Consider the following 52121-nt stretch of genomic DNA (forward strand, 5'->3'; position numbering starts at 1 on the left):
CCGCAGAACCTGCTGCGTCTGCTCCAGTAATCTGGAAACGCTTACAATCTTTCAAAAAAGGGCGACCTTCGGGTCGCCCTTTTTTTCGTATCTTCGATAAGCGCACTTGGCTGCTTGCCGATTTCCTCCTCGGCCAACACCTTACTAAAATTTTTGGATTTATACATCTGGATAGTTGCCTTACCTGCAACCCATCTCCTTGAAGGAGTCGGATTCGTTTACAAAATATTAAGGGCATCGGCAAAACTGGGCACTTCCGCCATAAATAACCATTTGTTTTTAATGGATAAATCCCAAAATCTTTTTTCTCTAGACATAAATCTAACCTAAAAGTATATTACACCATACCTGTATTACACTTTTCACCCCTAGGTTATGGGATGAAAAAACTCTGGCAAGTGTGCCGGGTCACGGATAACAAGATGTTGTCCAGAGCTATCCATGTAGGAGATGCGTCATGGCTCTTAATATTATTTCGAATTATGCTGCGAACGTCGCGCACCGTAACTTGTCTGCTTCTGACGAAATGGCGACCCGGTCGCTGTCGAAGCTGTCTTCGGGTACGCGCGTGGTTTCTGCACGTGATGACGCAGCTTCCATGGCAATCGGTGCACGCCTGAACGCGACCACCGAGGCCCTCAAGACAGCTTCCGTGAACGTTGGTCAGGCCAACTCGATGCTCCAGATCGCTGATGGCGGTATGGCAACGATAGACAACATACTTGTCCGTATGAAAACACTGTCGGTTCAGGCATCGTCGGGCAACCTTTCAGACACCGAACGCGGCTTCCTCAATGATGAGTTCGTGCAGCTGCGCGATGAAATTGACCGCATTGCATCCTCCACCAACTTCAACGGCATTCAACTGCTTGGTGATGGCGGTGATGTCGCACTGCAATTTGGTGACTTGGCTGCTGGCCAGCAGGGCGAAGCACTTGTCCCGGTGAACGGCTTTGATACTTTCGGCATCACCGACAACAACTATTGGGCGACCGATACCGATACGGATCTCACCGATAACAGTTTTGAAGTAAACATCAACTATGGCGTGGGCGATCAGGTCATCATGACCGTCACCAGCACCATTGATGGCACTGTTGACCGCACCCAGTCGATCGACGTTTCCGACTACGCAACCGATGGCACCACCGCAATCAGTGCGGGCGAAAACGCGACCCTGAACTTCGATGAACTTGGGCTGACCTTTACGGTCAACTCCAACTTCTCGGCATCGGTCTCGGCAATTGAAGCCGACAACACCGGCGCTTCTGACTTCGGTACCGACACAACCTTCGGCACGAGCGGCCTTGACTCTGCTGCTGGTAACGTTGTCACCATGGCGGCTGACAACGGGCAGGCTTTACAGAACTCCATTGAATTCCAGGTTGGCGCCGGAAACACGTCGAATGACCGCCTTGCAATCTCATTGAACTCTGTTGACTCTGATACACTTGGCGCAGGTGCCTTGGGCACTCAGGACTCTTTGCAGAGTCTGGGCGCCAATGCGATCAGCACGTCTGCTAACGCCCAAAGTGCTGTCGAGGTTGTCACTCGTGCGATTGATGACCTGCAGCGGGCACGCGCGACAGTTGGCACCTACCAGAACCGACTGGACTTTGCTGGTCAGAACCTTGCTTCCACGCAAGAAAACACTGAATCAGCTCGTTCTACCCTGCTTGACCTTGACGTCGCGGCCGAAATGACCGCCTTCACCTCCAAGCAGATCCTGGTTCAGTCTGGTGTCGCGATGCTTGCGCAGGCAAACCAGATGCCGCAGAACCTGCTGCGCTTGCTGCAGTAATCTATCTTTTGTCCCTGGGCACCGATGATAGGTACCCGTCTTTTTCAAGTTTCATCCTGCTGTTACAGGATGGCGGCTTTAAGGAGCTGAAAAATGGAAGTCGTAAACAACTATAGTGCGCCAAGCAGTTCGGGTGGCAACACCCAGTCTGCGCCGGCTGCACCAGCAGCCCCGGCAGCAAGAGCTGAAGCGGGCTTCGCAGCAGCGAAACCGGAAACCAAGGCATCCGCAGTACCGCAGAAAATGCAGGATGCTCTGGCCAGTATTGATCTGCCGGACCTTGCAAACGGCACGGCACGCGTTGAATTGAACTTCAATCAGGATACTGGTCGCGTTGTTGCAAAAGTTACCGACCGCGTAAGCGGTGATGTCTTGCGCGAACTGCCGTCAAAGGAACTTCAGCAGCTGTTCTCACAGATGCGCGAATATCTCGGCAGTTTCGTCGACGAAGAAATTTAACCCAGCGAGTGGGCGCGCATAGGCATGGTTCTTGCTGATCGGTTTGACAAGAGATACCGGTAGCAGGCAAAATCAGCCGGGAGCACCCAAGGAGCTAACCAATGAGCAGTCTGAATTTAAATAATATCTATGTTGGGGATAACGGTCGCGTCCAGCTATCTGGCGGTTCGTCCAACATCGATTTCGTCGACACCGTCGACCAGATGATTGCTGCCCGTCGTATTCCTGCTGACAACCTTGAAAGACGGGTTGAGGCCAACGACGAGAAAATTGCTGCGCTGAAAGAGCTGCAGACACTTGTTGGTACGCTCAAAGACTCGATGTCCAACCTTTATGGCGCAACGAGCTTCGACAACTCGCGAAATATCTTTGAAGCCAAACAGATTTTTGCATCCTCTGACGGATCCGAGGCAGGTACTTTGATGGGTGTCACTGCGTCAAACGCAGCTGAGACCGGAAGCTACGCCTTCGAGATCAACCAGGTCGCAAGCCGACACAAACTTTCAAGTGATACCCAGGCTGTCGCGGCAAGCGCCGACATTACAGGGATCACCGGAACAGGCACCTTTACCGTGGCTGGCGGGGCAGGCAGTTCGACGGTTACTGTGGCAGCAGGCGATACGCTTCAGGATATTCGTGACAAGATCAACAATATCAAAGACGCGACCGGCGTTCAGGCATCGGTCGTCAAGGTTTCGGATACTGAAAGTACGCTGATCCTGACCTCGACAGACGAAGGCGAAGACAACCGTATGTCGTTCAGTGACGATAGCGGCAACGTTCTGCAAAGCCTTGGCGTCCTGACAGATGCGACGACAATCAATGCAACCAATGTCATTGACGTTGGCAACAATGCAAGCATTGAACTTGACGGGATCACCGTGACCCGTGGGTCAAACGAGTTTTCTGATCTGATTGATGGTCTCAATATCAGTTTGTATGACGCCGAACCGGGAACACAAATCACGATTGATATCGAACAGGACCTCAATCAGGCGAAGACAGCCATTCTTGATTTCGTCGATGCCTACAACGCGGTCCAGACCTTCATCAACGAGAAGACTTTCGTTGACCCGACCACCGGTGAAGCATCCGAAGACGCCATTTTGCTCGGAAACACGTCCGTCAAAAGCATTGAGTCCGCTCTGCAACAGATTGCCGGTTCGTTTGCAAACGGGGTCACTGACCGGGCTGATCAGACTGACTATTCGGTTTTGGCAGAAATCGGCCTGGACTTTGTTGCCTATGGGGCGAACGAAGATCCGTTGCTAAGCAAAACCATTGATCTTGACGAAGCTGCGCTCAATGAAGCTTTGCTTAACGAGCCGGAAGAAGTCATGGAACTGTTCCTGTTCCGCGGCAAATCGGACAACTCCGATATAACGATGACCGGCTTTGACAGCAAAACCAACGCAGCGACCTATGAGTTCAACATTGATGCGTCTGGTGGCACAATCAATAGTGTAACATATGACATCACGGTTGATGGCGTGACCACCACCGGAAAAAACGCGGTTGTTTCTGGCAACAGCATCAAAACCGCTGACGGTTTGCGACTGTTTTATAGTGGTGATGGTAATGCTGCCGACACCGCAACAGTAACAACCAGCGTCGGCATTGGCGCACAGTTCTACTTCGAACTGGATACAATTCTGGACGAAGAAGAAGGGACTTTGACCCAGGCGATCTCTGAACTGGAGACCCAAAGCACGTCTTACGAAGAAAAAGTTGACCGTATTGACGAACGTCTCGCACGGCAGCGAGAAGTCCTTATGGATCAGTTCATTGCAATGGAATCAGCCCTTGCACGCATGAAGAACATCCAGAGTTCTCTCGACGAATTGATGGCTGCAGGAAAAGATAAAGGTTAACTTTTGTCTGCCATACATGCACACTGAACACACGCGTAGTATACCAAGGAGTGTCGCATGAACGAACACGCCGCCCATACATACAAGCAACAACAGGTCAACACAGCCACACCTGCAAAAATGGTGTTTATGCTGTTTGAAAAGACTTTGTCGCGCTTGCAGGAGGCGCAAAACGCGATTGAGCGGAATGACATTCAGGGTCGCTGCAATGCCAATTGCAGTGCGCAAGAATTGATTGCCCATTTGGCCAACACCCTGGACATGGAGCAAGGTGGCGAGATCGCTGCGAACCTCGAACGGCTCTATACGCACTGCATGATCCGCTTGATGGATGTGGATCGCAAAAACGATCCCAATGCCGCAGCAGAGGTTATCAAACTTCTCACACCACTTCGGGATTCTTGGGCTGAGCTTTCTGAAAAAAGCGAAGGCGAATTGCGTCAGGCAGTGATGACGGCCCAAAAGGATCGTCCTGCCCTTCCCAATGAAGCGGCACAAACATCTGCAAGCGCAACGGATGAAGCTGAAAAACCGGCACCGGCAAAATCCGGGCTGTCAATTTCGGCCTAAGCCAAGACGCCTTACTTATTCGACTGACAGAATTAGGCCTCCGGCATCGCCGGGGGCCTTTTTGCATTTCCCCTGTTTCCTTCCCACCAGAATGCCACCGGATCAATTTTTCCCTGCTACACACCTGTTTTTGACCGCGGCAAAATATGCCTCCAGAACCGAAGCACCCTAACCTACTGAAAATATGTAGAAAACGTTAATCTCAAAACTGGCCCGTCACTTGCAACTGTTCTGACACTGCTTCCATAAGGACCAAGGTCATGAACAGCTCTGCGATTACAAACAGCGTGATGCCAACAGTCTCCGTACCCGGCGCAAACCCGAGCGAACGCAAGGGGTCCGGCTTTAGTGACATCATGGCATCGGTCACAGACAACTGGTCTGAGCAAAGCCATCTGGTCAAATACGACGCGGCAAAATCTGCCCAGAACGATATCGACGACCATCGCGCTGAAATGAGTGCGCGCAGATCCGCACGTGAAGATCAGGATCTTGACGATGCGCCAACCGCCGACCGTCGGGAAGACGATCCGGTCCGTGCTTCGCGTGATGATCATGAAGACCACGCCAGAATTGACGACCCCAAATCCGATGAACCGCATGATGCCGACGCGGATCATCCTGACGACGATGCATCTGATAATATGCAAAGCGCGGACACCGCTGATCGCGGCAATGACGAAGGTGACGCTTCGGATCAAGGCGATACTCGTTCGTCAGATGAAACCAAGTCGGCCACCTCCGAAGAGGAAGCCGGAACCAATGCGGATAAAACCGACAACGCAGCCGTCACCCCTGGCATGGTTGATCCAAACCAGCCTGCACAGGCAGCTCCACTCCCTGGCTCGCCCGAGGCACTTGAGTTAGCCAAGGCAAAGGCAGCTGATGTGAAGACGAATGCCGCGAGCGGTGTAACATCTGGCCAGAACCCGGCACAGGCTGGTGGTCAGAATGTTGCTGCCAATGGCACCACTACAGCAGACAAGACAACTGACGGGCTATTGAACTCAACAGCCCTGTCGCAGCCCGCAGCAGCAGGATCGGCCAAGATTGCCCTTAATGGCGCAGATACCGGCACCGGTGATGAACTAACATCTGACAAATTCCTGTCGCGTGTCGTTGATGCGATGAGCGGCGAGGGAAAAGGTAAAAGCGATGCCAACGGCACCGTAAATGCCACGACCTCTGCTCAAACCAACAATGGCGGTCAACAGGCCGCGACAACCAACCCGGCACAAACTGCCCAGGCAGCACAGCAGGCAATGGCAGCTGCGTCAAATGCCCAGAACCCGCAAAACAGTGCAACCGCACAGCAGAATGCAGTGACAAACGGTGCGGTCACCGCGACCGGCGGCACTGAAGCCACCGCCACGGCAAATGGACAGCCCGGCAGCACAAATACCCTGCATCAGACCAACACCGGCGGCCAAACCGCACAAACCGCGCGTCAGGCTCCGTCACAGCAGGTACAGCAACAGGTTGCCGTTTCAATCCGAAACGCTGCCAGCGAGGGCGTTGACAAGATCTCGGTCCAACTTCGCCCCGAGCATCTGGGCCGCGTGGATGTCAAAATGGAAATCGGTCAGGACGGCCGCATCCAGGGCGTCATTCAAGCCGACACACGCGAGACCCTCGACATGTTGCGTCAAGACTCCCGTGCTCTTCAACAAGCATTGAAAGACGCTGGACTGAACGCAGACAGTCAAAGCTTCACCTTCGAGCACAGAAATGAAGGTGGCCAGAGTCAGGACGGCAACGGCCAATCTCGTATGACCGCCGATCAGGGCAGCAGCCCCGATGATGGCGATGTCATGAGTGGAACCGAACTCGCCGAACATGTCGCCATTGGCTATGGGATCAATCCCAACGGCCTTGTCGATATCCGGATCTAGGAAAGGTAGAGGGACAATCCCATGACCATTTCATCCCTGACAAATGTTGGTCTGGCGCAGTCAAACAACAATGCCGCGTCAAGTAGCTCTGCCAATCAGCTGGCCCAGAACTTTGATACGTTTCTGACCCTTCTGACAACACAGCTCAAAAACCAGGACCCGACCTCGCCCATGGAAAGTGACAAGTTCACCGACCAGCTGAGCCAGTTCGCCCAGGTTGAGCAAGGCATTCAGAGCAACAAGAACCTCGAAGACCTGCTCGCCATGCAGGGCCAGCAACGCCAGCTTTCTGCACTGTCCTATGTCGGTGCCGAGATCGAAGCAGTTGGTGACACCAACTGGCGCGAAGAGGGCGAAGAGCTCACTTACAAATACAACGTTTCACCGGAAGTTCCGCGTCTGCAATTGCAGATTCAGGATCAGAGCGGTGCGACCATCTACTCTGAAGAACTTACCGATGTTTCCGGCCTTCAGACCTTTACCTGGGATGGCAAGAACAACAACGGGGTCGAACAGGATCCTGGTGCCTATACCCTGGTGGTCAGCCCGATGGCAGCCAACGGAGACAGCTTCCTTGATGAAGACGGTGATCCGGCATCTGTGGCAATCGGTATCGTCGGCACAGTTGACAGTGTCGATATTGATGACAGCGACATTTACCTCCGCATGGGCGATGTCTCTGTACCGTTCTCGACCCTGACCAACGTGAAGTTGGGCGCGAACAGCACAGATACCACCAACGATAACACAGGTACCGGAGATAATTCCGGGACTGAAGAGCAGGAAGAAGCCGCCTAGGGCATTCATCCGGATTTGATTAACAGCCTGTCGAAACAGGAGAAGAAAAATGAGCCTTTTTGGTGCAATGATTTCCGGTGTTTCCGGCCTGAATGCGCAGTCTCAGAACCTGGGCGTCATCTCGGACAACATCTCGAACCTTAATACGATCGGTTACAAGGGAACTATTGGTCGTTTCTCGACCCTGGTGACCGAGGCCGCAACCGACACCCGCTATACACCGGGTGGCGTACGCTTCCACCCGACCGCCCTGATCAGCAAGCAGGGCTTGCTGCAGGCAACCTCGTCGACCACGGCGGCGGCAATTTCGGGCGATGGCTTCTTCATCGTGCGTAACAATGCCAGCCCGGGCACCAATGACGAATTGTTCTTTACCCGCGCTGGTGATTTCAAGCCTGATGATGACGGGTACCTGCGCAACACGGCGGGATACTACGTTCAAGGTTGGGCAACCGACCGCGAGGGTGGCCTGCTTGACGGGGACGGCAACGCCACGACATCAAACAGCTCAGCAGTTACCGACCTTCAGGTTCTTGACATCAACTCGATCCTGACGGCTGCCGCGTCGACCACCAATATCGAATTTGGTGCCAACCTCAACTCGGATGAAACAGCTGTAACGGGCGGAACGGCGACGTCGACCACCACAGGTATCGACTATGATACGACCGACCTGACAACACTTGCCGGCATCAACAACGGTGACCAGTTCTCGATCACCCATGATGGCACGACCACCAACATCACGATTAACACTGGTGATACGCTCGAAGATCTGGCTGCTGCGATCAGTGCAGTAACCGGCATTGACGCAACCACCACCACAACGGGCACCAATGATACCCTGACCTTGACTGGTGCGTTTGCCGATCAGGATGTCGTTATTGCCAACGTCACGGGCACGCCATTAAGTGCGACGGGCATCAACTTTGCCGGTGTCCCGGGTACGCTGTCAGCGACCTACACCGCTGGTAACCTTGCGAGCGGTACGGTTGCCGAAGACAACACCATGCCGGTAACCATTTACGACTCCCTTGGTTCCGCACATACGGTCAACCTGCAGGTTGTCAAACTCGGTCAGAACCGTTGGGGCTTTGAACTTACCGGCAACACAACGACTGGTGAGCTTGATGCCGCAGATCACCCGAATGGTCTGATACAGGCTGGCACGGTCACCTTTGACGGTTCAGGCAACCTTCAAAGCTTTACCGGTGTTGCGGCAACGATCGGGGCAGTTACCGTCGGTACGGCAGGTGATCTGACAGATGCAGATATCTCCGCAGAGTGGACGAATGGTGCGGACGACAGTGAAATCAATCTTGACTTTGGTACCATCGGCCTCGGCAATGGCATTACCCAGTTTGCCGCTGGTTCGGATGCAAACGGTAACCTTGTCGAATACACCACCCACTTCATCAACCAAAACGGCGCACAGGCTGGCACCATGGTGAACTATGCCCTCACCGAAGAAGGTTTCCTGCAGGTGGAATTCGCCAACGGTGTCAAACGTCCAGTTTACAAGCTGGCAATTGCGACATTCGAGGCACCTGATGAAATGGAAAACCACACAGGTAACGTGTACCGCCAGACGCGTGAGTCGGGTGACTATCTGCTCCGTGAGCCTGGCCTGAATGGTGCCGGTAACGTCGTGGCATCCGCTTTGGAAGGCTCGAACGTCGATCTCGGTGAGGAATTCACCAACATGATCGTCACCCAGCGCGCTTACTCGGCGAACACCAAAACCATCACCACGACCGATGAAATGCTCGACGAGCTGATTCGGATCAAACGGTAATTGACATCTGTTTCAGGGCGTTAGCCCGCCTTGAAACACATTGCACCAAAACAGACTCGCCCGGCCACTGTGCCGGGCTTCTTTTTACCCGACTGACTCACTACATTAAGGGCAGAGAAAAGCGGATATTAAATATCCAAATGATTCAAATCACTGGTGAATTTGAATCCATCAACTGGGCAAAAATTGCCGGTTGTTAACCTGTTCTTCAGCATGGAGAACTATTCGTTGTTGATGCTGGTCGCATTCCGCATGGATCGATCCGCACAGGGACAGTGGTAAATTTTCGTTTCGGAGCAGTCGAACGTGGGCGGCTTGTTGCAAACACTAAAAAGTCTTGGACCAACGCGCCTGATGGCTATCAGCGGCGTGGGCGTGTTGCTGCTTGTCTTCTTTGTATTCTTGATCATGCGCGTTTCCGCCCCGAACATGGAACTGCTCTATCGCGATCTGGACCCGGGCGATGCCAGCCAGATTGTCAATCGCCTGGAAGATCAACAAGTCCAGTACCAGCTGCTCAATAACGGCACTGAAATCCTTGTCCCGGCCGACCAGGTCAACCGCATGCGCCTGAGCATGGCGGAAAGCGGCCTGCCGACTGGCGGCTCTGTCGGTTACGAAGTATTTGATAACTCCGATGGTTTCGGCGCGACGAGTTTTGAGCAGAACATTAACCACGTCCGCGCCCTTGAAGGCGAACTGGCCAGAACGATTGCCGCGATCCAGTCGATCCAGCAGGCACGTGTTCATCTGGTTCTGCCCAAACGTCAAATGTTCTCGCGCGAAACGCAGGACGCCAGTGCCTCAATTGCCGTAAAAATGGCGGGCGGTGAACTGAAACCTGAACAAGTCGTTGCAATTCAGCACCTTGTCGCTGCCGCTGTGCCACAACTTGACCCCGGCAAGGTATCGATCATTGATGAACGTGGACGTTTGCTTGCCCGCGGTGACGGCGAACAGCAGTCTTCGACCTTCCTGACGCAGACCGCTGACGAAATGCGCATTCGCACGGAAAGCCGCCTGCGCAATACCATCGAAGATTTGCTGTCACGTTCCCTTGGCTATGGCGAGGTTCGCGCCGAAGTCTCGGTCGAAATGGACTTCAACAAGGTTACGACGGCTGACGAGCGCTTTAACCCTGACGAGCGCGTGATCCGTTCAAGCCAAACGATCGAAGAAAATGCCACCAATTCCGAGACCGAGGGCACCGATCCGGTAACGCTGCAAAACAACCTGCCAGATGCAAACTTTGACGCTGCCAACGGAGCTGGCACCCAAAGTCAGGAAAACCGCACCGAAGAAACCGTCAACTACGAGATTTCCAAAACCACCACCACACAGGTCAAGGAAATCGGCGAAATTTCGCGTGTGACGGTGGCGGTGCTCGTTGATGGCACCTACACCACCGACGAAAATGGCGAGCGCCTGTATCAGGAACGCTCCCCGGAAGACCTCGAGAAGATCGCAGCACTTGTTCGTAGCGCCATCGGCTATGATCCCCAGCGCAGCGATCAGGTCGAAGTCATCAACATGCAGTTCGCCGATACCGACGATCTGTTCCCGGATGAAGAAATCGAGACATTCCTTGGCCTCGACAAGGCTGAAATCTTCCGCATCGCCGAGATGCTGGTCTTGGCAATTGTCGCCATCCTTGTCATCCTGCTGGTGGTCCGCCCTCTGCTGACCCGTGCGTTCGAAACCCTGCCCAGTGCGGCAGACATGGCACAGCGGCAGCTTCTTGCCGAGGACATGAGCGCAGAGGGCACACCGGCCCTTGAAGGTCCGGCGCCGGTTCCGATGGCACCTGGTGGTGCCGACGACGGCGAGGAACTGATCAACCTGTCGCAGGTTGAAGGCCGCGTGAAAGCATCCTCGGTCAAGAAGATCGGCGAGATCGTGGAGAAACATCCGGAAGAAGCTCTCTCGATTATTCGCAACTGGCTGTACCAGGAAAGCTGATGCTCCTGACAGTGATCGGCTCACTGACAGCCGCAGGGCTTCCTCCCTTTTGTTGCACAAGGCGTTTTAGCAGTTTGATATGACGGCCATTGAAAAGTTCACATTCTCATTAAGCTTCGACGATGCCGACAACGTAATCCGTTCGGCAGGCGGCGAGGATGAGCATTACGAACTGGGCAAGAAAAAGAAGAAAAAGAAAGAAGACGAAGCCCCGCCGCCCCCGCCCCCGGTCTATACCGAGGAACAGGGTACCCAAATGGTGGCAGATGCTGAAAAGCGTGGCCACGAACAGGGTTTTGCCGAGGGTCACAAACAGGGATTTGACGAAGCCCACCAGCAAATCATGGCCTCGCTTGAAAAGGCCGTTGGCGATGTGGAATCTGAAATTGCTGAAAAGCTGGCCCAGATTGACGAGCAGCAAAAGCGCGCCAATGCCAAGATCAACGAAGATGCCATTCACGTTGCCCTTGGTATCATTCGCAAACTCGCCCCTGCCTGGTCGAAGCAGTATCAGTTGACCGAGATCGAAGACATTGTCCGGCAATGTCTGGCCAATCTGTTTGATGTTCCGAAAGTCATGATCAAGGTTCATCCTGAACTTGAAAAAGATGTCGGGGCGGCGACAGAACGCATCGCCGTTTCGCGTGGTTTTTCCGGCAAGATCGTCGTTGTTGGGGAACCCGATGTCGCGATGGGCGATTGTCAGGTTTCGTGGGGCGATGGCACAGCAGTGCGCAACAGTTCACGTATCTGGTCCGAGATCAACGAGATCATCGACAATGCGCTGGCCCTACATGCCAGTGACCATGGTCTGGCAGAAAGCGATATGGGCGATCCCGAAGTTCAGGAAAGCCGTATGCCAAAAGACGATCTGGCATCTTCCACACCGGCAGATGAAGGGGCAGATGCAGGCAACGTACCCACCGACCCAACAGAGATGCCAAACAAGTCGGACATGAACCGGGAAGCGACGCCAAATTACCCGCAGCCGACAGAAGCCCCCGAGCCTGCCAACCACCAGACATCTGGTTCGGAGTCACCGGAAAGCTTGCGTAGTCCAGATGCCAATCCCGCTGAACCGACCCAAGGCAATCCGACAGAGGCGGTGAAACACGTCACACCGGACATGCCATCCCCTGCCGGACCAGCCGCACACGGGGCTGCACCCCAAGAAGGCGATGGCACCGACGCGCGGAATATGCAAACATCGCAAGAAGATACAATGGCAAATCCGGCAACCGCAGGTGACACGGCACAAAGACCGGAAACAATCACCGAAGGTCAGGCCGACGACAAGCCTGACACACAAAATAACCATACGACGGCAACCGCGCAAAATCCTGCGAAGCCCGTCAACGCTGGCCCCGAGAATGGGCAGCCGCGCACGCAGGAAAACCCGACGACCACAGCCGGCGAGACGGCTGCTGTGAAGCAACCGACCAAAGACGCAGGAGACGAAAATGGCTGATGATGACGATCTCGAACTCTCGGAACTCGATGACGATCAAATTGAACTTGAGGGCGAAGGAACCGAACTTCTCGCCGCGGCCGAAGCTGGCAGCGAGCAGATGAAGACTTCCAAGGATCTTGAAGCCGTGTACGATATTCCCGTTCAGGTTTCAGCAGTCCTCGGAAAAGCAACCATGCAGGTCAGTCAATTGCTGAAACTTGGTCGTGGTGCTGTCGTAGAGCTTGACCGCAAAGTTGGTGAAGCTATTGATATCTATGTTAACAACCGTCTCGTCGCGCGTGGCGAGGTCGTGGTGGTGGAAGACCGGCTTGGTGTTACCATGACGGAAATCATCAAATCCGAGAAAAGCTAACGTAAGAGAGGATATCCGACTATGGCCGAAGGGGGGACTAAAACGTCGTTTGACATTGCGACAGTCGGGGGACTGGCCATTGGCTTTTCGTTGGTGATTGCAGCAATCATCTTTGGTGGATCGCCGGGTGCCTTTATCGATATCCCCTCTGTGCTGATTGTTATCGGCGGTACGGCAGCTATTACGGCTGTTAGCTTTGCGTTGGGCGAGTTTCTTGGATCGGGCAAGATCCTTATGCGCACGATTTTCCATAAATCGCGCAATCCGGCGGATGCGGCCCTCCAGATCCTTCAGCTGGCTGAAATTGCCCGTAAGGGTGGCGTACTGTCACTGCAGGGACATCTCGATAGCCTGCAAAGCGAGGAATACCTCTGGAAAGGTTTGTCGCTGGTCGTTGACGGCACCCCGCCCGAGGAAGTCGAAGCCATCATGCGCAAAGACATGAATGCCACCATCGGCCGCCACCAAAAAGGTGCGAACATCATGAAAAAGGCCGGTGACGTTGCACCGGCGATGGGCCTGATCGGGACGTTGATCGGTCTGGTGCAGATGCTTGGCAACCTTGACGACCCGTCCTCGATTGGTCCGTCGATGGCTGTTGCGCTTTTGACAACCTTCTATGGCGCGGTTCTGGCCAACATGGTCTTCATGCCACTTGCGGGTAAACTTGAACGTAATTCCAACGACGAAGAGCTTTTGAATTCGGTCTATATGGTTGGTGCGGTTTCCATTGGCCGGCAGGAAAACCCTCGCCGTCTGGAAATGCTGATCAACTCGATCCTGCCGCCGTCAAAACGCGTCAGCTACTTCGATTGATCGAATGTGTGAATACCGGCCCTTTTGCCCAGACACACCGGGTGCAAAGGGTCCCCAAACTGATCGGAAAGAGATGAGACGATGCAGGTACTGATCGTTGGTGGACTGGGCGGACAGATAGGCGCAGCCAGCAAGATCGCAATGGCGCGCGGCGCTTCGGTCCAGTTGGCCGAAAGCGTGACGACCGCGCTTAACATCCTGCGAACGGGCAACCGGATTGATCTGGTCATGGCTGACATCACGCTTGATGTCGCCGCTCTGATTGACGCCATGGGAGCCGAGCGCATCACCGTGCCGGTCGTGGCATGTGGCATCGGTAATGATGTCAACGGTGCGGTTAACGCCATCAAAGCGGGCGCACAGGAATTCATTCCCCTGCCGCCCGAAGCGGATCTGATTGCCGCGATCTTCGAAGCAGTGACCGAGGAAAGCCACGCCCTGATCCATCGCGATGCCCGCATGGCGGAAACCCTGCGACTGGCAAATCAGGTCGCCAACAGCTCGGCCTCTATCCTGATCACGGGTGAAAGCGGTACCGGTAAGGAAATCATTTCGCGTTACGTGCACCGCAAGTCCAATCGCGCGGACAAGCCGTTTGTCGCCGTGAACTGCGCGGCAATCCCCGATAATCTTCTTGAATCCGAACTGTTCGGCCACGAAAAAGGGGCCTTCACCGGGGCACAGGCGCGCCGCATCGGTAAATTTGAAGAAGCCAATGGCGGGACCCTTTTGCTTGATGAAATCAGCGAAATGGATGTCCGTCTTCAGGCCAAGCTCCTGCGTGCCATTCAGGAAAAGGAAATTGACCGGCTGGGCGGCAAAAGCCCCGTGAAGGTCGATGTCCGCATTCTGGCGACCTCGAACCGAAATCTTGAGGCCGAAGTCAATGCCGGCAACTTCCGCGAGGATTTGTATTTCCGCCTGAATGTCGTCAATCTTGACATCCCATCCCTGCGCGAACGTCCCGATGATATTCCGGTACTGGCCGAGTTCTTTGTCAAAAAGTATTCCGAGGCCAATGATGTTCCCGTCCGGCCGATCAGCCCGCTGGCGATCCAGCGTCTGCTATCCCATCACTGGCGGGGCAATGTGCGCGAGCTGGAAAACACCATGCACCGCGCCGTGCTGATTGCTGGTCCCGACGAGATAGGGCCAGAGGCCATCATGCTTTCGGGATCAGGCAGTAGCGAACCGGCACCTGCCGCGCCCGCGCCACAGGCCCCTTCACCCGCCCCTACGGCACCTGCCGCACCAGCACGGGCAAGCTCGGCCTATGCAAACGCCAATGCAGCCTATGGCGCCGCATCATCCGCTTACCAACCCAGCGCACCAACACCACCGCCTGCTCCCAATGCCCCGGCAGAAAATGCACCTGCTTCGGATCAGGACACCGGCAGTTCTGAAAGCACATCAGATGAAGTTGCAGGGAACGGGTCCGTCACGTCGGCCCTTGTTGGGCGCACAGTGGCTGATGTCGAACGTGATCTGATTATTGATACGCTCAAGCATTGCTTTGGGAACCGAACCCACGCGGCCAACATTCTTGGCATTTCCATTCGGACCCTGCGCAACAAGTTGCGCCAGTATAGCGACGAAGGACTTGCTGTACCGGCCCCGGGTGACGGTCACGACTGAACATGAAATTTCGGCGCGCTGTCCCCATCTTCAAGGCAGGTAAAGGCGCAATGAACATCGAGCAAGCAACAGGATAACAAGCAAAGAAAATGGCCGAAGGTCAAGACATCACACCGACTGGTTCCGGCGGCTCTGACGGCCCCGGCGGCGGTGCGCCGGGCGGGTTAAATCTCGGCGCCTTGCAGTCACGTGTCGCTTCGGCCATGAAACGTGGCGATATCGCCATGGCACTGGGCTTTATCATGATCCTTGTGGTCATGATGTTCCCGATGCCGCCGTGGCTGCTTGATTTCATGCTGGCCCTTTCGATCAGCTTCTCTGTGCTGATCCTGATGACATCGCTGTTCATCCAGAAACCGCTTGAATTCAACTCTTTCCCGACGATCCTGCTGGTGGCGACGTCGCTCAGGCTTGCGCTGAACATTGCGACAACCCGCCTGATCCTTGGCTATGGGCACGAAGGCACGCATGCCGCCGGCGCGGTGATCGAAGCGTTTGGCAGCTTCCTGATTTCGGGCAATTTCGTCATCGGGATTATTGTCTTTGCCATCCTTGTGATCATCAACTTTGTCGTCATCACCAAGGGTTCCGGCCGTATCGCCGAGGTCGCGGCACGCTTTACCCTTGATGCCATGCCCGGCAAACAGATGGCCATTGACGCCGATTTGTCATCGGGCCTGATCAATGAAGAACAGGCCAAGGCCCGCCGTAAGGAACTTGAAGATGAAAGTTCCTTCTTCGGGTCGATGGATGGTGCATCCAAGTTTGTTCGTGGCGATGCTGTTGCCGGCATTCTGATTACGTTTATCAACGTGATCGGTGGCATCATCATCGGCACAGCCCAGATGGGTCTTTCCCTTGCCGAGGCAACCGAGACTTACACGATCCTGACCGTTGGCGACGGTCTGGTTTCGCAGATCCCTGCCCTGATCGTTTCGACCGCCGCGGGTCTTCTGGTCACCAAGGGGGGCCTTGACGGCGCAACGGAAAAGGCCGTTTTCGGACAGGTCAGTAACTATCCGGCCGCCCTTGGCGTTGCCGCCGCCCTGATGGGTGGCATGTCGCTTTTGCCGGGCATTCCGATGCTGTGGTTCCTGATGATCGCGGCTGGACTGGGTTATTTGGCCTATTACATGGGCAACCGCCAGAAGGCCGCCGTCGCGCAGGAACAGATGAAGGAATCCCAGGCCGCAGCAGAAGCCGCAGGCCCGCCCCCTGAAGAACCCATCGCCAATGCGTTGCGCATGGATTATGTGCGCCTTGAACTGGGCTATGGGCTGCTGTCACTCATCAGTACGGAACGCGGCCAGAAACTGACCGATCAGATCAAGGCACTGCGTCGCCAGCTTGCAGGCGACATGGGCTTTGTCATGCCGTCGGTGCGTATTCAGGACAACATGCAGTTGCCAGCAAATACATACGTCCTGCGCGTCAAGGAGATCGAGGCAGGGCGTGGGGACCTGCGCCCGAACATGTTGCTGGTAATGGACCCGCGCGGCGAGGAGATCACCCTGTCTGGCGAAAAAACCATGGAGCCAACCTTTAACCTGCCGGCCATGTGGATCGAACAGGGCATGAAGGAAGAGGCGATGTTCCGTGGCTATACGGTGGTGGATCCGCAAACGGTAATCACGACGCACATCACCGAAGTGATCAAGGATCACATGCCAGAACTGCTGTCCTATGCCGAAACGCAGAAGCTGCTGGATGAACTTGATGAAGACCAGAAAAAGCTGGTCGAGGATATCGTCCCCGGTCAGGTTTCGGTTGGCGGTGTTCAGCGGGTGCTTCAGAACCTTCTGACGGAGCGTGTATCCATCCGAGATCTGCCCACAATCCTTGAAGGCATCGCAGAATCCACGGCATTTACCCGTAACCCGACCTTCATGACCGAACATGTGCGTTCACGTCTTGCGCGCCAACTGTCGGATGTGAACACCAATCAGGACGGCGTCATTCCGCTTGTGACCATGTCCCCGCAATGGGAACAGGTCTTTGCCGAAAGCCTTGTCGGTTCGGGCGAGGAAAAACAGCTTTCCATTCCGCCAAGCCAACTACAGGAATTCATCAACAAGGTCAGAACGACGTTTGAGCGCCTCGGCATGATGGGTGAAAGCCCGGTCCTTTTGACCAGCCCTGGCATTCGCCCCTATGTGCGGTCGATCGTTGAGCGCTTCCGCCCCAGCACCGTTGTGATGTCGCAAAACGAAATCCACCCCAAGGCACAGCTTAAAACGCTGGGGCAGGTCTGATGCGTGAGGTTTTCTTCACCGCCCTGATTGCGGACAAAGCCAGGCAGGGGGACCGTAATGCGTCTTAAGACCTTCACCGCCCCCACCATGACCGAGGCGATGGCGCTCGTTAAAGAGCATATGGGCACTGATGCCATCATTGTTTCGACACAGGATATCCCGGGCAGTGGCGTGCGCCTGACGGCAGCCCTTGATCGCGATCCCGACTTTGACGATGACGGCGGACCGGCCCCCGCGCTTCAGGAACAGCTTGATACGGTCGAGGCCGCACTGACGCGGCACAATTTGCCGGAACGGTTGCGCATTCGGCTATGTGACCTGATGGCACGCGAAACAGCCGCCGCATCCGAGCAACAATTGCTGGCAGGTGCGCTTGATGAAATTTTTGATTTCTCACCACTGCCCGAAAAGAACACGCCGCGTGCCTTGGCCTTTGTCGGACCGCCCGGATCGGGCAAAACACTGGCCGTTGCCAAAACCGCTGCCCGCGCGGTGATGAAGAAACGCAAAGTCGCTGTTCTTTCAACCGATTACAAACGTGCCGGCGGAATTGCCCAGCTTGAAGCCTTCACCAGAATTCTCAAGATCGACCTGCTGCAGGCCAAATCACCAGATGAGCTCAAGGCGCGCTTTGGCGAAATACGCGATGCGGACGTCATCCTGATCGATACGGCAAGCTGCAACCCCTACCTTGAAAGCGAAATTGGCACGCTTTGTGAATTCATGAAAGCGGTACCGAGTGAACCGGTACTGGTGAACCCTGCGGGAATTGATGCCTATGAGTCCGCTGATATAGCCAATGCCTTTGCCGATGGCGGCGCAACACGCGTGATGATCTCGCGACTTGATGTTGCTGCACGCCTTGGCGGTGCGCTATATGGAGCGGATTCAGGAAATCTTTCCCTTTGCAATGTCAGTATGACAGCCCAGGTTGCGGACGGCCTGACCGCCCTTAGTCCCCTTGCCTTGGCAAAACTTCTGATACCGTCCCATCGCGCTGACACCGCGAAACCGAGCTTCTCCGAGGTCGTGAAATGACTACCAAGTCTGATGCTTCACCCAAATCTGCCCCGCGGGCCAGAGGCCGCAATGTTCTTGCTGTCGCGTCTGGTAAAGGCGGCGTGGGCAAGACCTGGTTTTCCATCACCCTGACCCATGCGCTGGTGCTGGAAGGTCACAAGACCCTGTTGTTTGACGGTGACCTTGGCCTGGCGAATATCGACATTCAGCTTGGCCTGATGCCGAAATATGATCTGGGCGGCGTGATTTCCGGTCGGATCGGCCTTAAGGATGCGGTCACCCATTTCCCGGATGGCGATTTCGATATTATTGCCGGGCGCAGCGGATCGGGTAGCCTTGCCAACCTGCCTGCCACCCGTTTGCAGGCCCTTTCAGACGATTTGCTCCAAACCGGCAAGGAATATGATAAAGTATTGATCGACCTTGGCGCAGGTGTTGACCAGGGCGTGCGTCAGATGACGGGGCTCGCCAACACGGTGATCGTAATTACCAATGGTGATCCGACGTCTTTGACCGATGCCTATGCCTTTATCAAGGTCACCCATATGGCCCGACCGAAAACCGATATCCGGGTCGTGGTCAATATGGCCAGAGACAAGAAAGAAGGTCAGGCGATCTATAACAAGCTTCTCAAGGCCTGCGAGGGCTTTTTGAAAATATCGCCGCCATTGCTTGGTGTTGTGCGGGCAGATTCCAAAGTATCGGAATGCATCCGCAATCAAACGCCGCTTTTGACCCGTCATCCGAATTGCGATGCAGCCCACGACATAGAGGCAATCGCCCGAACCCTTCTCGAGGAGTAGGTTTGTCATGACGCTCCCGCCACAAGCAATATCGCCCGGCCCGGCCGTCGGTGGACATGCTTCGGCGGGAAGCTCGGCCGGGCAAGCCAATCAGGGGTCCGTTCCAGCCCAAATCAACGCTACCGTAACGGGTGCGACCTCTCAACAGGTTGCTGCGGCACTTGCCAAGCTTCCTGTCGAAACCCTGATGCAGGCCTCGGTTCAGTCACAATCAGGCACGCAACTTACCCTTGCCACGGCCCTTGGTGCCGTCACGGTTAAGGTACCTACGCCTCTGCCGGGCAATCTTGGCGATCTTCTGTGGACCCGCATTCCGACAACCAACCCGGGCAGCGGACAAACCACATCCGGGGGCAATCCGGCAGAAGGCATGCGTCTGCAACTTTTGCCCCAAACGCTGACACCGGGGGGCTCCGGGGTCACCGGCGGGCTTGCCAGTGGAAACATTGCCGGAAGCACGCTGACACCCGGACAGACATTTAGCGCAGTTACCACATCCATCCTCAACATGCCCAATGGCACTCAATTACCCGCCGGAAGCCAGACACAGGTGATCTTCCTTGGTCAAGGTACGGTAACAGCACAACAAGCCGCCAATGTAATGGCATCGGCAACCAATGCAGGTACCGCTGGCATGGCAACGGGTGCGTCGGGCGGGGCTGCTGCCGGGATGGCACCCACCATTGCCGCGCAAACAGCGGGTGGACAGGCAACAGCAGGTACGTTGATGCTGACAGGGACGGTCCTGCCAGCCAATAGCGCCGAGGCACGCATGCTGCCGCAGGGCTTTACTGCTCTTCGTACCTCTGCCGGGATTGTCGGCATCAAACTGCCGGTCCCCGCACCAACCGGCGCGACTTTGTCCTTCAACGTGGATCCTTCTGGCGCGGCGAAGCCATCCGTCTCCGCCCCCATGACAGAGGCGCAATTGATCGCGCGCGGCCAAACTGCGGCCCTGACCCATGATTGGGACAGCCTGCACAAGGCGGTCAGTGTGCTTCAACAACATGATCCGGGTGCCGCACTTAGTTTGCTAAACAACATCCCGCAGGCTGGGCCGAAACTGACAACGACCATGATGTTCTTCTTTGCTGCCATGACAGGTCAGGGCGGAAACTTGCGCAGCTGGATCGGCGACCGCGCGGCAAACAGTCTGGCCTCGCTGGCTGATGCAGATGGCGGCGGACTTAAACGACTTGAAGGTGACTTTGGTCAACTGCGTGCCATGGCGACCGAAGACAGGCCTGATGGCTGGCGCGTCATGGCAATGCCGTTCAATATGGGCGACAAGATCGAACAGCTTCAGATGGGTTGGCGTCATGGCAACCATGAGAACGACCCGGACAAACCCGATGATCAGGGAACACGTTTCCTGCTTGATCTGTCGTTCAGTGTGGTGGGCCACACCCAGCTTGATGGACTGGTGAAAGGTGACGAAAGCAAATTCGATCTGATTGTGCGCACCGAAAATCCGTTGCAATCCCATAACCGCGATGACATCCGCGGCATCTTCCGAGAGGCCCTGCAAATTGCCGGGTATAAAGGACATATTCAGTTTCAGGACGGATCGCGATTTGTTGAAATTGCGCCGGTACCCGATGATGACGGACCGAATTCCCACCACGGATTAGAGGCTTAAGTTCCTGGCATTTTGAAATGAATGCTTTTCCTGTCCGGGGCGCGGTCGTATCCTTGATCCATCACTTATGACAACGGTTGGAAGAAATGCTTGAGATTTATCAGCGCCGTAATCTGATCCTGACCGAACCGAACCCCGGTCCACGTATTGATTACGTCGTTACCTTGCAAAGCAACCTGACCGGTGACAAGGATGTTTTCCCGGCACGTCTGACGCTTCGTTATGTGCCGGACCGTTTGATCCTGAAGACCAACAGTCTGGCGGAATACTACGCTGAAATCGCCAATATCGAATTCGAGAATTTCGAAGCTGCGGCCGTTCTGTTGATGGATGATTTCAACAACGAACTGGTCCCGCGCTGGATCAGCCTTCGCCTGCACAAACAGACCGCTGACAATGATCAGGTCTTCCATCACGAAACCGCCCTTGAAGACCGCCAGCCGAAATGGGGCAACCCGCGCCTTCTGGATCGTCTGGAACGTTACTGATTACCCACGTTCCTTAGCGGAACGGATTGCCATGCACCCATTGCGTCAGCGAATAGCGTAAACCCGCAGTGGTCGGGGCCACACGGTGCAGCACAAAGCTGGGAAAGAAGATCGCGGTGCCCCTTTCCATCGGCGCATCAACGAAATTTCCCGCCGGGTTAAGCTGCAACTGCCCGCCTTCATACTGATCAGGTTCGGAAAGTTGTATGACCATGGTCAGTTTGCGGCGTCTGGCCACGTCGGACGCGCCAACATCACTGTGCCAGTCATAATGTCCGCGCAGATCACCGGCATAACATGCGATCTGGGCGTCCTCGGCAAACTCGGTCAGGGAAAAGTCAAAGACATTGCGGTTTACATCCGCAACAAGATCTATGATCCGGCGGCAAACAGCGGGTTCCTGTTCTTCATTGAACCAGGTGATCTTGGAACGGCGGATGTGGGTTGCCGTTTGTCCCTGCACAAGGCCACCTTCGTCCATCTCATGGGCAAAACCATTGATCAGACGGTCACAGGTGGCCGGATCCAGCGCATCCGGGACAATTGCAAACATTTCTTCCGGGAACATTTACGACACTCTCCATGCCGCAAGGGCCCGGTATTGAATGCCCCGGCCCCAAGACAATTCTTTGCGGTAAGTTGCTATAAGACCAATCAAAGGGTGATTCCAGCAAATTCGGTACATGCCATCATCGCATCTTTGGCGAAAGGTCAATCGATCTTGATCACCCGTCCACCAGCTGCTTCGCCATCGTCTGGATCATGGGTAACCATCAGGGTTGGCAAGCTGTTCTTGCGGCAGAGATCAAATACAAACGATCTGATCTGTGACCTCAGGCCGCTATCAAGTTTTGAAAATGGCTCATCCAGCAACAAGGCACACGGTTCAGACAGCAGAACCCGCATCAAGGCTACACGCGCGCGTTGCCCGCCTGAAAGTGTTGCCGGATCGCGATCATAAAACCCGTCCATCTCTGCACTGGAAAGCGCGGCCTCAACCCGTGCATGGCGGTTTCCCCGGCCCTTGATATGTGATGGCAGCGCAAAAGCCAAGTTGCCACCAACCGAAAGGTGTGGGAACAACAGATCATCCTGAAACAGAATACCAACATGACGTTCCTGCGGGGTCAACCCCGCAAGGGGTGTACCATTCAGAACCACCTCGCCGGTGACATCAAATGTATCTGGCAAGGTGCCGCAGATATGTCCAAGCAAACTGGATTTACCCGATCCACTTGGCCCCATAAGGGTCACGATTTCACCAGGCGCAATCGTCAGATCGACGGCCACCAGTTCACGCCCATCAAGACGCACGCGGACATCGCGTAACTCCAGCCCATTTTTAAGCGTTTCAGGCATTCATCATCCCTTGTTCTGCGCCCCCATGCCGCGCCGGTTGCGGAACAAAACCGCTGGTATCAGCAAGGTAAGGGCAAAGCCAACAAATGGCAGGACCATTTGCAACAAGCCATAAATGCCAATCATTCGGCGATCCCCGCCAGATGCGAGTGCGACCGCCTCGGTCGTGACCGTGGCAAAGCGCCCTGCCCCGATCAACAGTGTTGGCAAGTATTGCCCCACCGTCACCGCAAGGCCGACTGCGGCGGCGGTTAGAACTGCACGTGTCAAAAGCGGCAAACGCACCAGCCAGAATGTCCGTGCTGGTGACGCCCCAAGACAAAGGGCGGTTTGCCCATAGCGCGGATCAAGGGCTCGGAATGGCTCTGACAGGGACAGAAACACATAGGGCGCAACAAACACCAAATGCCCCAGCACAACCGACAGCAATGTGCGTTCAAGACCAAGCAGCGTAAAGAAGACCTGCAATCCAAACATAAAACTGATCTGTGGCATCAGAAGCGGCAGGTAAATCAACAGCATGGCACGGCGTCCGGCCGCCTTGCCTGTGCGGACCTCGTTCTCAAGGCAGCCCAGAACCAGCGTGACCGCAACCAAAACTGCCGGAATGCCGATCAAAAGTGTCGTTGTCAGGCTGCTACCGATTGCATCCAACTCGCGCGCCCAAAGACGCAAGCTGAACCCGCGCGGCAACAGATCGGGAAATGCCCAGAACCCGGCAACACTCCAGACCAGAAGCACCGCAAGACCCAGCACCACCGCACCGGCTGCCTCCAGCGCCAACAGTGCAGATGCCCCCCTGACGGCGCTGTCTTTCCTGAAACGATGCCCGTCCTCTGCCCAATGGCGCCCCAGGGCCCCGATGATCCGTTCGCCCGCAATCCAGACCACCATTGCCGCGATCACGATCAAAAGCTGCAAGACAGCAGCACTGGATGCCATGAAACGCAGGCCAAGATCCGGATCGGATAACCATCCCAGAATGCGAACGGCCAGCGGGGCCGGTGTCGTCGGTGCCAGAATGATCGCCACATCGACAACCGATGTCGAATAGGCAAGCACGGCCAGAACCGGCAGGCGGATTTGCGGATAGACGCGCGGCAAGGTTGCCTTGAACCACCCGGCGGTTTTTCCATATCCAAGGGTTGCTGTGACCTGTGCCGTGCGGTCTGTATCAGCTTGCGGCAGGGCCGAAAGCGTCATCAAAAACAAGAACGGGATTTCCTTTGCCACCAGCCCGGCAATCAGCGCCATTCCCCAAGGGTCATGGATAATCGCAATATCGGGCGGGCGGTCCCATCCGGCAAATTGTGCCACCAGTCTTACGATCCAGCCCGATGGTGCTATCAGGAATGCCAGCCCAAAGGCCGCCGTCGCATGCGGAACGGACAGGATCGGCGACAAAACCCGTTGCATGGCGCGAAATATGCGCGTGCCCTGCCAGGCCGCACAAAAAAGCATGACAATCGCAACTGAGATCGCGGTAGCAATCAAGCCATTGACGAATGACAGCCGGATGGATGCGTCAAGACCGGGCTGCGCAAACAGCGCCTGCCACGGATCAAGGGATGGCGTCGTACCGCCAAGTGCTGGCAATATCCCGAACGCAGGCAAAACTGTGCCAATCAGCCCGGCAGAAACCGGGCCGATCATCAGAACGATTGTCAGGATCGGAACAAAACGCAACATGCGTTATTATTGCACAACGCCGTAACGTTTTTGCCATTCGGTTTCGACCAGCGACATCCAGCTTGGATGCGGTTCCGGCAGAACCGTACCGCGTTCGGACGGGGCAAGCGATGCAATGCCAAGATCAAGATTGGCAAAGGCTTCCTGCATGTCTTTGGGCAGTTTATCCATCGCCAGAACCGTATCCGCCCCCCAATATTGCGGGTCCTGCTTGCGAAGCTGGGCTTCAGGTGACATCAGGAAATCGGCCAGTACAACTGCGCCTGCCTTGGCAGATGCGTTATAGGGAATGGCGACAAAGTTGGTGTTGCCAAGCGTGCCATTCTCAAACACATAGGACCGGACGGTATCAGGAAGCTCGAACGCTTCAATTGCCGAGGACACTTCGCCGGAACTGAATGAAAACGCGATATCGACTTCATTATCCGCCAGAAGCGTACGCATCGATGCCCCGTTCTGCGGGTAGGCCTGACCATCGCGCCACAACAGCGGCTGCAAGTCTTCAAGATAGCCCCAAAGCGGTGCCAAAGTTGCCTTTGCATCGGTTTCGTCAGCTGGCTGCTGCAGAACACTCGGGTCTTCCACCAGTTCAGTCAGAATCTGTTTAAGGAAGGTCGATCCCATATAGTTCGGCGGCTGCGGATAGGTAAAGCGGCCCGGATGTTTGACCAGCCATTCCAGAAGCTCCTGGGCTGATTTCGGCACATCATCAAGCTTGGCCGTATCGTAATAAAAACTGACCTGCGCCATGCCCCACGGTGCTTCAAGCCCGTCGGTCGGCACGGTGAAATCGTTGACCACTGTCGGTTTGCCTTCGACATCGACATAGGCGAAATTCGGTGTCTGTTCTGCCCACGGCCCAAATAAAAGGTCATTGCGCTTCATCGCGGCAAAGTTTTCGCCGTTAATCCAGATCATATCAACCGCCCCGCCATCATCGACACCAGCGGTTTTTTCCGACAACACCCGTGTAACGGCGTCGGCGGTATCAGTCAGTTTGACCTGAACGACCTCAACCCCGTAACGTTCGCGCACCTGTTCACCCGCCCAGGCGATGTAATCATTAATGCGTGGCTCCCCGCCCCAGGCATGCCAATAAACAGTCTGGCCGCGGGCCTGATCCAGAACAGATTGCCAGTTGCCCACATCCGGGGCCGGGTCGGCAAAAGCCGGGGTCGACAATGATGTCGCAGCAATGCCGGTTGCCAACGCCAAAGCAGAAACGAAAGTGCGCATTCTTGACCGCATCTCGGACAATCCTTTTACCTGATGACCCGCAGCCTCAACGGAAATGAGCGCGGGCTGCTTATTTGATTTTGCTATCCTCACTTTTTCAACAGACCGCACATAAAATCAATTCACGCTTGCGTTAGAGCCTGATCAAACTCACTTTGTCTGCAATCAGTTGACCACCTTCGGGGCCTTTAAGGACACTTGCGATGTTTGAATGGATGAGTGATCCCAACATGTGGATCGGGCTTGCCACCCTGACGGCGCTCGAAATTGTTTTGGGGATCGACAACATCGTTTTTCTGTCGGTGATCGTCTCCAAACTTCCGCAGGACCAACAGGCCCCGGCGCGGCGCATCGGTCTTTTGGCCGCAATGGGTATGCGCCTTGCGCTTCTGGCCGGGATCGCATGGGTAATGCAATTGACCGCGCCGATGTTTTCCGCCTTCGGACAGGAAATCAGTGGACGCGACCTGATCCTGATTGTTGGCGGGCTGTTCCTGATCGCCAAGGCATCGAAGGAAATCCATCACACGATTGACGAACCCGAAGAACACGGACCTGGCAAGATCATGTCGAGCTTTGCCATGACCATCCTTCAGATCATGTTACTTGATATCATTTTCTCGCTTGATAGCGTCATAACAGCTGTCGGGCTGGTTGATCACATATCGATTATGGTGATTGCGGTGATTGTGTCTGTTCTGGTGATGTTGGCAGCAGCCAAAACCATTGGCGACTTTGTCGAACAAAATCCCTCTGTCAAAATGCTGGCATTGTCGTTTCTGATCCTGGTCGGGTTTGTCTTGTTGCTTGACGGTGTCGAAATCCATGTACCGAAAGGCTACATCTATTTCGCAATGGCATTCAGCCTGTCGGTCGAGACGCTTAACCTGATGAACCGCAAACGCAAATTAAGGCGCCGCGCACAAGAGAACTAAGTCATGAAAAAAGTTTCGCCTCCCCAATGCCTGCAAAATGCGTTTGCCGAACGCAACCTTGGTGACGTTGAGGTGTTTCAGTTCCCCGAAGGCACCCGCACGGCGTCCGATGCGGCAAACGCCATTGGCTGTGACATCAGCGACATTGGAAAATCGCTGGTCTTCATGACCGAGTTATCGCGCCCGGTTCTGATTATTATGAATGGTGCCGATCAGGTGGACCTGAACAAGGTGAGCAGCTTGTTGGGCTTGTCGATCCGCAAGGCAGATGCAACCGAAGTCAGGGAGCATACAGGCTATGCCATCGGCGGCGTACCGCCGTTTGGTCATGCCACCCCGGTCGAAACACTGATTGATGAAAAGCTTCTTGGCAAGCGAACCGTCTGGTTTGCTGCAGGCACGCCCAGCACGGTATTTTCAATGACACCTGATGAACTGCGCAATGCGACGGGGATCGAAACCGGGGTCGCGGTCTCGGCGTAACGGGTGAGACGTTAAATCAGTCCGTCATCGCGCGTCGCTGAACGCATCCCGATCTCATCAAGTTCGTCCTGTTCTTTCTTGTCTTCTTCCGCCCGCTCGGCCTCGACCCGGTTGCGTTCGGCAATTTCGGCGGTCTTGAGTTCCTTGAAGGCATCTGCGACTTCATCGCGGAAGACATCGATCTTCTCTTCTTGCTCGGCAATCATCTTGGCAATTGCTTCGCGTTCGGCAATAACCGCATTGGCAAAGCCGCCATAGGCAAATCCGGCAAGTTCGGGGTTTTCCGCCGCAACCTTCTGCTCAGCGATGACCGCTTGCTCAAGGGCTTCTTTCTCGGCTTCAAGATTGCCCAGAACACCAAGCATTTCACCGAGCTCACGCTGCTTTTCATCAAGCGCCCATTTGCGCATTCGAACCAGTGTCTTGAAATCCTTGGCCATGGGTCAGCCCCTAGGGTCCGCAATCATTCCGATGCCCCGCCCGGCGCGTCATTGCCGTCCTGCCGCAAAGCCCGCTTGGCTTCGTTCAGGTCCTTGCCGTTCTCACGTTTCGAACGACTGTGCACCTTGGGGCCACGATTGATCTTCGGCCCGGTTGAAGGCGGCGGGGCCGGTCGTGCGGCTGGCATTTCTGCAGCTGCTGCCGGTTGTTGCGGGCTGGCCGCAGCGGGTTGCTGCGCAGCCTGTTCCGTTTGCGCTGCCGGCTGGCCATTTGCCGGGGTTTGTTCTTCAGGTTGTTCTGCCAGAAGGTCAAGGCGGCGGGCAAGTTCGACATAGCCTTCATTCAGACGGGTACATTCGGTTTTGCGCTGCTTGAGAAATTCCTCGATCAACGGAAAATAATGAATAGCCTCGTCAACCTTGGGGTCCGTTCCCTTGCGATAGGCGCCAAGCCGGATCAGTTCCGCCATATCCTCGTAAGTGGCCAAAAGCTGGCGGGCGCGCGAAACGATCTGGTTTTCTTGCTCGTTATTACAGCCGGGCATGGTACGCGACACACTGCGGAGAATATTGATCGCGGGATAACGTCCCTGTTCTGCAATTGCACGGTCCAGCACCACGTGGCCATCCAGAATACCACGCACCGCGTCAGAAATCGGTTCGTTATGGTCATCGCCATCGACCAGAACCGTGAACAACCCGGTGATGGACCCCTGCCCCGGCCCACCTGGCCCGGCCCGTTCCAGTAGGCGCGGCAATTCGGCAAACACGGTAGGCGTATAGCCCTTTGAAGCCGGCGGTTCGCCAACAGACAGACTGATTTCACGTTGCGCCATGGCAAAGCGCGTCACGGAATCCATCATGCACAGCACATCACGCCCGACATCACGGAAATATTCCGAAAGCGCCATCGTCATATAGGCAGCCTGACGACGCATCAGGGGCGGCTCGTCCGAGGTTGCTACGACAACCACCGACCGGCGAAGGCCTTCTTCGCCCAGATCATCCTCGATGAATTCGCGCGCTTCGCGGCCACGTTCGCCGATCAAGCCGACCACGGAGACATCTGATGTCGTGTGGCGTGTCATCATTGACAGCAAACTGGATTTACCAACGCCCGACCCGGCAAAGATGCCCATACGTTGCCCGCGGCAACAGGTCAGAAACGTATTCATTGCCCGAATGCCAAGATCGATCTTGCCGGCGACACGCTGTCTGGAATGGGCAGATGGCGGCATGTTGCGGATCGGATAAGGCCGGTTGCCCTCGGACAGCGGACCCTTACCATCAACCGGTTCCCCGAACGCGTTGACCACACGGCCAAGCCAGCTTTCATCGGGATAGACCTGTGGCTGGGTATCGCCAAGCTCGACCTCGCAGCCAATCCCGATACCATCAAGAATGCCAAACGGCATCAGCAATGCACGTTCATTGCGAAAACCGACGACTTCGCAAATCACCGCTTTGCCGTCGCGCCGCTTTACCTTGCAGCGGTCGCCAACTGACAGCGCGCCTTCCACCCCTCCGATCTCGACCAGCAGGCCCAAAACAGCCGTGACACGTCCAACGACGCGATAGTCAGGAATGCGGCGAAGTTCTGCGACAATGTTGCGGCCTATCTGAAACACGGGCGGTTCTTTTCAGCGAAATCAGTGGAAACAATTATTCTAACACGGAAATCTGGTTCGCCACACGATCATGGGGGTGGCAAATTGCACCGCGTCGTACCAAATATATTGTCATAACCGGTATTAAAAAGCCGTGTAGACGGAAAAACCGAAATTTTTTCGTTGCATAAGGCTTTTGCGATTAACCCCGCAAACCGTTGGGAAAACTCGCATTCCGACCCCGAGTCGCCACGTTGAATGAAAAAAAGTTAACAAGTTGCGACTCGCCTGCTTGCCACGAGTCGCAAAGCAACGTATCGTTAACGGAATGGGGAAAAAATTTCCTAATACGCGACAATCGTTGGGGCGCTTGTCGACTAACCGGATCAACACGGACTTATTGCGGAACACGGTAACGGAGCAGAAACATGCGGGTGCTGCTTGTTGAGGATGACAATACCTATGCTGACAGCATTGAGTTGATGCTGAAGTCTGAAGGCATGGTAATTGACACCACCGACCTTGGGGAAGACGGTCTCGAGATCGGCAAGCTTTATGATTATGACATCATTCTTCTGGACCTTATGCTGCCAGACATAGACGGCTACGAGGTCCTGAGACGTTTGCGCGACGCACGCGTCGAAACACCGGTCCTGATCCTGTCGGGTCTGACCGAAACCGAAGACAAGGTCAAAGGCCTTGGCTTTGGCGCTGATGACTATCTGACCAAGCCTTTCGAAAAGACCGAGCTTCTGGCACGCGTACAGGCAATTGTTCGCCGCTCGCGCGGTCATGCCCAGTCGATGATTTCGACCGGCAAGCTGAACGTTAACCTGGATGCACGCACCGTCGATGTCGATGGCAAACCGCTGCATCTGACCGGCAAGGAATATGGCATTCTTGAATTGCTGTCGCTGCGCAAGGGCACGACACTGACCAAGGAAATGTTCCTCAACCACCTTTATGGCGGGATGGACGAGCCGGAACTCAAGATCATTGACGTCTTTGTCTGCAAACTGCGCAAGAAAATCCAGTCTGCGACCAAGGGCGACAACTATATCCATACGGTTTGGGGCCGGGGCTATGTCCTGCGCGATCCCGACACCAACAGCGCTGCGGCCTGATATCAGGGATTTTGGTTTCAGGCCTGCCTGACGCCGCTCCTGCAGTGCCCGCTACATCAACAAAAACGCCCCGGACTGCACCGGGGCGTTTTTTGTTGTCCGGATCACGGCAAATAGATAAGCGGATCAATCAGGCCGCTGACCTGTAACCAGTCAATTAGCTCAAAGACCGGGATCACCATCAGAAAGACAAGACCGTCGCGCAATGTCCGCACAAGAAGCTTGGGGCGGACTTCCAGCACGTCTGCATCTTTCCACGCGTTCAAACGCGGACCAAACCGTGGCACACGTGCCTTGTAATCCTCGAACGGGGTGCCAAACAATTCGCCAAGGGCATGTTCTTCTTTCAGGATTACCGGCAAGAAGATCACCAGCGCCCCCGCCCCGAACAACAGAGCGATCAGGAAACTTCCGGTTTGCGCGCCGATGCCCGCCGCGCCAATAAAACTGAACATATAAAGCGGGTTGCGACTGATCGAATAAGGTCCGGCATCCGTCAATTGGCTGGCTTTGCGCCCACCGATATAAAGCGTGCACCAGGCCCGCCCGAATATCGCAATCAGGATCAGGGCAATTCCGCCGATCTCGACCACTTCGTGGGTGAACATCTCTACCTGTGCCAGGGACTGCATCAGGGGCAACATCATCACCACAACCAATGTAACGGCCGCGATGACAAGTTTGCGCCGCCGCTGCACACGACCAAGGTTATAGCGCTGGGCAGATTGGGGGCGTGATGGATTTGGGGTCATTGGCTTTCCCGACTTTCCGTTCAACAGAACAGTCGGCAAAGAACCAACTGTCAGCTACTTCTTGTCGTCCGGTTTCCCAAAGCGGGACCGATCAAAGGTCGGGGACGGCCGCGTGGTTCCACTGGAACCCGTGGAATTGCTGCTGCCTGCCCTTGGCCGTTGCGGTGTTCCACCCGCACCGGTTCCGGTGCCAAGTGGCCGACGATAGGTCGAACCCGCAGTGCCCGTCGTACCAGTGGTCCCTGTTGAGCCCGGACGCGTGGTCGAACCTGTAGCAGTCGAACCTGACGGTCTGCTGAACGTGCTGCCTGAACTTCCCGTGCCGCTCGCCGGGCGGGTCGTTGTCGCCGGACGTGTTGTCGCGGTGCCAGTTGTGCCGGTTGTTCCGGCTGCCGGACGGGCTGTTGTGCCTGTTGCTGCGCCTGCGCCAGTTTGCATGTGTTTTGGCTTCGGGAAGGCCAGACCACCTGGCGCGGCAGCGCCCGCTGCGGCGCCAGCGGAAGCAGCCCCGGCCTGCGCCTTTTCCAGTGCTGCCAGATCAACATCCGGCGCCCCCGGACGGTTCAGCTGATAGATTCCGCGTTGGCGGGCAAGCGGTTTGAACTTGTCGGAAATACCCAGAACCGTCTCCGCCCCGCCAAGGAACAGGAAACCGTCATCAGGCATCAGGGCTGAAATACGGGCCAAGACATCACTTTTGGTCGGTTGATCGAAATAGATCAACACATTGCGGCAATACACGACGTCAAACTGTCCAAGTGGGCGGAAATCTTCCAGAAGGTTGAATTCCTTGTACTGGACCTTGGACCGGATATCGGCCGAGATTTGCCACTGGTCTTCCTTCTTTTGGAAATACTTGACCAGCAAACCGATCGGAAGGCCCCTTTGGACTTCGAACTGGGAATAAAGACCTGCGCGCGCCTTCGTCAGAATTTCGCGCGAAATATCAGTCCCGACGATATCGATCCGCCAGCCGACAAGCTGCGACTTGAATTCATCAAGGATCATCGCCAGCGAATAGGGTTCCTGCCCGGACGAAGCCGCCGCACACCAGATGCGCAGGTGTTTCTTCGACGCACGCGCTTTGATCATGTGTGGCAAAACAACGTGGCGGAACTGATCAAACGGTTTGGTATCGCGGAAGAAGAAGCTTTCGTTGGTCGTCATGGCATCAACGACTTCTTCGACCAGATTACGGTCACCACCACGAAGCAGGCCTATAAGCTCGGTAAGGTCTTTCAGACCCCGCTTGCGCGCAATCGGCATCAGCCGGCTTTCGAGCAGATAAGTCTTATCCTGACTCAGAACGAGCCCGGACTTGGACTTAATCAGTCTGCTTATAAACTCGAAGTCTTCCGGCTTCATCATTGTGGGTTAACGACCCCCCGCAAATTTTTTGATATAGGCCGCAATTCCACCCACCGGCAGAACCGCAGAACAGATACCGGCATGTGCTGCCGCACCCGGCATTCCCCATACAACACTGCTTTGCTCGTCCTGGGCGACGACCATACCCCCTGCATTGACCACGTCACGACCGCCAAGCATACCATCCTGCCCCATTCCGGTAAGAATTGCAGTCAGTATATTTCCTCCGTAACTTGCGACCAGACTGCGCAACATCGGATCAACCGACGGGCGACAAAAGTTTTCTGGTGGGTTCTGGTTCAACATCAGATGACGTCCACCACCACGTCCTTCTACGGTCATGTGGTAATCACCGGGCGCAAGGTAAACCTGTCCGCCAACAATTGGCATCTTGTTCTGCGCTTCCTGACATTTCAGGCCCGTCAGTCTGGTAATATGTTCTGCAAGGATTGTGGTAAAGGTTGCAGGCATGTGCTGGGTGATGAAAATCGGCTGTCGTACGCCATTAAGGCCACGCAGAACCTCAAACAACGCCTGAGGCCCGCCTGTCGAACTGCCGATGGCAATCGCTTCGACATTGATGCGCTTTTCGGGCAGCAACGAAATACCACCACGTGCTGATGGGCGCTTTGCCGGGGCAGGTGCACTTCCCGAGCGCGCCTGAGGTGCACGGGCAGCTTTCTGTGGTGCGGGTGCTGCCTGCCGCTTGGGCGGGGGTGCGGTTCTTGCCGCCGGGGCCTTGGTTGCCGGACGTGCTGCTGTTTTCGGCGCGCTCTTTGGCTGACCACCTGCAGCAATCGCCGCATCACGAATAAGCCTTCCGGGATCGCGCGATGGCGCTGCCGGCCGCCCGGCAGCAGCCCCCGTTGCCGGGGTTTTTGCGGCTGACGTATCTGGCTGGGATGCTGGCGCAGCACTTGGTGCGGGTTGCTGCGGTTGGGGCGTCTGGCGCATTTGCGCGGGTTGATGGCGCTGTTGCTGCATTGGCCGTGGGCGCAACTCTGCGGTAAATCGTTTACGCTGAATACGGCCCTGTTTTTGCAGTTGCTGATGCTCGACCGACATTTCAGCGCGAAACGCATGCGCCTTGCCTTCAGAAGCCGCATCATCGGAAGCGCCCCCGTCCGGTTCCGGGGATGCCGGTTTGGCTTCGGGCTCGGCTTCCTCAGCACGTTGGGCCACCTCGGAAGCAGCGGCTTCATCGACCTCAAGCATCTTGCGACGCTGTTCAGCCCAGGCCTTTACCTTGTCGAGAAGCTCTTCACGGAAGCCCTCACCAACATTCAGGTCTTTCGACGAACTTGGTTTGGGAATGTAATCCACAGCACCAAGCGTCATTGCCTGAAAGCTGATATCGGCATTTCGCTTGGTCAGGGTCGATGCCATAATCACGCGAACTGTTGGATCGATTTCCAGCAGTTTCGGCAAGGCCGTCAAACCGTCCATGACCGGCATTTCAATGTCCAGAACGACGACTTCAATGCCGCCGCGTTCCATGACTGCCAGTGCTTCTTCGCCATTATTGACCGATCCGACGACGTCTATTTCTGCGTCTTCGGCCATCATACGTGTCACAAGTCCGCGCACGATGGCGGAATCATCCACGATCAATACTTTGTATGGCGAATGGGTAGGCGTCTCTTCCACGTAGTAGCGTCCCCGCGTGATTAAGGAGATCCGTTATTGAAGGCGTGCAGGTTCGCGCTGATCAGTCGGCCTAGATCAGGCCGACCTGCTCAAACTTGGCCTGAATGATCTCGCTATCGAACGGCTTCATGATGTATTCGTTCGCGCCAGCAGTAATGGCTTCCTGAATGTGCTCAAGATCGTTTTCGGTCGTACAGAACACAACTACAGGATCATCACCCCCCGGGGATGCGCGAAGTTCACGCAGGAATTCAATACCGCTTTTGACTGGCATATTCCAGTCAAGCAGAACCGCGTCGGGCATGGATTCAAGGCACCGATCAAGCGCCTCCTGACCATCCACTGCCTCCACAACCGCGAACCCGATTTCTTCGAGGATGCGGCGTGCTACCATTCGGATGACTTTCGAATCATCGACGACGAGACAACTCTTCATCGACTTCCTTCTCGTTTATTTAGGTCGTTAAGCCACAATGGCAGGAACCGGGCACATTGCGTGCCCGGCATGGAAATTCAGTTTAACCGGCTTGCTTGATGGACGATGTAAAATCAAGCAGCCGTGTTACATCAAGAATTACCAGAAGCTTCTTGTCCAGACGGAAAATGCCGTCTGAAAACTCGCGCCAACGCGGATCGAGCGTTGCCGGGTTCTGCTCGAACGCCTTTTTCGGAACGCTCAGAACTTCTCCCACCTGATCAACCATCAGGCTGTAAAGCTCGCCACCCTCATCGACAACGATGCTCATACCCGGCTCGTCATCTTCCTTGTCGCGCAGACCAAGGCGTTTGCGGACATCAATCGCTGTCACAATACGCCCGCGCAGGTTCAGGGAACCTGCTACTTCTGGCGGGGACAACGGGATACGGGTGATGCGTTGCGGCCCCAGAACATCCTGAACCGTCAGGACCGGGATACCGAAAAGCTGCTTGCCAATATTCGCGGTCACGAAATCCTGGCTGTCACCACCAAGTTCAAGGGCTCCGCCTTTTTCCTGGCTCGGGACGAGTGCGTTTTTATCGCTCATAGGACTTTATCTCCCGCTTACATGCTGCTCAGTGTCTGGATCAGGGTCGAGACAAGCGCATCGCGATCAAATTTGGCCACATAGTCGCTGAAACCGACCTGACGACCGCGTTCGAAATCTTCCTCGCTGGTGTGCGAAGACAGGGCAATAATCGGAATGTCGCCCCATTCTGCATCATCCTGCAACGCCTCGGCGAATTCGAAGCCGTTCATGCCCGGCATTTCGATGTCGCTGATGATCGCGTCGAACTGATTGCCACGGTTCTTGAGTTCCATGGCCTGTTCGGCGGTTTCAACGGCCGTGACATTGAAGCCGGCAACTGACAGCATCGGCGTCAGCAGGTTGCGGAAGAACGGGCTGTCATCAATCAACAGAACACGTTTTTTCTCGCCACCGCTATCCTCGGTGCCGAACCAGTCACTGAAGGCCAGCTCAAGATAGTAACCGGCATCAATAAGGTCGGTTGCCTTGCCGTCAATCACGGCAGAGCCAACCAGACCATCCTGATCCGCAGTCAATTCAACATTCAGGACATCGTCGACGATATCTACGATCTCGTCCACAACCAGACCCATGGTGCGTTCACGATCCTGGAACACAAGTGTCGGTTGACGGCCTTCTGACTTCATCTGGTAGTTACCATCGATAAAGACAAGAGGCATCAGCTTGCCGCGGTACTGGACCAGCGGACGGCCGTTTGAATGCTCGATATTCTCGACATCGATCTCTTCAAGGCGGGCAACCAGTGCCAGCGGAACCGCGCGCACTTCATTACCACCGGCACGGAAGACCAGCATAGAGGTGGTTTCGCGATCCGATGCATCCTGCTTGGCCTTGCCTTCGACACCCTGCGAACCACCAACGGTGATTTCGCCGGTGCGGGTTGCAATGCCGTTCGGATCAAGGATCATGATCACGCTACCATCGCCAAGGATCGTATTACCGGAGAACAGCGACAGATCGCGCAGGATCGGCGCCACCGGTTTGACAACGATTTCCTCGGTATCGAACACGCGGTCGACAATGATACCAAACGAATAGGTCCCGACCTGTGCGACAACGATGAAGGCTTCTTCATCCAACGAATCATCGGTGGCATCGCTGGTATCAAGACCAAGAATACGCTTCAGCGTCACCAACGGCAGCAAACGGTTACGCAGGCGCAGGACCGGCGTGTCATGAATGCGTTCGATGGAATGCTCGGAATTGTTGGACGCGCGGACAAGTTCCAGAACGCTGATCTGCGGAATGGCAAACCGTTCGCCACCACTTTCAACGATCAGCGCCGAAACAATCGCCAGCGTCAGCGGGATCTTGATGATAAAGGTCGAGCCACGGCCTTCGACCGATTTCAGTTCGACCGTACCGCCGATTTTTTCGATGTTGGTACGCACAACGTCCATACCCACACCACGACCAGAAACCGAGGTCACTTTTTCCGCGGTCGAGAAACCGGCTTTGAAAATGAACTGCTGGATCTGCTGATCAGCCATCCCTTCAAGTTCGCTTTCGGTGGTCAGGCCGTTGGAAATTGCCTTCGCCTTGATGCGCTCAAGGTTCAGACCACGACCGTCATCGGAAATCTCGATGATGATGTGACCGCCTTCGTGATACGCATTCAGGGTAACCGTACCGGTTTCCGGCTTGCCGGCCTCGCGGCGGCCCGGAATATCTTCCAGACCATGGTCGGCAGAGTTACGCACCATATGCGTCAACGGATCCTTGATCAGTTCAAGAACCTGACGATCAAGTTCGGTATCGGCACCGATCATCTGCAGATCGATCTTCTTGTTCATTTCAAGGGCAAGGTCGCGAACAATACGCGGCAGCTTCGCCCAAGCGTTGCCGATCGGCTGCATACGGGTCTTCATCACACCTTCCTGAAGGTCGGTGGTGATGTGCGACAGGCGCTGCAGCGGCACGGTGAATTCACTGTCATCCTTGCCGCGAACCATCTGCAAAAGCTGGTTACGGGTCAGGACAAGCTCGGAAACCAGGGTCATAAGGTTTTCAAGCAGCTCGACATTCACACGAATGGTCTGGGCTGCAACCGAGCTTTCCTTGGTCTCGCCACGCGGGGCTTCGGCCTTGGCCTTTTCGGCAGGCTTTTTGGCGGGCGCAACTTCCTGGGATTTGGCGGCTGCAGGCGGTGCTGTCGGCTTTGCCGGGGCTTCCGGTTCCGGTTCAGCAGCAGCAGCCGGTTCGTCAGGGATTTCGAAGTCCGGATCGTATTCTGCGGCGTCAAAGGCAGCCTGCAGCTTTTCGTCGTCCGTCATTTCGACTTCTTCAGCGGCCGCTTCCTCTGCGGCCGGGGCGGCGTCTGCGGCAGGCGCAGCACCCGGAATTTCACCGGTATCTGCAAAGTGGTTCAAACGTGCGATCAGTTCGGCGTCATTGCCATCGGGCTCGGCTTCGTTCTGCTCAAGCTCGCCCAGCAGATACTTAATCGTGTCAATCGACTCAAGGACGAGCGTCACGGCATCTGCGGTAACGACCAGTTCGCCGTCGCGGATTTTGCCGAGCACGTTCTCGCCAGCATGGGCAACAGCTTCAAGGCGCGGCAAACCAAGGAAGCCGCATGTGCCTTTAATGGTGTGAACCAAACGGAAAATATTGGACAAGATGTCCGGATCATTCGGGTTCTGTTCCAGCTTCACCAGCTCAACGTCAAGCGTCGAGAGGCTTTCCGAAGTCTCGGTCAGAAATTCACTTAAAAGATCGTCCATATACCCCCTCCAAATCTCCAACAATCAGGTGCTTGCCGGAACTGGAACTCCCATTAATACGCAAACAGACAGAAACGTAATATACATCGGTATGTTACGTAGAAGCTATTACACGCCATTACCAGACCTGCAGGTCAATTTTTTATCCATAGATCAATGCAATATTTCCGTCCTGTTGCAAGACCGAAAGCACTCCACCCCCAAGTTTCGCCAGTTTCCGCAAGAAAAATGCCTGAACATTGCGCGGATCAAGTGCATCTGCAGTGACTTCCTTTTCCAGTACGTTCATGATTTCAGGGCGCAAAGCGGCGCGCTTCCCCTCACCCAGAACTGTGACTTTACCGGAGTCGCGCGTAACCGACAGGGTTCCGCCGAACGGCAAAGCTTCGCGGGCGAGCATAACCATATTCAATACGATTCGCCCATGCGCTGGATCAATTGGAAGATCGGGCCAGTCCAGAGTTACTTTGCCCTCGGCCGCATAAGTCTGGCATGCCGCCTCGCGCATCGCCTTGGTATCGGCGCTGCTGCCTGCACGTCCGAATGCCAAACGGAAAAGCTGCAGGCGGCGTGCCGCCTCCAGACCGCTTTTTCGCATCAGAGCAAGCGCCTCGTCATCACCAACACCGTCTTCACCCATCAGTTCGGCTCCGGCATTGACCGCCCCGACAGGGCCGACAAGGTCGTGACAGATCCGCGAACTGATCAATTCGATCAGGGTCAGTTCAAGGGTGGCGTCCTCTACCATAGCGCGGGCTCTCCAAGGTATTTGCAAATCTCGACGGCACCATGTTCCCAAAACACAATACCCAGTCCGAAAGGGTCGCCGTTGACCGACACGATCACGCTGATGGCAGGTCGACGCATCCATCCCGAACGGCACAAGATTGCCCCTGATATATTAAGAGCTTATTTAGCACGCTTTAAAATCAGGCTTTTGCGACCCGGCAAATTTTACCCACACGGCACAACGCTGCACGGAATCCGACCGCCCAGTGGCAGCGGCAAATTGTGCATTTGCCACAAACGACCTATATTGCAGAGAGCAACACAGGATATAGAGCAACCAATGGACTTCTTGCTGACGCCCGGTGCCATCGTGCGCCATCCCAACCAACCCGACTGGGGTTTGGGCCGCATTCAGGCCGTAGACGGGGATAGAATCGCGGTCAATTTCGAAGAAGCTGGCCGGCAAATCATCCGCCCGAGACATGTCGTGCTCGAAATCGTCGAAGCCGCCGGGGGCTTTGAATAGGTTAGGCATGCAGGCCGCACCCTGAATGGCAGTGCTTGGCACAAGGATTGCTCGAATTGATTTGTTAACCAAAGAAGATGGACTCTATCGGAACGCGATAGATGAACCTGATGCGAGCACAACAGTCTTAGAAGGTCTGGAAACCGATGATTGCAGCCAACAAACCACCCCGTGACAGCTTCAAGCAGCGCCACCATGTCGCGGCGTTTACGGTGCTGGAACAATTTGCCCAAGGGCTTGTACACCAAGCCCGCAACAATGGCGGTTCGATCACAGAGGATCAGATCATCAAGGCGATTGACAGCCTGCGCGACAAGGAAGATCTGTTTGATACCGCCTGGGCCGTACTGGAAGCCGATATTGAACTGATCAAGGCCCGCGAACATGCTGCTGTCCGCCACGATCCGTTCGGGCGCTTGATGGTATCGCGGTTTGATCACCTTCTTGAAGGCAATGAAGCGGGCGATACGGAACATGGCGCGCTATCACGCACCATCCTGCAGCCCTTCTTCAAGGTGATTCGCATGATGGTCGGCATGGATATGCTTCAGGAAATCGACCGCGAAATTCACGAAATCATCGAAGCCCACGCCGATGAAGACGATGAATTGCGCAATCCTGCCGAATACTGGGATCACCTTGCCAAGGCCCCGGAAGTCAGATCGCGGATCAATCTGGTATTTGCCCGCATGGCGCTTCATTTCAGCAACTATGAACACCGTAAAAAATGGCTGATCCAGTTGGTCAATGACAACATGACCGTGGGCGATCAACGTTGGGAATTCACCGAAACGCATTGCATTCGCCTGCTTGATGCACTGTTTGCAGACGTGCGGAAAACACTTGCAGTGCCCGAACATTCCGCAGAACTGGTCGCCAGGTTGGGCAGCGAAAATGTCACGACCTTGCGCCACGTCGTCAAATGCATTGACGCCGATGTTGCACGGCTTCCGGCCTGAAAACGTCGCACTTTGACCGACATCAAGGCAGTTCAACGGAAACCGGGGCTATTTTGACACCGATCACCTGACAGAAAGGTGATCGGGCAAGTCCGAAACAGACTGGTCAGACCCCGGACTTCTGTGCGACAGTTCGCGCAGAACAGATGCAAACATTTCTGTAATACCAAGGACACTGTCCCAAGGCACCGCCATGACCAAGCCACTGATCGATAAATATGGCAGACATGTCTCTTACCTGCGCGTTTCGGTAACCGATCGCTGCGATTTCCGCTGCACCTATTGTATGGCGGAAAACATGACATTCCTGCCAAAATCCGATGTTCTTTCGCTGGAAGAACTCGATCAGCTTTGCACGGCTTTCATTACGCGCGGCGTGCGCAAATTGCGCCTGACAGGTGGCGAGCCGCTGGTGCGCCGGGGCATCATGGATCTGATTGCCAATCTGTCGCGCCATCTTAAAACCGGCGCGCTTGATGAACTGACCATGACCACCAATGGCAGCCAGTTGACCACCTATGCCGATGATCTGGCCCGCCTTGGTGTCAAACGTCTGAACATCTCGCTTGATAGTCTGGATTCCCAGAAATTCACCGAAATCACCCGGCGTGGCCGCCTTGAACAGGTGCTGGCCGGGCTTGAGGCCGCCAAACAGGCCGGTATTTCGATCAAGATCAACACCGTCGCGCTTCGCAATTTCAACGAAGACGAAATGTCACGCCTTGTCGCCTGGTGCGGCAAGGAGGGCTTTGATCTTTGCCTGATCGAAACCATGCCGCTTGGCGACATTGACGGCGACCGGACCGACCAATACCTGCCGCTGACTGCCGTGCGTGAACGATTGGAGCAGGAATACACCCTGATCCCGTCCGAATATGTCACTCCGGGACCGGCCCGCTATACCACCGTGGCCGAAACCGGCGGGCGGCTCGGCTTTATCACGCCGCTGACCCATAATTTCTGCGAAGGCTGCAACCGCGTACGCGTGACCTGCACCGGCACGCTTTACATGTGCCTTGGTCAGGAAGACCACGTTGATCTGCGCACCGCCCTTCGGACCGGCGACCCGCGTGCGCTTGATCAGATGCTCGATGCCGCCATGGACCTCAAACCCAAGGGCCATGATTTCGTGATTGACCGCAAAGGCCAGAAACCGGCTGTCGGTCGCCATATGAGTATGACCGGGGGCTAAATAGCTGCTGCAAGCCTTGCCAAAATCGTCGTAACTTCCCCACCCGATGCGCGCATGAAATGCGACAAGCATTCGGTGCAATCACTGCTGCCAAATCCGGGCACGGGAACCTGTGTATCTGGTGCCTGCAAAGCAGCCCTCAGTTCACACTCATCCCCGCCCGGCGCCGCCAGCACCGAAACAACCCGCCCAACCCCGTTTGAGGTCAGCTCATCGACATGCCAGTGGGGTTTCTTGGTCGTCTTGCAGTGGCGTTTGACGCGCGCGGCGATACCACCGGGACCATTGGCGGAGCCGCAATAAAGGTAGGTTCCTCTGGCAAGGGTGATCCCGTTGAACCGTTTGTTTTGAAGCGTCAGGTCATCTTCGAGTTCGATCACCAGAACGTAAGCTCCGGCAACTTTTGGAAGCTGCCGGAGGGTTTGGTCATTGATCTCTTAGAAAAACGTGCTCACGCGTCCGATGAGTCTCGCAACAGAAGATCAATCGAAAGGCCGGGGCCTGGCGTGCCATTGGTCAGCACCGGTTCGCAATGTTCATTGATCCGTGCGCCAATGCGTTGGCGAAAACCATGAAAGCGTTTTGATTCCACCACATCCACCGGTTCATCCAGATGCACCTCGACCCGGAACACACCGGGCGTCGGGGACGCCGTCACACTGCGGATCAGTCCGGTCACCGCATGGCCCAGATAGGACCCGGCAAAGCGTTTACCAATGCCAAGATCAGATACATTGGTCGGGATATTGCGCCGGGCCATGGCAACGGCGGTGTTCCAGTCACGATAGCCGTGACTTTGGGCCAGCAATTCAAGCGACCCGGCATGTGAGATGGACACATCACGTGCCGCCAAAGCCTTGCGCAGGCGCTTTGCCTGAGTCTTGAGCGCGTCGGTCGTTTCGGACTGATTATCGGCATGACCGATATCAAGCATATTGGAAGTCATTTATCGTCTCCACGCAGGAGGCCGGGGGTCCGCATTGCCGGGCCGCATCCTGAACGGGAAACGGATCCGAAAAATTCATTCAACGCACTTTACCAAAGGCATAAGCCTTGCGGACGGCAGGTGTGCGCAACCAGAACAATGCCTGTTAGCTCAATAACGGCCAAAACACAAGGCCCATGCGTCGTCTGTCATTACCGGATAACGGGCGTTTCACAAAAATTGACAGCCCCCTTAACAACGACATATACCAGTGAAAACAAGTCATATCGGCGGTCCCGAATATTGCGCCGATCAACCATGAGGAAGATGCGCCATGGCCATGGAAGCCTATGAAATCGAAAGCATGATCAAGGAAGCCCTGCCCGATGCACAGGTCCGCATCGAGGATTTGCGCGGTGATGGCGATCATTATGCGGCAATTGTCGTATCCGAACAGTTCCGCGGCAAAACCCGTGTCGTTCAGCACCAGATGGTCTATTCCGCGCTAAAAGGTAAAATGGGCGGCGATTTGCACGCGCTGGCTCTTCAAACCTCTGCGCCGGACTGATCACAGTCCCCCAAAAGGCATTGCGTCACCTCGCCACCACGAACCCGCCTTGCCAGACAAGACTTTTTCGAGGGCCGACTTAATTTCGGCCCCGACTTGCTTTCAGATGATACTGAACTGGTCCAAGACGTAGCGGCCGGTCACAGCCCCATTAACTGACCATCGCTTTACGTTAGGTCCTGCCCCATGTCTTCACAGGAAAAACCGGCATTGATCGGTCCCGGCCCCCTCGCCGGGCTTGGTGCCTTTATCTTCTGGGGCTTCTTTGGCCTTTATTTCAAGCAGGTCGCCTTTGCCACCCCGCTTGAAATCCTGTCACACCGGATTGTCTGGTCTGCCATACTGACCTTGCTGCTGGTCTTTGCGCTGGGACGGCGCAACAAGCTGTGGGAACTGATTTCGTCGGCCCGCACCATCGGGCTTTTGTTCCTTTCAAGCCTGTTGGTTGCCGGCAACTGGCTGCTTTATATCTGGGCGGTCAATAGCGCGCACGCCCTTGAAGCCAGCCTTGGCTATTACATCATGCCGTTGATCATGCTGATCCTCGGTCGGATTTTCTTTGCCGAGAAACTCAACCGCATACAGATCCTTTCCGTTTTGATCTGTACGGCCGGGGTTCTGAACCTTCTGGTTTTTTATGGCGATATGCCCTGGGTTGCCGTCGGACTTTCGACCTTGTTTGGCTTTTACGGTGTAATTCGCAAATTCGTCCCGGCCGACCCGATCGCCGGCTTGTTTGTTGAATGTATTCTTCTGACCCCGTTTGCGTTGGGGTATCTGGGCTGGCTGACCTATCAGGGTGACATGACCTTCGGGCATATTGGACGGGTCGAGGATGCGCTTCTGATCGGGCTTGGGGTTTGCACGACAGCGCCACTAGTGTTGTTTGCCTTTGCGGCACGCAACATGAAATTCTCAGCCCTTGGATTGATGCAATATCTTAATCCGACCATACAGTTCTTTGTCGCGGTTCTGATTTTCGGCGAGATATTCACAGAGGCCCACATGATCACCTATGCGCTGGTGTGGTTCGGCCTGGGCATTTTCACCTGGGATAACCTGCGCACCGCGCGGCAAAATCGCGCCAAGAGTTGACAGAACCGCAGGTTCCAGCCATATCTTCGCCCATAAAAGTTTTACCCGAATTTGCGGCCCCAACCATGCCGCCCAAAGCCAAGGACAATCATTATGACCGACAACCCGGTTTTCGAGCGCATCCAGAAAGACGTCGATGACAATGACGTCGTCCTGTTCATGAAAGGGACCGCAATGTTCCCGCAGTGCGGCTTCTCTGCTGCTGTTGTGCAGGTACTGGCCGAACTTGGCGTTCCGTTCAAGGACGTGAACGTGCTGGTCGATCCGGCCATCCGTCAGGGCATCAAGGATTTCTCGAACTGGCCGACCATTCCGCAGCTTTACGTCAAGGGCGAGTTCCTTGGTGGTTGCGATATTGTGCGCGAAATGGCTGCCAGCGGCGAACTGTCCCAGCACCTTAAAGACAAGGGCGTTGCTGCCGCTTAACGCGCACGCAATTCCCACCATGCAAACGCGCTGTGCGGGTCGCCCGCCAGCGCGTTTTTTGTTTCTGCCAGATGAAACGCCACCCCCATAGCGATCATTTCCCGGACGCAGCAAAACTATTTCTTGATGGTTTCTTTGGACTTCCCCATCTTTAATGCAGGCTATCGATTGCGCCAAAGGGGAAGTCACCGGCATGAAACCATCAATCAAAACAATGGCATGTTTTGCCATTTGGCTTTTTGCACTGTTTGTCATTGCGCCCGCAATGCCTGCTCAGGCGCAGATGGCAGCTGTTGCCACGATGGGAAGCGACGACACCGCAACGACGGAAGCCGCCACATCAGGCGAAGATGATGTCGTTGCAGAGACCTTTAGCTATTATGGCTTCCTTGAAGAAGGAATGGACCGAACCCAGGCACGTATTGCCCAAACACTTGCCGGCTTTGATGCCTTCCCGGATGAATTCGATGCAACCCTTGATCTGCTTTCAAGCGATTTCGGCAAAAGCGGTTTGATGCGGATCTTGCTGTTTACCGTTATCTTCGTGGGTGTCGGCATCCTTGCAGAGCTGATCTATCGCAGACTGTCGGCCCCGATGTGTGCCTATCTTGAATCGCGCACACCACAGACCTTTACCGAACGCCTCAAACATATTGCCGGGCTCAGCGTATTGTCGCTGCTCTCGTTGTTTGTCTTTGCCATCGGATCGCTTGGCACCTTCATGATGTTCGATTGGCCGGAAATCATGAAGGCGGCCGTTATGTCGCTTTTGATGGCGTTCTTCGCGCTTCGTTTCCTGATCATAGTGCTGCAATTCCTGTTTGCGCCCAAGGCCGAAGGCCTTCGCATGATCAATGTCGATCCGGTTGCAGCAAGGGCCCTTACCACGAACCTGACCTGGGCAGCTGGCATTTCGCTGTTTTCCTTTGCACTTGCGGGCGTCTTTCGCGCCGCCCCGACCATGGTTGCCGGTGATATCATCCTGTTTGACGCTGCAGTGGTGATTTCCGTCCTCGCCTTTTGTTTTGCGACTGTCTCGCTGGGTCGGTTCTTTGCCAGCCATGTCTCAAGCACGGACGTGGAGAAAATGGCCCTGCCAACATCCATGGCCCGCCTGTGGCCGGTGATTGTCTGTGGCTGGTTCATCCTTGTTGGCGGCGTGGCCGTCATTGGTGCCGAACGCATCCTCAAGGCGCTTCTGGCCATTGGTATTGCCTGCCTGTTTGATGTTGTGTTTCGCAACATCATCGAAAGCCAGCATCGCAAGAAGCTGCAAATCGCCAAGCAGGAAGCCGACGAACACAACGCACGGGCAGAAGCCATCGCCCTTGAAAACGACGAAGAGTTCGAACCCGTCAAAACCAAAACGCCGGTCTTTACCAAGGTCCTCAAACGCGGTGTGCGGCTTCTGGCACTGGTGTTTGTTCTGGCAAGCATGTGGCGCATCTGGGGCTTTGACCGCCTTGCACAGGCCGATGATGCCGGTATCGTCGCGCGGATTATTGATAGCTCGACCGAAATCATCATGATCCTGCTGATCGCAGACCTGATCTGGTCGCTGATAAAGACCTTCCTTGATGAACGCATGAATGCCTCCAACCAGGGCAATGCCGGGGACGAAGGCGGCGGATCAGGCCTGTCACGGGTCGAAACCCTTTTGCCATTGCTGAAGAACTTTGCCCTGACCGTGATTGTCATCATGGTGGCAATGGTCACCTTGTCGTCGCTCGGTGTTGATATCGGCCCGCTGATCGCCGGTGCCGGTGTTGTCGGTCTGGCCCTTGGCTTTGGCAGTCAGGCGCTTGTGCGCGACGTGGTGGCGGGGGTGTTCTTCCTGCTAGATGATGCGTTTCGGCTGGGGGAATATATCGAAGTCGAAAATCTGCGCGGTCGGGTCGAAAACATCTCGATCCGTTCCATGCAGTTGCGCCATCACCGCGGCCCGCTTCAGACCGTCCCGTTTGGCGAAATCAAATCCATCGTCAACCACAGCCGCGACTGGGTGATTGTGAAGCTTGAATTCCGCGTGCCATTTGAAACGGACGTCAACAAGATCAAGAAGCTGGTCAAAAAACTGGCCGCAGAACTTCTGGAAGATCCGCTGATCGGGGACAGCTTCATCGAACCGCTGAAATCCCAGGGCGTGCGCCGCATGGAAGAATTCAACATGGTAATCGGGCTGAAATACACCTCGAAACCGGGGGAACAGTTCATGATCCGCAAAACCGTCTATCAGCGGGTTCTGGCCATGTTCAAGGAAAACGGCATCCAGATGGCATCCCGCGACGTCAAGGTCGCCGTGCCCGCCGACGCCACACCGGAACAAAAACAGGAAGCTGTGGCTGCTGCCGCCCAACAGGCGTCCGAGCAGATCAACAAACCACCTGCCTGATACCGGCATTTTGCAATATGCAGACAAACAAAAACGCCCGCTGTTTTCAGCGGGCGTCTTCGTATCGGTTCGTCGCGAAATCCGTACGGATTAACGCGAGTAGAATTCGATGACCAGGTTCGGCTGCATCTGAACCGGGTACGGAATTTCTGCGAATTTCGGTACGCGAACGAAGGTGCCTTTGAAGGCCTTCGCGTCAACGTCCATGTATTCCGGAACGTCACGTTCGTTCAGGTTGGCAGCTTCCATCACCATCGGGATTTCGCGCGAAGCAGGTTTCACTTCGACAACGTCACCTTCTTTAACAAGGTAGGACGGGATGGTTACTTTCTTGCCGTTGACAAGAATGTGGCCGTGGTTAACGAACTGACGTGCAGCGAACACGGTCGGAACGAATTTCATGCGGTAGATAACCGCATCAAGGCGCTGCTCAAGAATACCAACCAGATGCTCGGAGGTATCGCCCGGACGACGGGACGCTTCTTTGTAGTAGCGCAGGAACTGTTTTTCAGAGATCGAGCCGTAGTAGCCTTTGAGCTGCTGTTTCGCAAACAGCTGGGTACCATAGTCGGTCGGCTTCTTACGGCGGGTTGCGCCGTGCATGCCCGGTGCATATTCGCGCTTGTTCAGCGGCGATTTTGCACGGCCCCAAAGGTTCACACCAAGGCGACGGTCAATCTTATGCTTTGCAGCAATACGTTTCGACATTTTGTAACTCTCTTTTTTAAGATCACTTATTGTCCCGATAGTTTCCAGCCGCCAGAACCAGCATTTGGCCCGGACATGCGGAACGGGGACGAAACCACATGTTTCGACCCACTTTCTCGGAAGTGAGGCGCAATATAGAGATGATTGTTCAAGAGTCAAACATTAATCGCGCCCGCCATAGCGCATGCAAGCCCTGCATTTCTGCCGACTTTGGCCGCGACGGCGCGTAATGAAAGCGGCACCTGCCAACCGGCTGAAAAATCAGTCCTTTGGTTTGTGCTTGCCGCCCCGCATGGCAACGATCATACCGCGCAGCGTCTGGACTTCCTGATGGGTCAGGTTGGCACGGTTAAAGATGTTGCGAATATTGCGCGCCATGCCGGGGCGTTTTTCCGCCACGCGAAAGAACCCCGATTCATCAAGCTCGCTCTCGAGATGCAGGAAAAGGCGTTCCATATCGTTCTTGGTCGCCGGGAACGTATCGGCCATCATCAACTGATAGTCCGGCACATCAACGCCCGCCTGCCACCATTCATACCCGATCAATAAAACTGCTTGGGCCAGGTTAAGCGACGTAAAACCGGGATTAAGCGGCACGGTCACAACCGCATCACCCATGGCGATATGTTCGTTGCGAACGCCCGTGCGTTCCGGGCCGAACATCACGCCGACCTTCTCACCGCGCCCGATCACAGCACGCATTTCCGGTGCCAGCCCCTTGGGCGTAAAGACCGGCTTGATGGCATCGCGCGTGCGGGCGGTTGTAACGTAGACACGGTTCAGATCGGCCAGCGCATCTTCTTCGCGCTCAAACACCTTGGTGTTGTCGATGACGATATCGGCACCCGATGCATTGGCAGTTGCCCGTTCATTCGGCCAGCCATCGCGCGGTCGCACCAGACGCAAATCCACCAGACCACAATTAAGCATCGCGCGCGCGGCCTTGCCGATGTTATCGCCAAGCTGCGGTTCGATCAGAATGATCACGGGTGGATTGGCAATCCCGCCTGTTTCAGGCTTGGCACTGCCGATGGGCTCGCTCATCGCGCTATTCTCCGGTCGTCAGATGAAGGTATGGTCGGGCATCCCCGTCCATATTGGCGCTTACTTAGCAAAAGCCAACCGTTCGCGCCAGCCTCCAGATCTAAGTCTCCTTATCCGTCACGAAAACAGCCGGACCTTGATATGGCCCGGCTGCATCCATTTGGCTGATATCCGATCACAGCATCAGGCGTGCTGGCTGCGTACCCCGGACTTGAACAGCTTATAGGTAATGGAATCCCGAAGCGCGTTATAGGACGCCTCGATGATGTTGGTTGAAACCCCAACCGTTGCCCAGTAATTGCCCTCTGCATCACGGCTTTCGATCATGACGCGGGTCACTGCTCGCGTGCCATCGCCGCGGGTTATAATGCGGACCTTGTAATCGATCAGTTCAATCTGTTCGACCGCTTCGCGGTATTCCGGCACCGTCAAAAGGACTTTACGAAGGGCCGCATCAAGGGCGTTAACCGGGCCGTTACCTTCGGCAACCGACATGAACTGATCATCGCCGACCACGACCTTGACGGTGGCCTCACTCATGGTGATGACCTGCTCGTCCTGTTCATCGACCCAGCGGCGTTCATCAATCACGCGGAACGACGTCACGCGGAAATAACGATCAAGCTCGCCCATCGCCTTACGTGCGAGCAACTCAAAGCTGGCCTCTGCCCCGTCATAGGCATAACCATCAAATTCGCGTTGTTTGACGGTTTCAACCAGCTTGCCGATCGCTTCTGATTTCGGATCAACATCGACCCCGATCTCGCGGAAACGCGCAAGGATATTGGACCGCCCCGCCTGATCGGACACCAGAATATGGCGCTGGTTGCCAACCAGATGCGGTTCGACATGCTCGTAACAGGTCGGGTTCTTTTCGACTGCGGAAACATGCAAACCGCCCTTATGGGCAAAGGCGCTGTCGCCGACATAGGCCGCCTGACGCAATGGCTCGCGATTAAGGCGCTCGTCAAGGATGTGCGAAATCCGGCGAAGGCTGGTCAACTGGTCGTGGGAAATGCCAACATCATATCCCATCTTGAGCATCAGGGTCGGAATGATCGAAATCAGGTTGGCATTGCCACAGCGCTCGCCAAGGCCATTTAACGTACCTTGCACCTGACGTGCACCGGCACGCACCGCGGCCAAGGAGTTCGCAACCGCGTTTTCCGTATCATTGTGACAATGAATACCAACATGGCTACCGGGGATCTGGCTGCAAACATCGGTGACAATGTCAAAAATCTCGTCAGGCAGTGTGCCGCCATTGGTGTCACACAGGACAACCCAGCGTGCCCCGGCCTCATAGGCCGACGTGATCGCAGACAACGCATAGTCGCGGTTGGCCTTGTAACCATCAAAGAAATGCTCGGCATCGAACATCACTTCGGAAACCTTGGATTTCAGATGCGCTATTGAGTCCGAGATCATCGCAAGGTTTTCATCAAGCTCGATCCCAAGCGCCTCGGTCACCTGAAAATCCCAGCTTTTGCCGACCATGCAAACAATCGGCGCATTCTGCGCAAGGCTGGTCAACCCCGGATCGTTTGACGCCGAACGGCCTGCGCGTCGGGTCATGCCAAAGGCTGTCAGTTTGGAATTTTTCAGTTTGGGCGGATTGGCAAAGAATGCATCATCCGTCGGGTTCGCCCCGGGCCAACCGCCTTCAATATAGTCAATCGACAGTTCGTCCAGTGCCTTGGCAATCGCGGTTTTGTCCGCGGCCGAAAAATCCACGCCCTGGGTCTGCTGCCCATCGCGCAAGGTACTGTCATAGAGATAGACGCGCTTGTCTGACATTTTCATTCCAACTGATCGATAGTCTCTCTGTGACGGCCGTTCGTTTTGCCGCCACTGTTCTGTCCGCAAGCCTCATGGTCCCATGTGTTTTGCGGGTCTGGCAAATTGCCTCAAAACAGTCATCAGCGCAACAGCATTACGCGAATTGCCGCCTTTGGGACAATTTCCACTCTATTTCAACAAATTACTCACCTTTAGGATAGCGAACCTGTCCCCTTGAATGATTGTAACCCCCACCAGTCGGTGCTTATCTTTAGTTGCATATCATAGGCGGCGTGATCGAAGGCCTGCCCACCATCAACATCAATAGCGATCGCGCGATGTCCAAGGACAACAAAAATGGTAAAAAACGCCTCCACCAGCGTTGACATCATGATGCTAGCCGGCCTGACTTGGGAACGTACCGGTCGGAACTGTTGGACCGCGTCGGATCGCTTTGCCCGCTACACCATTTTCCGCGATATTGATGAACGCTGGTATGGCGATTGGGAACGTGACGGGGAATTGACCCGCGCGGACTGGTCTTGCCCGATCCTTGAAACCTTTGCCGAATACATGGTCGACAATGCCCGTCGGCAGTATAATTGATCATCTGATCGACGATCTGAACGCGAAAATCAGAAAAAACTGATAAAATGACTTTCCAGGAAGGCCCAACCAGCCTTTTCCTTGCGTTTGACGCCATGTCGATTATGTGTTGGGGTAGCGATAACGTTACATAACCCAAGGCAATCCTAATCCAATGACCAAAGCCATTCCCATGCAGATCGACATTGTTTCGGACGTGGTCTGCCCGTGGTGCATCATCGGTTATAAAAACCTCGAAGATGCCATCAGCCGTCTTGACGGTGAAATTGACGTCACACTGCGCTGGCATCCGTTTGAACTAAACCGTGACATGCCGCCAGAAGGTCAGGACCTTTCCGAACATATCAGCGAAAAGTACGGCCTGACGGCAGATCAAAGCGCAGACAACCGCGCCCGCATCACCATGATGGGTGAAAATGTCGGCTTCCCGATTCATTTCGGATCTGATTCCCGCATCTATAACACCTTTGACGCCCACCGTTTGCTGTACTGGGCAGGCAAGGAAGGCGAATACGGACAACAGACCGCGCTTAAACTCAATCTTTTTGCCGCCTACTTCCAGGGCGGAGACAACACCGCCGACCATGGTGTTTTGAAACGCGCAGTCGAGGAAGTTGGCCTTTCGCCGGAACGCGCCACCGAAATCCTTGCCAGCGACGAATTCGCCAAGGAAGTCCGTGCCGAGGAAGACGAGTTTGGCGATGCCGGTATCAGTTCTGTCCCGACCTACGTGGTGAACGGCAAATTCGCCATTTCCGGTGGTCACCCGCCAGAGGTATTCGAACAGGCTCTGTCAGAGATTGCCCGCCAAGGTGATGAAATCCTTGCCGAAGCGCAAAACGACGCCTGATTTTGGCGCCAAGCAGACAAACGATCAAAGCCCGGTCCATTGGATCGGGCTTTTTCGTTGAACTCGACAGACATCCATTCCCGATCCAGGGTCCAAACTCATTCAAATGATCGCTCCGGCAATTGATATGGGAGAAAAAACAAGGAAAAGCCCGCAGATTGGGGTGATCCCCAATCAAGGGATTTGACGCAGAGGCTTTCTTTCATATCAATTGTCCTTTGGATCTCCCGGATTTGCACGGGCTACGTTGTCGCAAAATCTTGAAAGATGTGCATCTTCCTGCAATTTTGCTTCGCATATCCGCACAAAT

The 52121-nt window shown here is 55.2% G+C and carries 48 protein-coding genes; 30 read left to right on the plus strand and 18 right to left on the minus strand.

Going from position 1 to position 52121, the window contains the following annotated elements; genetic code table 11:
* The 18 genes from AUQ43_RS20495 to AUQ43_RS02670 all read left to right on the plus strand — a co-directional run.
* The coding region (locus AUQ43_RS20495) for a hypothetical protein (RefSeq protein WP_232310563.1) at positions 1-203 on the plus strand (203 nt) is incomplete at its 5' end.
* Between the two features lie 254 nt (positions 204-457).
* Positions 458-1801, plus strand: a complete 1344-nt coding sequence (locus AUQ43_RS02590; protein WP_084271965.1) for a flagellin — start codon at positions 458-460, stop codon at positions 1799-1801.
* A gap of 93 nt (positions 1802-1894) precedes the next feature.
* On the plus strand, positions 1895-2260 hold the full coding sequence (locus tag AUQ43_RS02595) for a flagellar protein FlaG (RefSeq protein ID WP_062954081.1): 366 nt from the start codon (positions 1895-1897) through the stop codon (positions 2258-2260).
* 101 nt (positions 2261-2361) lie between these two features.
* Positions 2362-4131: a flagellar filament capping protein FliD gene (gene fliD / locus AUQ43_RS02600; RefSeq protein WP_062954082.1), complete on the plus strand. Its 1770-nt coding sequence runs from the start codon at positions 2362-2364 to the stop codon at positions 4129-4131.
* Positions 4132-4188: 57 nt separating this feature from the next.
* Positions 4189-4701 carry a flagellar export chaperone FliS gene (fliS, locus tag AUQ43_RS02605; protein WP_062954083.1) on the plus strand — a complete coding sequence of 171 codons (513 nt, stop codon included), beginning with the start codon at positions 4189-4191 and terminating at the stop codon, positions 4699-4701.
* 260 nt (positions 4702-4961) lie between these two features.
* Positions 4962-6593: a flagellar hook-length control protein FliK gene (locus AUQ43_RS02610; RefSeq protein WP_084271966.1), complete on the plus strand. Its 1632-nt coding sequence runs from the start codon at positions 4962-4964 to the stop codon at positions 6591-6593.
* 21 nt (positions 6594-6614) lie between these two features.
* The gene (locus tag AUQ43_RS02615; RefSeq protein WP_062954085.1) at positions 6615-7391 is read left to right on the plus strand and encodes a flagellar hook assembly protein FlgD; all 777 of its coding nucleotides are present in this window, start codon (positions 6615-6617) and stop codon (positions 7389-7391) included.
* Positions 7392-7440: 49 nt separating this feature from the next.
* Positions 7441-9186 (plus strand): flagellar hook protein FlgE, encoded by a 1746-nt coding sequence (locus tag AUQ43_RS02620; RefSeq protein ID WP_062954086.1) that lies wholly within the window; start codon positions 7441-7443, stop codon positions 9184-9186.
* A gap of 354 nt (positions 9187-9540) precedes the next feature.
* A complete protein-coding gene (fliF, locus tag AUQ43_RS02625) occupies positions 9541-11145 on the plus strand; it encodes a flagellar basal-body MS-ring/collar protein FliF (RefSeq protein ID WP_062954087.1) in 1605 nt (534 codons plus the stop codon).
* Between the two features lie 79 nt (positions 11146-11224).
* Positions 11225-12613 carry a FliH/SctL family protein gene (locus tag AUQ43_RS02630; protein ID WP_062954088.1) on the plus strand — a complete coding sequence of 463 codons (1389 nt, stop codon included), beginning with the start codon at positions 11225-11227 and terminating at the stop codon, positions 12611-12613.
* Complete coding sequence (gene fliN, locus AUQ43_RS02635; protein WP_062954089.1) at positions 12606-12968, plus strand: flagellar motor switch protein FliN; 363 nt, start codon at positions 12606-12608, stop codon at positions 12966-12968. The genes AUQ43_RS02630 and fliN overlap by 8 nt, the downstream gene beginning before the upstream one ends.
* 21 nt (positions 12969-12989) lie before the next feature.
* Complete coding sequence (locus tag AUQ43_RS02640; protein ID WP_062954090.1) at positions 12990-13784, plus strand: motility protein A; 795 nt, start codon at positions 12990-12992, stop codon at positions 13782-13784.
* Between the two features lie 81 nt (positions 13785-13865).
* Positions 13866-15419 carry a sigma-54 dependent transcriptional regulator gene (locus tag AUQ43_RS02645; protein ID WP_062954091.1) on the plus strand — a complete coding sequence of 518 codons (1554 nt, stop codon included), beginning with the start codon at positions 13866-13868 and terminating at the stop codon, positions 15417-15419.
* An 89-nt stretch (positions 15420-15508) separates the two neighbouring features.
* Positions 15509-17671 (plus strand): flagellar biosynthesis protein FlhA, encoded by a 2163-nt coding sequence (gene flhA / locus AUQ43_RS02650; RefSeq protein WP_114129912.1) that lies wholly within the window; start codon positions 15509-15511, stop codon positions 17669-17671.
* A gap of 57 nt (positions 17672-17728) precedes the next feature.
* Positions 17729-18709 (plus strand): GTP-binding protein, encoded by a 981-nt coding sequence (locus tag AUQ43_RS02655; RefSeq protein ID WP_062954092.1) that lies wholly within the window; start codon positions 17729-17731, stop codon positions 18707-18709.
* Positions 18706-19494 carry a MinD/ParA family protein gene (locus AUQ43_RS02660; protein ID WP_062954093.1) on the plus strand — a complete coding sequence of 263 codons (789 nt, stop codon included), beginning with the start codon at positions 18706-18708 and terminating at the stop codon, positions 19492-19494. The genes AUQ43_RS02655 and AUQ43_RS02660 overlap by 4 nt, the downstream gene beginning before the upstream one ends.
* A 7-nt stretch (positions 19495-19501) precedes the next feature.
* Entirely contained in the window at positions 19502-21133 is a 1632-nt protein-coding gene (locus AUQ43_RS02665) for a hypothetical protein (RefSeq protein ID WP_062954094.1), read from the plus strand.
* An 86-nt stretch (positions 21134-21219) separates the two neighbouring features.
* Positions 21220-21621, plus strand: a complete 402-nt coding sequence (locus AUQ43_RS02670) for a hypothetical protein (RefSeq protein WP_062954095.1) — start codon at positions 21220-21222, stop codon at positions 21619-21621.
* Positions 21622-21634: 13 nt separating this feature from the next.
* Here AUQ43_RS02670 and AUQ43_RS02675 read toward each other — a convergent pair whose 3' ends face one another.
* The 4 genes from AUQ43_RS02675 to AUQ43_RS02690 form a co-directional block, all read right to left on the minus strand.
* Positions 21635-22189: a 2OG-Fe(II) oxygenase gene (locus AUQ43_RS02675; RefSeq protein WP_062954096.1), complete on the minus strand. Its 555-nt coding sequence runs from the start codon at positions 22187-22189 to the stop codon at positions 21635-21637.
* A gap of 143 nt (positions 22190-22332) precedes the next feature.
* Entirely contained in the window at positions 22333-22980 is a 648-nt protein-coding gene (locus AUQ43_RS02680) for an ATP-binding cassette domain-containing protein (protein ID WP_062954097.1), read from the minus strand.
* A 3-nt stretch (positions 22981-22983) separates the two neighbouring features.
* Positions 22984-24669: an ABC transporter permease gene (locus tag AUQ43_RS02685; protein ID WP_062954098.1), complete on the minus strand. Its 1686-nt coding sequence runs from the start codon at positions 24667-24669 to the stop codon at positions 22984-22986.
* A 6-nt stretch (positions 24670-24675) separates the two neighbouring features.
* Positions 24676-25905 (minus strand): ABC transporter substrate-binding protein, encoded by a 1230-nt coding sequence (locus tag AUQ43_RS02690; protein WP_232310564.1) that lies wholly within the window; start codon positions 25903-25905, stop codon positions 24676-24678.
* A gap of 203 nt (positions 25906-26108) precedes the next feature.
* Here AUQ43_RS02690 and AUQ43_RS02695 point away from each other — a divergent pair, with 203 nt between their 5' ends.
* Positions 26109-26840 carry a TerC family protein gene (locus AUQ43_RS02695; protein ID WP_062954100.1) on the plus strand — a complete coding sequence of 244 codons (732 nt, stop codon included), beginning with the start codon at positions 26109-26111 and terminating at the stop codon, positions 26838-26840.
* A gap of 3 nt (positions 26841-26843) precedes the next feature.
* Positions 26844-27323 (plus strand): YbaK/EbsC family protein, encoded by a 480-nt coding sequence (locus tag AUQ43_RS02700; RefSeq protein ID WP_062954114.1) that lies wholly within the window; start codon positions 26844-26846, stop codon positions 27321-27323.
* A gap of 11 nt (positions 27324-27334) precedes the next feature.
* Here the strand turns inward: AUQ43_RS02700 and AUQ43_RS02705 are convergent, their stop codons facing one another.
* Both AUQ43_RS02705 and fliI read right to left on the minus strand, forming a co-directional pair.
* Positions 27335-27763, minus strand: coding sequence for a flagellar FliJ family protein (locus tag AUQ43_RS02705; protein ID WP_062954134.1), 429 nt, complete (start codon positions 27761-27763; stop codon positions 27335-27337).
* A 23-nt stretch (positions 27764-27786) separates the two neighbouring features.
* The gene (gene fliI, locus AUQ43_RS02710) at positions 27787-29391 is read right to left on the minus strand and encodes a flagellar protein export ATPase FliI (RefSeq protein ID WP_062954146.1); all 1605 of its coding nucleotides are present in this window, start codon (positions 29389-29391) and stop codon (positions 27787-27789) included.
* A 407-nt stretch (positions 29392-29798) separates the two neighbouring features.
* On the opposite strand from fliI, the gene ctrA reads away from it, so the two are divergent.
* Positions 29799-30494, plus strand: a complete 696-nt coding sequence (gene ctrA, locus AUQ43_RS02715; RefSeq protein ID WP_008891622.1) for a response regulator transcription factor CtrA — start codon at positions 29799-29801, stop codon at positions 30492-30494.
* A 104-nt stretch (positions 30495-30598) separates the two neighbouring features.
* On the opposite strand, the gene AUQ43_RS02720 is transcribed toward ctrA, so the two are convergent.
* The 7 genes from AUQ43_RS02720 to AUQ43_RS02750 form a co-directional block, all read right to left on the minus strand.
* Entirely contained in the window at positions 30599-31246 is a 648-nt protein-coding gene (locus AUQ43_RS02720) for an isoprenylcysteine carboxylmethyltransferase family protein (RefSeq protein WP_062954149.1), read from the minus strand.
* Positions 31247-31300: 54 nt separating this feature from the next.
* Positions 31301-32614: a protein-glutamate O-methyltransferase CheR gene (locus AUQ43_RS20660; protein WP_062954151.1), complete on the minus strand. Its 1314-nt coding sequence runs from the start codon at positions 32612-32614 to the stop codon at positions 31301-31303.
* Between the two features lie 6 nt (positions 32615-32620).
* Positions 32621-34261: a chemotaxis protein CheB gene (locus AUQ43_RS20665; protein WP_062954154.1), complete on the minus strand. Its 1641-nt coding sequence runs from the start codon at positions 34259-34261 to the stop codon at positions 32621-32623.
* Positions 34262-34331: 70 nt separating this feature from the next.
* Positions 34332-34697 (minus strand): PleD family two-component system response regulator, encoded by a 366-nt coding sequence (locus AUQ43_RS02735; protein WP_062954158.1) that lies wholly within the window; start codon positions 34695-34697, stop codon positions 34332-34334.
* A gap of 82 nt (positions 34698-34779) precedes the next feature.
* The gene (locus tag AUQ43_RS02740) at positions 34780-35286 is read right to left on the minus strand and encodes a chemotaxis protein CheW (RefSeq protein WP_062954161.1); all 507 of its coding nucleotides are present in this window, start codon (positions 35284-35286) and stop codon (positions 34780-34782) included.
* Between the two features lie 17 nt (positions 35287-35303).
* The gene (locus AUQ43_RS02745) at positions 35304-38012 is read right to left on the minus strand and encodes a chemotaxis protein CheW (protein ID WP_062954165.1); all 2709 of its coding nucleotides are present in this window, start codon (positions 38010-38012) and stop codon (positions 35304-35306) included.
* A gap of 142 nt (positions 38013-38154) precedes the next feature.
* Positions 38155-38760 (minus strand): histidine phosphotransferase family protein, encoded by a 606-nt coding sequence (locus AUQ43_RS02750; RefSeq protein ID WP_062954171.1) that lies wholly within the window; start codon positions 38758-38760, stop codon positions 38155-38157.
* A 321-nt stretch (positions 38761-39081) separates the two neighbouring features.
* Between AUQ43_RS02750 and AUQ43_RS02755 the strand changes: the two genes are divergently transcribed.
* The 3 genes from AUQ43_RS02755 to moaA all read left to right on the plus strand — a co-directional run bounded on the left by AUQ43_RS02755 (position 39082) and on the right by moaA (position 41418).
* Positions 39082-39267 (plus strand): DUF3553 domain-containing protein, encoded by a 186-nt coding sequence (locus tag AUQ43_RS02755; protein ID WP_062954202.1) that lies wholly within the window; start codon positions 39082-39084, stop codon positions 39265-39267.
* 146 nt (positions 39268-39413) lie between these two features.
* Positions 39414-40226: a hypothetical protein gene (locus tag AUQ43_RS02760; RefSeq protein WP_062954230.1), complete on the plus strand. Its 813-nt coding sequence runs from the start codon at positions 39414-39416 to the stop codon at positions 40224-40226.
* Positions 40227-40419: 193 nt separating this feature from the next.
* Positions 40420-41418 (plus strand): GTP 3',8-cyclase MoaA, encoded by a 999-nt coding sequence (gene moaA / locus AUQ43_RS02765; protein ID WP_084271968.1) that lies wholly within the window; start codon positions 40420-40422, stop codon positions 41416-41418.
* Here the strand turns inward: moaA and AUQ43_RS02770 are convergent.
* Complete coding sequence (locus AUQ43_RS02770) at positions 41415-41798, minus strand: DUF123 domain-containing protein (RefSeq protein ID WP_062954272.1); 384 nt, start codon at positions 41796-41798, stop codon at positions 41415-41417. The genes moaA and AUQ43_RS02770 overlap by 4 nt on opposite strands.
* 71 nt (positions 41799-41869) lie before the next feature.
* On the minus strand, positions 41870-42364 hold the full coding sequence (locus AUQ43_RS02775; RefSeq protein ID WP_062954284.1) for a glyoxalase superfamily protein: 495 nt from the start codon (positions 42362-42364) through the stop codon (positions 41870-41872).
* A gap of 313 nt (positions 42365-42677) precedes the next feature.
* Here AUQ43_RS02775 and AUQ43_RS02780 point away from each other — a divergent pair, with 313 nt between their 5' ends.
* The 4 genes from AUQ43_RS02780 to AUQ43_RS02795 all read left to right on the plus strand — a co-directional run bounded on the left by AUQ43_RS02780 (position 42678) and on the right by AUQ43_RS02795 (position 46824).
* A complete protein-coding gene (locus AUQ43_RS02780) occupies positions 42678-42911 on the plus strand; it encodes a BolA family protein (RefSeq protein ID WP_044827588.1) in 234 nt (77 codons plus the stop codon).
* 186 nt (positions 42912-43097) lie between these two features.
* Complete coding sequence (rarD, locus tag AUQ43_RS02785; protein WP_062954286.1) at positions 43098-44006, plus strand: EamA family transporter RarD; 909 nt, start codon at positions 43098-43100, stop codon at positions 44004-44006.
* 93 nt (positions 44007-44099) lie between these two features.
* Positions 44100-44432: a Grx4 family monothiol glutaredoxin gene (gene grxD / locus AUQ43_RS02790; protein WP_062954293.1), complete on the plus strand. Its 333-nt coding sequence runs from the start codon at positions 44100-44102 to the stop codon at positions 44430-44432.
* Positions 44433-44625: 193 nt separating this feature from the next.
* Positions 44626-46824 carry a mechanosensitive ion channel family protein gene (locus AUQ43_RS02795; RefSeq protein ID WP_062954312.1) on the plus strand — a complete coding sequence of 733 codons (2199 nt, stop codon included), beginning with the start codon at positions 44626-44628 and terminating at the stop codon, positions 46822-46824.
* A gap of 90 nt (positions 46825-46914) precedes the next feature.
* Here the strand turns inward: AUQ43_RS02795 and rpsD are convergent, their stop codons facing one another.
* From rpsD to cimA, 3 genes are all read right to left on the minus strand, one after another.
* Positions 46915-47532, minus strand: a complete 618-nt coding sequence (rpsD, locus tag AUQ43_RS02800) for a 30S ribosomal protein S4 (RefSeq protein ID WP_062954294.1) — start codon at positions 47530-47532, stop codon at positions 46915-46917.
* Positions 47533-47793: 261 nt separating this feature from the next.
* On the minus strand, positions 47794-48576 hold the full coding sequence (locus AUQ43_RS02805; RefSeq protein ID WP_062954296.1) for an RNA methyltransferase: 783 nt from the start codon (positions 48574-48576) through the stop codon (positions 47794-47796).
* Between the two features lie 183 nt (positions 48577-48759).
* Positions 48760-50373: a citramalate synthase gene (gene cimA, locus AUQ43_RS02810; protein ID WP_062954313.1), complete on the minus strand. Its 1614-nt coding sequence runs from the start codon at positions 50371-50373 to the stop codon at positions 48760-48762.
* Positions 50374-50712: 339 nt separating this feature from the next.
* Here cimA and AUQ43_RS02815 point away from each other — a divergent pair, with 339 nt between their 5' ends.
* Both AUQ43_RS02815 and AUQ43_RS02820 read left to right on the plus strand, forming a co-directional pair.
* Positions 50713-50961, plus strand: a complete 249-nt coding sequence (locus AUQ43_RS02815; protein ID WP_062954300.1) for a hypothetical protein — start codon at positions 50713-50715, stop codon at positions 50959-50961.
* Between the two features lie 154 nt (positions 50962-51115).
* On the plus strand, positions 51116-51811 hold the full coding sequence (locus AUQ43_RS02820; protein ID WP_062954310.1) for a DsbA family oxidoreductase: 696 nt from the start codon (positions 51116-51118) through the stop codon (positions 51809-51811).
* The last annotated feature ends 310 nt before the right edge of the window (positions 51812-52121 follow it).

This window comes from Thalassospira sp. MCCC 1A01148, from assembly GCF_001613795.1.
Classification (GTDB): Bacteria; Pseudomonadota; Alphaproteobacteria; order Rhodospirillales; family Thalassospiraceae; genus Thalassospira.

Bases quoted from the DNA above. Each gene is read 5' to 3' on its own strand.
- AUQ43_RS02665 (WP_062954094.1), top strand. From the start codon at position 19,502: ATGACGCTCCCGCCACAAGCAATATCGCCCGGCCCGGCCGTCGGTGGA.
- cimA (WP_062954313.1), bottom strand. From the start codon at position 50,373: ATGTCAGACAAGCGCGTCTATCTCTATGACAGTACCTTGCGCGATGGG.
- grxD (WP_062954293.1), top strand. From the start codon at position 44,100: ATGACCGACAACCCGGTTTTCGAGCGCATCCAGAAAGACGTCGATGAC.
- flhA (WP_114129912.1), top strand. From the start codon at position 15,509: ATGGCCGAAGGTCAAGACATCACACCGACTGGTTCCGGCGGCTCTGAC.
- AUQ43_RS02595 (WP_062954081.1), top strand. From the start codon at position 1,895: ATGGAAGTCGTAAACAACTATAGTGCGCCAAGCAGTTCGGGTGGCAAC.
- AUQ43_RS02660 (WP_062954093.1), top strand. From the start codon at position 18,706: ATGACTACCAAGTCTGATGCTTCACCCAAATCTGCCCCGCGGGCCAGA.
- AUQ43_RS02615 (WP_062954085.1), top strand. From the start codon at position 6,615: ATGACCATTTCATCCCTGACAAATGTTGGTCTGGCGCAGTCAAACAAC.
- AUQ43_RS02760 (WP_062954230.1), top strand. From the start codon at position 39,414: ATGATTGCAGCCAACAAACCACCCCGTGACAGCTTCAAGCAGCGCCAC.
- AUQ43_RS02750 (WP_062954171.1), bottom strand. From the start codon at position 38,760: ATGGTAGAGGACGCCACCCTTGAACTGACCCTGATCGAATTGATCAGT.
- AUQ43_RS02815 (WP_062954300.1), top strand. From the start codon at position 50,713: ATGGTAAAAAACGCCTCCACCAGCGTTGACATCATGATGCTAGCCGGC.
- AUQ43_RS02670 (WP_062954095.1), top strand. From the start codon at position 21,220: ATGCTTGAGATTTATCAGCGCCGTAATCTGATCCTGACCGAACCGAAC.
- AUQ43_RS02590 (WP_084271965.1), top strand. From the start codon at position 458: ATGGCTCTTAATATTATTTCGAATTATGCTGCGAACGTCGCGCACCGT.
- AUQ43_RS02820 (WP_062954310.1), top strand. From the start codon at position 51,116: ATGACCAAAGCCATTCCCATGCAGATCGACATTGTTTCGGACGTGGTC.
- AUQ43_RS02620 (WP_062954086.1), top strand. From the start codon at position 7,441: ATGAGCCTTTTTGGTGCAATGATTTCCGGTGTTTCCGGCCTGAATGCG.
- AUQ43_RS02745 (WP_062954165.1), bottom strand. From the start codon at position 38,012: ATGGACGATCTTTTAAGTGAATTTCTGACCGAGACTTCGGAAAGCCTC.
- AUQ43_RS02805 (WP_062954296.1), bottom strand. From the start codon at position 48,576: ATGAGCGAGCCCATCGGCAGTGCCAAGCCTGAAACAGGCGGGATTGCC.
- AUQ43_RS02755 (WP_062954202.1), top strand. From the start codon at position 39,082: ATGGACTTCTTGCTGACGCCCGGTGCCATCGTGCGCCATCCCAACCAA.
- AUQ43_RS02610 (WP_084271966.1), top strand. From the start codon at position 4,962: ATGAACAGCTCTGCGATTACAAACAGCGTGATGCCAACAGTCTCCGTA.
- AUQ43_RS02685 (WP_062954098.1), bottom strand. From the start codon at position 24,669: ATGTTGCGTTTTGTTCCGATCCTGACAATCGTTCTGATGATCGGCCCG.
- AUQ43_RS02655 (WP_062954092.1), top strand. From the start codon at position 17,729: ATGCGTCTTAAGACCTTCACCGCCCCCACCATGACCGAGGCGATGGCG.
- rpsD (WP_062954294.1), bottom strand. From the start codon at position 47,532: ATGTCGAAACGTATTGCTGCAAAGCATAAGATTGACCGTCGCCTTGGT.
- AUQ43_RS02640 (WP_062954090.1), top strand. From the start codon at position 12,990: ATGGCCGAAGGGGGGACTAAAACGTCGTTTGACATTGCGACAGTCGGG.
- AUQ43_RS02695 (WP_062954100.1), top strand. From the start codon at position 26,109: ATGTTTGAATGGATGAGTGATCCCAACATGTGGATCGGGCTTGCCACC.
- ctrA (WP_008891622.1), top strand. From the start codon at position 29,799: ATGCGGGTGCTGCTTGTTGAGGATGACAATACCTATGCTGACAGCATT.
- AUQ43_RS02630 (WP_062954088.1), top strand. From the start codon at position 11,225: ATGACGGCCATTGAAAAGTTCACATTCTCATTAAGCTTCGACGATGCC.
- AUQ43_RS02690 (WP_232310564.1), bottom strand. From the start codon at position 25,905: ATGCGCACTTTCGTTTCTGCTTTGGCGTTGGCAACCGGCATTGCTGCG.
- fliD (WP_062954082.1), top strand. From the start codon at position 2,362: ATGAGCAGTCTGAATTTAAATAATATCTATGTTGGGGATAACGGTCGC.
- AUQ43_RS02740 (WP_062954161.1), bottom strand. From the start codon at position 35,286: ATGAGCGATAAAAACGCACTCGTCCCGAGCCAGGAAAAAGGCGGAGCC.
- AUQ43_RS02720 (WP_062954149.1), bottom strand. From the start codon at position 31,246: ATGACCCCAAATCCATCACGCCCCCAATCTGCCCAGCGCTATAACCTT.
- rarD (WP_062954286.1), top strand. From the start codon at position 43,098: ATGTCTTCACAGGAAAAACCGGCATTGATCGGTCCCGGCCCCCTCGCC.
- AUQ43_RS02700 (WP_062954114.1), top strand. From the start codon at position 26,844: ATGAAAAAAGTTTCGCCTCCCCAATGCCTGCAAAATGCGTTTGCCGAA.
- AUQ43_RS02780 (WP_044827588.1), top strand. From the start codon at position 42,678: ATGGCCATGGAAGCCTATGAAATCGAAAGCATGATCAAGGAAGCCCTG.
- AUQ43_RS02705 (WP_062954134.1), bottom strand. From the start codon at position 27,763: ATGGCCAAGGATTTCAAGACACTGGTTCGAATGCGCAAATGGGCGCTT.
- AUQ43_RS02795 (WP_062954312.1), top strand. From the start codon at position 44,626: ATGAAACCATCAATCAAAACAATGGCATGTTTTGCCATTTGGCTTTTT.
- AUQ43_RS02775 (WP_062954284.1), bottom strand. From the start codon at position 42,364: ATGACTTCCAATATGCTTGATATCGGTCATGCCGATAATCAGTCCGAA.
- fliS (WP_062954083.1), top strand. From the start codon at position 4,189: ATGAACGAACACGCCGCCCATACATACAAGCAACAACAGGTCAACACA.
- AUQ43_RS02680 (WP_062954097.1), bottom strand. From the start codon at position 22,980: ATGCCTGAAACGCTTAAAAATGGGCTGGAGTTACGCGATGTCCGCGTG.
- AUQ43_RS20660 (WP_062954151.1), bottom strand. From the start codon at position 32,614: ATGATGAAGCCGGAAGACTTCGAGTTTATAAGCAGACTGATTAAGTCC.
- fliN (WP_062954089.1), top strand. From the start codon at position 12,606: ATGGCTGATGATGACGATCTCGAACTCTCGGAACTCGATGACGATCAA.
- AUQ43_RS02675 (WP_062954096.1), bottom strand. From the start codon at position 22,189: ATGTTCCCGGAAGAAATGTTTGCAATTGTCCCGGATGCGCTGGATCCG.
- AUQ43_RS02645 (WP_062954091.1), top strand. From the start codon at position 13,866: ATGCAGGTACTGATCGTTGGTGGACTGGGCGGACAGATAGGCGCAGCC.
- moaA (WP_084271968.1), top strand. From the start codon at position 40,420: ATGACCAAGCCACTGATCGATAAATATGGCAGACATGTCTCTTACCTG.
- AUQ43_RS02735 (WP_062954158.1), bottom strand. From the start codon at position 34,697: ATGAAGAGTTGTCTCGTCGTCGATGATTCGAAAGTCATCCGAATGGTA.
- fliF (WP_062954087.1), top strand. From the start codon at position 9,541: ATGGCTATCAGCGGCGTGGGCGTGTTGCTGCTTGTCTTCTTTGTATTC.